This is a genomic window from Pantoea agglomerans NBRC 102470, from assembly GCF_001598475.1.
GTDB classification, from domain to species: Bacteria; Pseudomonadota; Gammaproteobacteria; order Enterobacterales; family Enterobacteriaceae; genus Pantoea; species Pantoea agglomerans.
Map to the genome: position 1 here is coordinate 1 of NZ_BCZA01000015.1, position 45,703 is coordinate 45,703.

The 45,703-nt window shown below is 54.6% G+C and carries 43 protein-coding genes; 16 read left to right on the top strand and 27 right to left on the bottom strand.

Annotation, left to right across the window (positions count from 1 at the left end):
* Positions 1 to 232: 232 nt before the first annotated feature.
* Entirely contained in the window at positions 233 to 793 is a 561-nt protein-coding gene (gene gmhB, locus PAG01S_RS20505) for a D-glycero-beta-D-manno-heptose 1,7-bisphosphate 7-phosphatase (RefSeq protein ID WP_031591190.1), read from the bottom strand.
* Between the two features lie 189 nt (positions 794 to 982).
* On the opposite strand from gmhB, the gene metN reads away from it, so the two are divergent.
* The 6 genes from metN to proS all read left to right on the top strand — a co-directional run bounded on the left by metN (position 983) and on the right by proS (position 6,546).
* Positions 983 to 2,014: a methionine ABC transporter ATP-binding protein MetN gene (metN, locus tag PAG01S_RS20510; RefSeq protein ID WP_033756655.1), complete on the top strand. Its 1,032-nt coding sequence runs from the start codon at positions 983 to 985 to the stop codon at positions 2,012 to 2,014.
* Positions 2,007 to 2,660 carry a methionine ABC transporter permease MetI gene (locus tag PAG01S_RS20515; RefSeq protein WP_003852613.1) on the top strand — a complete coding sequence of 218 codons (654 nt, stop codon included), beginning with the start codon at positions 2,007 to 2,009 and terminating at the stop codon, positions 2,658 to 2,660. The genes metN and PAG01S_RS20515 overlap by 8 nt, the downstream gene beginning before the upstream one ends.
* A gap of 34 nt (positions 2,661 to 2,694) precedes the next feature.
* Positions 2,695 to 3,510, top strand: coding sequence for a MetQ/NlpA family lipoprotein (locus tag PAG01S_RS20520; protein WP_010254184.1), 816 nt, complete (start codon positions 2,695 to 2,697; stop codon positions 3,508 to 3,510).
* 128 nt (positions 3,511 to 3,638) lie between these two features.
* Positions 3,639 to 4,037: an envelope stress sensor lipoprotein RcsF gene (gene rcsF, locus PAG01S_RS20525; RefSeq protein ID WP_010254182.1), complete on the top strand. Its 399-nt coding sequence runs from the start codon at positions 3,639 to 3,641 to the stop codon at positions 4,035 to 4,037.
* Positions 4,034 to 4,738, top strand: coding sequence for a tRNA (N6-threonylcarbamoyladenosine(37)-N6)-methyltransferase TrmO (gene tsaA / locus PAG01S_RS20530; protein ID WP_010254180.1), 705 nt, complete (start codon positions 4,034 to 4,036; stop codon positions 4,736 to 4,738). Before rcsF ends, tsaA begins: the two co-directional genes overlap by 4 nt.
* Positions 4,739 to 4,827: 89 nt before the next feature.
* Complete coding sequence (proS, locus tag PAG01S_RS20535) at positions 4,828 to 6,546, top strand: proline--tRNA ligase (RefSeq protein ID WP_010671869.1); 1,719 nt, start codon at positions 4,828 to 4,830, stop codon at positions 6,544 to 6,546.
* Positions 6,547 to 6,778: 232 nt separating this feature from the next.
* On the opposite strand, the gene arfB is transcribed toward proS, so the two are convergent.
* Complete coding sequence (gene arfB, locus PAG01S_RS20540; RefSeq protein WP_062759647.1) at positions 6,779 to 7,189, bottom strand: alternative ribosome rescue aminoacyl-tRNA hydrolase ArfB; 411 nt, start codon at positions 7,187 to 7,189, stop codon at positions 6,779 to 6,781.
* Positions 7,190 to 7,406: 217 nt separating this feature from the next.
* On the opposite strand from arfB, the gene PAG01S_RS20545 reads away from it, so the two are divergent.
* A complete protein-coding gene (locus PAG01S_RS20545) occupies positions 7,407 to 7,607 on the top strand; it encodes a YaeP family protein (protein WP_010254172.1) in 201 nt (66 codons plus the stop codon).
* Positions 7,594 to 7,854, top strand: a complete 261-nt coding sequence (gene rof / locus PAG01S_RS20550; RefSeq protein ID WP_062759648.1) for a Rho-binding antiterminator — start codon at positions 7,594 to 7,596, stop codon at positions 7,852 to 7,854. Before PAG01S_RS20545 ends, rof begins: the two co-directional genes overlap by 14 nt.
* Before the next feature lie 40 nt (positions 7,855 to 7,894).
* On the opposite strand, the gene PAG01S_RS20555 is transcribed toward rof, so the two are convergent.
* The 21 genes from PAG01S_RS20555 to rpsB all read right to left on the bottom strand — a co-directional run bounded on the left by PAG01S_RS20555 (position 7,895) and on the right by rpsB (position 31,922).
* Positions 7,895 to 8,203: a c-type cytochrome gene (locus PAG01S_RS20555; RefSeq protein WP_062759649.1), complete on the bottom strand. Its 309-nt coding sequence runs from the start codon at positions 8,201 to 8,203 to the stop codon at positions 7,895 to 7,897.
* Positions 8,203 to 9,522 carry a tRNA lysidine(34) synthetase TilS gene (gene tilS / locus PAG01S_RS20560; RefSeq protein WP_062759650.1) on the bottom strand — a complete coding sequence of 440 codons (1,320 nt, stop codon included), beginning with the start codon at positions 9,520 to 9,522 and terminating at the stop codon, positions 8,203 to 8,205. The genes PAG01S_RS20555 and tilS overlap by 1 nt, the downstream gene beginning before the upstream one ends.
* A 52-nt stretch (positions 9,523 to 9,574) precedes the next feature.
* Positions 9,575 to 9,964 (bottom strand): VOC family protein, encoded by a 390-nt coding sequence (locus PAG01S_RS20565; RefSeq protein WP_010671867.1) that lies wholly within the window; start codon positions 9,962 to 9,964, stop codon positions 9,575 to 9,577.
* A gap of 64 nt (positions 9,965 to 10,028) precedes the next feature.
* Complete coding sequence (locus tag PAG01S_RS20570) at positions 10,029 to 12,179, bottom strand: lysine decarboxylase LdcC (RefSeq protein WP_010671866.1); 2,151 nt, start codon at positions 12,177 to 12,179, stop codon at positions 10,029 to 10,031.
* 169 nt (positions 12,180 to 12,348) lie between these two features.
* A complete protein-coding gene (gene accA / locus PAG01S_RS20575; protein WP_010254150.1) occupies positions 12,349 to 13,305 on the bottom strand; it encodes an acetyl-CoA carboxylase carboxyl transferase subunit alpha in 957 nt (318 codons plus the stop codon).
* A gap of 12 nt (positions 13,306 to 13,317) precedes the next feature.
* The gene (gene dnaE, locus PAG01S_RS20580; protein WP_033756640.1) at positions 13,318 to 16,800 is read right to left on the bottom strand and encodes a DNA polymerase III subunit alpha; all 3,483 of its coding nucleotides are present in this window, start codon (positions 16,798 to 16,800) and stop codon (positions 13,318 to 13,320) included.
* A gap of 31 nt (positions 16,801 to 16,831) precedes the next feature.
* The gene (rnhB, locus tag PAG01S_RS20585; protein ID WP_022625455.1) at positions 16,832 to 17,458 is read right to left on the bottom strand and encodes a ribonuclease HII; all 627 of its coding nucleotides are present in this window, start codon (positions 17,456 to 17,458) and stop codon (positions 16,832 to 16,834) included.
* A complete protein-coding gene (lpxB, locus tag PAG01S_RS20590) occupies positions 17,451 to 18,599 on the bottom strand; it encodes a lipid-A-disaccharide synthase (RefSeq protein WP_010254138.1) in 1,149 nt (382 codons plus the stop codon). The genes rnhB and lpxB overlap by 8 nt, the downstream gene beginning before the upstream one ends.
* Positions 18,600 to 18,602: 3 nt before the next feature.
* Positions 18,603 to 19,391: an acyl-ACP--UDP-N-acetylglucosamine O-acyltransferase gene (gene lpxA / locus PAG01S_RS20595; protein WP_010254134.1), complete on the bottom strand. Its 789-nt coding sequence runs from the start codon at positions 19,389 to 19,391 to the stop codon at positions 18,603 to 18,605.
* A 3-nt stretch (positions 19,392 to 19,394) separates the two neighbouring features.
* Positions 19,395 to 19,850 carry a 3-hydroxyacyl-ACP dehydratase FabZ gene (fabZ, locus tag PAG01S_RS20600; RefSeq protein WP_003852639.1) on the bottom strand — a complete coding sequence of 152 codons (456 nt, stop codon included), beginning with the start codon at positions 19,848 to 19,850 and terminating at the stop codon, positions 19,395 to 19,397.
* Positions 19,851 to 20,002: 152 nt separating this feature from the next.
* Positions 20,003 to 21,028 (bottom strand): UDP-3-O-(3-hydroxymyristoyl)glucosamine N-acyltransferase, encoded by a 1,026-nt coding sequence (lpxD, locus tag PAG01S_RS20605; RefSeq protein ID WP_010254128.1) that lies wholly within the window; start codon positions 21,026 to 21,028, stop codon positions 20,003 to 20,005.
* A 3-nt stretch (positions 21,029 to 21,031) separates the two neighbouring features.
* Positions 21,032 to 21,529, bottom strand: coding sequence for a molecular chaperone Skp (gene skp / locus PAG01S_RS20610; protein ID WP_010254125.1), 498 nt, complete (start codon positions 21,527 to 21,529; stop codon positions 21,032 to 21,034).
* A gap of 110 nt (positions 21,530 to 21,639) precedes the next feature.
* Positions 21,640 to 24,051 carry an outer membrane protein assembly factor BamA gene (gene bamA, locus PAG01S_RS20615; RefSeq protein WP_010254119.1) on the bottom strand — a complete coding sequence of 804 codons (2,412 nt, stop codon included), beginning with the start codon at positions 24,049 to 24,051 and terminating at the stop codon, positions 21,640 to 21,642.
* A 51-nt stretch (positions 24,052 to 24,102) separates the two neighbouring features.
* The gene (rseP, locus tag PAG01S_RS20620) at positions 24,103 to 25,449 is read right to left on the bottom strand and encodes a sigma E protease regulator RseP (protein WP_062759651.1); all 1,347 of its coding nucleotides are present in this window, start codon (positions 25,447 to 25,449) and stop codon (positions 24,103 to 24,105) included.
* A 12-nt stretch (positions 25,450 to 25,461) separates the two neighbouring features.
* On the bottom strand, positions 25,462 to 26,319 hold the full coding sequence (gene cdsA, locus PAG01S_RS20625) for a phosphatidate cytidylyltransferase (protein ID WP_010254111.1): 858 nt from the start codon (positions 26,317 to 26,319) through the stop codon (positions 25,462 to 25,464).
* 18 nt (positions 26,320 to 26,337) lie between these two features.
* Positions 26,338 to 27,090, bottom strand: coding sequence for a (2E,6E)-farnesyl-diphosphate-specific ditrans,polycis-undecaprenyl-diphosphate synthase (ispU, locus tag PAG01S_RS20630; RefSeq protein ID WP_010254107.1), 753 nt, complete (start codon positions 27,088 to 27,090; stop codon positions 26,338 to 26,340).
* A 181-nt stretch (positions 27,091 to 27,271) separates the two neighbouring features.
* Complete coding sequence (ispC, locus tag PAG01S_RS20635; protein ID WP_010254105.1) at positions 27,272 to 28,468, bottom strand: 1-deoxy-D-xylulose-5-phosphate reductoisomerase; 1,197 nt, start codon at positions 28,466 to 28,468, stop codon at positions 27,272 to 27,274.
* Positions 28,469 to 28,579: 111 nt separating this feature from the next.
* A complete protein-coding gene (gene frr, locus PAG01S_RS20640) occupies positions 28,580 to 29,137 on the bottom strand; it encodes a ribosome recycling factor (RefSeq protein ID WP_010254103.1) in 558 nt (185 codons plus the stop codon).
* A gap of 143 nt (positions 29,138 to 29,280) precedes the next feature.
* A complete protein-coding gene (gene pyrH, locus PAG01S_RS20645) occupies positions 29,281 to 30,006 on the bottom strand; it encodes a UMP kinase (protein ID WP_010254099.1) in 726 nt (241 codons plus the stop codon).
* Between the two features lie 157 nt (positions 30,007 to 30,163).
* Entirely contained in the window at positions 30,164 to 31,015 is an 852-nt protein-coding gene (gene tsf, locus PAG01S_RS20650; RefSeq protein WP_010254097.1) for a translation elongation factor Ts, read from the bottom strand.
* A gap of 181 nt (positions 31,016 to 31,196) precedes the next feature.
* The gene (gene rpsB / locus PAG01S_RS20655) at positions 31,197 to 31,922 is read right to left on the bottom strand and encodes a 30S ribosomal protein S2 (protein WP_008925636.1); all 726 of its coding nucleotides are present in this window, start codon (positions 31,920 to 31,922) and stop codon (positions 31,197 to 31,199) included.
* Between the two features lie 318 nt (positions 31,923 to 32,240).
* On the opposite strand from rpsB, the gene map reads away from it, so the two are divergent.
* The 4 genes from map to PAG01S_RS20675 all read left to right on the top strand — a co-directional run bounded on the left by map (position 32,241) and on the right by PAG01S_RS20675 (position 37,281).
* Complete coding sequence (gene map / locus PAG01S_RS20660) at positions 32,241 to 33,035, top strand: type I methionyl aminopeptidase (RefSeq protein ID WP_033767962.1); 795 nt, start codon at positions 32,241 to 32,243, stop codon at positions 33,033 to 33,035.
* Positions 33,036 to 33,101: 66 nt separating this feature from the next.
* Complete coding sequence (gene glnD, locus PAG01S_RS20665) at positions 33,102 to 35,756, top strand: bifunctional uridylyltransferase/uridylyl-removing protein GlnD (protein WP_010254090.1); 2,655 nt, start codon at positions 33,102 to 33,104, stop codon at positions 35,754 to 35,756.
* 83 nt (positions 35,757 to 35,839) lie between these two features.
* Complete coding sequence (gene dapD, locus PAG01S_RS20670) at positions 35,840 to 36,664, top strand: 2,3,4,5-tetrahydropyridine-2,6-dicarboxylate N-succinyltransferase (RefSeq protein WP_062759654.1); 825 nt, start codon at positions 35,840 to 35,842, stop codon at positions 36,662 to 36,664.
* Positions 36,665 to 36,888: 224 nt separating this feature from the next.
* Complete coding sequence (locus tag PAG01S_RS20675) at positions 36,889 to 37,281, top strand: DUF3461 family protein (RefSeq protein WP_010254085.1); 393 nt, start codon at positions 36,889 to 36,891, stop codon at positions 37,279 to 37,281.
* A gap of 60 nt (positions 37,282 to 37,341) precedes the next feature.
* Here PAG01S_RS20675 and PAG01S_RS20680 read toward each other — a convergent pair whose 3' ends face one another.
* The 3 genes from PAG01S_RS20680 to dgt form a co-directional block, all read right to left on the bottom strand.
* A complete protein-coding gene (locus PAG01S_RS20680; protein WP_010254083.1) occupies positions 37,342 to 38,499 on the bottom strand; it encodes a CdaR family transcriptional regulator in 1,158 nt (385 codons plus the stop codon).
* A 184-nt stretch (positions 38,500 to 38,683) separates the two neighbouring features.
* On the bottom strand, positions 38,684 to 40,129 hold the full coding sequence (gene degP, locus PAG01S_RS20685) for a serine endoprotease DegP (protein WP_061703657.1): 1,446 nt from the start codon (positions 40,127 to 40,129) through the stop codon (positions 38,684 to 38,686).
* A gap of 134 nt (positions 40,130 to 40,263) precedes the next feature.
* On the bottom strand, positions 40,264 to 41,754 hold the full coding sequence (gene dgt / locus PAG01S_RS20690) for a dGTPase (RefSeq protein ID WP_062759652.1): 1,491 nt from the start codon (positions 41,752 to 41,754) through the stop codon (positions 40,264 to 40,266).
* A gap of 92 nt (positions 41,755 to 41,846) precedes the next feature.
* Between dgt and mtnN the strand changes: the two genes are divergently transcribed.
* The 3 genes from mtnN (at position 41,847) to PAG01S_RS20705 (ending at position 43,707) form a co-directional block, all read left to right on the top strand.
* Positions 41,847 to 42,545 carry a 5'-methylthioadenosine/S-adenosylhomocysteine nucleosidase gene (gene mtnN / locus PAG01S_RS20695; RefSeq protein ID WP_010254075.1) on the top strand — a complete coding sequence of 233 codons (699 nt, stop codon included), beginning with the start codon at positions 41,847 to 41,849 and terminating at the stop codon, positions 42,543 to 42,545.
* Entirely contained in the window at positions 42,538 to 43,332 is a 795-nt protein-coding gene (gene btuF / locus PAG01S_RS20700; protein WP_010671857.1) for a vitamin B12 ABC transporter substrate-binding protein BtuF, read from the top strand. The genes mtnN and btuF overlap by 8 nt, the downstream gene beginning before the upstream one ends.
* 123 nt (positions 43,333 to 43,455) lie before the next feature.
* The gene (locus PAG01S_RS20705) at positions 43,456 to 43,707 is read left to right on the top strand and encodes a hypothetical protein (protein ID WP_010254068.1); all 252 of its coding nucleotides are present in this window, start codon (positions 43,456 to 43,458) and stop codon (positions 43,705 to 43,707) included.
* A gap of 30 nt (positions 43,708 to 43,737) precedes the next feature.
* Here PAG01S_RS20705 and erpA read toward each other — a convergent pair whose 3' ends face one another.
* Entirely contained in the window at positions 43,738 to 44,085 is a 348-nt protein-coding gene (gene erpA / locus PAG01S_RS20710; RefSeq protein WP_010254064.1) for an iron-sulfur cluster insertion protein ErpA, read from the bottom strand.
* Between the two features lie 203 nt (positions 44,086 to 44,288).
* On the opposite strand from erpA, the gene hemL reads away from it, so the two are divergent.
* The gene (gene hemL / locus PAG01S_RS20715; protein ID WP_062759653.1) at positions 44,289 to 45,569 is read left to right on the top strand and encodes a glutamate-1-semialdehyde 2,1-aminomutase; all 1,281 of its coding nucleotides are present in this window, start codon (positions 44,289 to 44,291) and stop codon (positions 45,567 to 45,569) included.
* Positions 45,570 to 45,703: the final 134 nt, after the last annotated feature.

Below are 45,703 nucleotides of genomic sequence, written 5' to 3' on the forward strand. Positions count from 1 at the left end.
AGTGCGTTAGCGTCCTGTCGCGAGGTGGCGTATATTACGCTTCCCTCCTGCAGAGTCAACCTCTTTCTCAGAAGTTTTTCTCCGGCGGCGCAGTCTCCTGTGCCTCTCAACCCGTTTTCCGTTTCCGGTTTGCCGTGTCAGTGGAGGCGCATTATAGGGAACGGCTCAGATAGCGCAAGTGCAAATTGAGACTTTTTTTCTGTTCGTCTGAAATTTGCACAAAAGCGCCGTTTTACCCCTTTTTAATGCGCGCCGGGAGCTCTGCCAGGCTATTAATCACCCAATCTGCTGCTGCTTCACCTTCAGCGGTGACCGGTTTGCCGCTGCGCACCAGGACTTTCATGCCGACACCGGCAGCCTGCCCTGCCAGCATGTCTTCCAGCTTGTCACCCACCATATAAGAAGCGGCCATATCAATATTCAGTTCTTCCTGTGCCGTCAGCAGCATACCTGGCTGAGGCTTGCGGCAGTCACAGGCCTGACGGAACTCTGCTACTGTTGCTTCAGGATGGTGAGGACAGAAATAGATGCCATCAAGATCAACATCGCGATCGGCCAGCGACCAGTCCATCCATTCTGTCAGCCGCATAAAGGTATCTTCAGTAAACATACCGCGCGCGATGCCAGACTGATTGGTCACAACCACCAGCGCAAAACCCATTGCCTTTAGTTGTTGCAGCGCTTCAATCGTGCCGTCAATAAACTGGAAGTCATCGATCTCATGGACATAGCCATTGTCGACATTAAGGGTGCCATCACGATCAAGAAAAATAGCGGGGACTTTATTCGCCACGTAGAAACTCCTGCTGTAAAAATTGCCGATCAGTATCGCATGATTGCTATAAAAGGGAGAATGTCAGATTGAATCACTTCCATTGATTTAGACGTCTGGATGCCTTAACATCCATCCAGCTTTTATACCGAATAAAAGCGACGAGGCTTCCCACACCACGGACAACGCAACACGATAATAAATAACATAATGATTAAACTAGAAAATATTACCAAGGTGTTTCAGCAAGGTACGCGGTCTGTTCCGGCGCTAACGGATGTCAGCCTGCACGTGCCTGCCGGACAGATTTATGGCGTTATCGGTGCTTCCGGTGCCGGTAAAAGTACGTTGATTCGTTGCGTTAACCTGCTGGAGCGCCCTACTTCGGGCCGCGTACTGGTAGACGGTGCTGATTTAACCGCACTCAACGAACGTCAGTTAACCCAGGCGCGCCGCCAGATCGGCATGATCTTCCAGCACTTTAATCTGATGAACTCCCGTACCGTCGCGGGTAACGTCTCTCTTCCACTGGAACTCGGTAATCTCTCCCGCGCTCAGATCACGGCTCGCGTAACTGAACTGCTGGAACTGGTGGGATTATCAGATAAGCATGATGCCTGGCCTGCGAATCTCTCGGGCGGTCAGAAGCAGCGTGTCGCGATTGCCCGCGCCCTGGCCAGCAATCCCAAGGTTCTGTTGTGTGATGAAGCTACCAGTGCACTGGATCCCGCGACGACCCGCTCTATTCTGGAATTGCTTAAAGACATTAACCGCCGGCTTGGGCTGACGATTCTGCTGATCACCCATGAAATGGATGTAGTGAAACGCATCTGCGATCAGGTTGCGGTCATCAGTCACGGTGAGCTGATTGAGAAAGATAGCGTCAGTGAGGTCTTCTCTCATCCTAAGACACCGCTGGCGCAGCAGTTTATTCAGTCTACGCTGCATCTGGATATTCCGGATGATTACCAGCAGCGCCTTTCTGCCACCGCCGCTGAAGGCACCGTGCCCCTGCTGCGACTGGAATTCACCGGTAAATCGGTTGATGCGCCGCTGCTGTCTGAAGCTGCCCGCCGTTACAACGTGAATAACAACATTATCAGTGCCCAGATGGATTACGCCGGTGGCGTGAAGTTCGGCATTATGCTGGCCGAAATGCACGGCACAAAAAGCGATACCCGCGAGGCGATAGCCTGGCTGAAGGAGAATCATGTGAAAGTAGAGGTGTTAGGTTATGTCTGAAGCGATGATGTGGTTGCTGGGACGGGGCGTGTGGGAAACGCTGATGATGACCTTCGTCTCGGGCTTTTTCGGTTTTGTGCTGGGTCTGCCGGTCGGCGTTTTACTCTATGTCACCCGTCCGGGCCAGATTCTGCAGAATCAGGGACTTTATCGCGTGCTCTCCGCGCTGGTGAATATCTTCCGCTCCATTCCTTTCATTATCTTACTGGTCTGGATGATTCCTTTTACTCGCGTAATCGTCGGCACCTCAATCGGACTGCAGGCGGCCATCGTGCCGTTGACCGTTGGCGCGGCACCGTTTATCGCACGTATGGTTGAAAATGCCTTGCTGGAACTGCCAACCGGACTGATTGAAGCGTCACGAGCTATGGGCGCCACGCCAATGCAGATCATCCGTAAGGTTCTGCTGCCGGAAGCGATGCCTGGCCTGGTGAATGCTGCGACCATCACCCTGATTACCCTGGTTGGTTACTCCGCCATGGGTGGCGCGGTGGGTGCCGGTGGTCTGGGCCAGATCGGTTATCAGTATGGTTATATCGGATATAACGCCACTGTGATGAATACGGTATTGGTGTTGTTAGTGGTTTTGGTGTATCTCATTCAATTCTGTGGCGACCGCATCGTGCATGCGGTGTCCCATAAATAAGCCAGCAATATCACATTATTAAGAAGGAAAGGATATGTCTTTCAGATTCAAGAAAATTGCCGCTGTGGGTGCACTGATTGGCGCGATTGCGCTGGCAGGATGCGATCAAAAAGAGAAAGACCCTAACCACATCAAAGTGGGTGTGATTGTCGGTGCTGAGCAGCAGGTTGCTGAAGCAGCGCAGAAAGTTGCCAAAGAGAAATATGGTCTGGACGTTGAGCTGGTCACCTTCAACGATTACGTACTGCCGAATGAAGCGCTGAGCAAAGGCGATATCGACGTCAACGCTTTCCAGCACAAACCGTATCTGGATCAGCAGATCAAAGATCGTGGCTACAAGCTGGTTTCAGTGGGTAACTCCTTCGTCTACCCGATCGCGGGCTATTCGAAAAAGATCAAGTCACTGGATGAGCTGCAGGATGGCGCTCAGGTTGCCATTCCAAACGACCCGACCAACCTGGGCCGTACGCTGCTGCTGCTGCAGAAAGTGGGTCTGATCAAGCTGAAAGATGGCGTGGGCCTGCTGCCAACCTCACTGGATATCACTGAAAACCCTAAGCATCTGAAAATTGTTGAGCTGGAAGCGCCGCAGCTGCCACGCTCACTGGACGATCAGCAGATCGCGCTGGCGGTTATCAACACCACCTACGCCAGCCAGATTGGCCTGACGCCAGCCAAAGATGGCATTTTCGTCGAAGATAAAGATTCACCGTACGTGAACCTGATTGTGGCGCGCGAAGATAATAAAGATGCGGAAAACGTGAAGAAATTCGTCAAGGCTTACCAGTCTGACGAAGTCTACGATGCCGCTAACAAAGTCTTTAACGGCGGCGCGGTTAAAGGCTGGTAATTCAGCTGTTCATCTCCTTAAGGGCGGCGCTATGCCGCCCTTTCTGTTATTGGGTGCCCTGCCCGACTTGTTATTTATTCTTGTCCTTGTTTCAATAACGCCACTTTTTGAAACCTGAGGATGTTGCCATGCGTTTTTTACCGCTCTGCTTGTTAGCATTGATGCTGACAGGGTGTGTTCATGAGTATCACCCGATAAGCAGCGCACCGTCCCGGCCGCAGCAATCCAGTGAACCCACCCGCAAGCCTGTGTCACGACCGGCACCGGTTAAGCTCTATACTGATGCCGCCGATCTGGTCAGCAAGCCGTTCCGCGATCTGGGTGAAGTCTCCGCTGAAGATTGCCAGATGAGTAATCAGAACTCCCCAGCCAACATCGCTACTGCACGTAAACGTCTGCAGATCAAAGCGTCACAGATGAAAGCCAATGCGGTGCTGCTGCATCAGTGTGAAATCGTCACCGGCACGCCAGGCTGCTATCGTCAGGCGGTGTGTCAGGGTTCGGCACTGAAAGTCAGCAATCAATGAGTGAATTTGCCTTTGCGCAAATTGGGGTAATCCGCTCACCATGGAAGGAGAAGTTTGCCGTGCCGCGCCAGCCAGGGCTGGTGCAGGATGGCGGCGGCGAACTGCACCTGCAGCCACCTTACAATCAGCCGGAAGCGGTGCGTGGACTGGAAGCGTTCAGCCACCTCTGGCTGCTGTTTGTCTTCCATCAGACGATGGAGGGCGGCTGGCGTCCCACGGTTCGCCCTCCCCGGCTGGGCGGCAATGCGCGCATGGGTGTATTTGCGACACGTTCAACGTTCCGTCCCAATCCCATTGGCATGTCGCTGGTTGAGCTAAAAGGTATCAGGATTGAAAAACAGCAGGTGATCCTGCAGCTTGGCAGTCTGGATCTGGTCGATGGCACCCCGGTGGTGGATATCAAACCTTATCTGCCCTTTGCCGAAGCATTGCCCCATGCCCAGGCGGGTTTTGCTCAGGCGGCACCTGCGGCTGATATGCCGGTTCGCTTCTCCGCGCTGGCACAACAGCAGCTTCACCAGCAGTCGCGCTACCCCAATCTGGCTCGCTTTATCAGTGAAGTGCTGGCACAGGATCCCCGTCCCGCTTACCGTCAGGGCGAGACACAGGCGCGGGAATATGCGGCCTGGCTGATGGATTTTAATGTACGCTGGCGCATTGACGATGCCGGTACTGAAGTGATCGCCATCGACCCGCGTTAAAACCCGCTTTTGAGCCGGTGATCTCACTGGTACACTAGCCGCCAGCAAAATTCTGTCTGTGACTTTCCGATCAACTGGAACCGTAATCAATGCGTACTACTCAATATCTGCTCTCTACTCAGAAAGAGACGCCTTCCGACGCTGAAGTGATCAGCCACCAGCTGATGCTGCGCGCCGGTATGATCCGCAAACTGGCTTCTGGCTTGTACACCTGGTTACCGACCGGGGTTCGCGTGCTGAAAAAAGTCGAAAACATCGTGCGCGAAGAGATGAACAACGCGGGCGCGGTTGAGATTTTAATGCCGGTTGTGCAGCCCGCCGACCTGTGGCAGGAGAGCGGTCGCTGGGAGGAGTATGGCCCGGAACTGTTACGTATTGCAGATCGCCACGAGCGTCCGTTCGTGTTGGGTCCGACGCATGAAGAGGTGGTCACTGACCTGATCCGCAATGAGCTGAGCTCTTATAAGCAACTGCCGCTCAACCTCTATCAGATCCAGACCAAATTCCGTGATGAAGTCCGTCCGCGCTTTGGCGTGATGCGTTCACGTGAATTCATCATGAAAGATGCTTACTCGTTCCACGTTTCGCAGGAGTCGCTGCAGGAAACGTATGACGCGATGTACCGCGCCTATAGCCAGATCTTCAGCCGTATGGGTCTGGATTTCCGCGCCGTGCAGGCCGACACCGGCTCGATTGGCGGCAGCGCCTCCCATGAGTTCCAGGTTCTGGCGCAGAGCGGTGAAGATGATGTGATCTTCTCTACCGATTCTGATTACGCGGCCAATATTGAGCTGGCCGAAGCCGTCGCACCCGCCGGTGAGCGCGCAGCGCCGTCGCAGGAGATGCAACTGGTCGAGACGCCAGACGCAAAAACTATCGCGGAGCTGGTTGAGCAATTCAGTGTGCCTGTTGAAAAAACAGTGAAAACGCTGATTGTTAAAGGTGCCGAAGAGAGTGGCCACGCGCTGGTTGCCCTGCTGGTACGCGGCGATCATCAGCTTAATGAGATCAAAGCGGAGAAGTCAGAGATCGTTGCGTCACCGCTGGTGTTCGCGACCGAAGAAGAGATTCGCGCTGCAGTGGGTGCCGGACCGGGTTCAATCGGCCCGGTTGGTCTGCAGATGCCTGTTATTGCTGATCGTACCGTGGCGAAGATGAGCGACTTCAGCGCCGGTGCCAACGTCGATGGTAAGCACTACTTCGGCATTAACTGGGAGCGCGATCTGCCGCTGGCCAGCGTTGCGGATATCCGTAACGTGGTCGAAGGCGATTTAAGCCCGGATGGTAAAGGTACGCTGCAGATTAAGCGCGGCATCGAAGTCGGTCATATTTTCCAGCTCGGCACCAAGTATTCTGACGCGCTGAAAGCGTCTGTTCAGGGCGAAGATGGCCGCAATCAGGTGATGAGCATGGGCTGCTACGGCATCGGCATCACCCGCGTTGTTGCGGCAGCCATTGAGCAGAACCATGACGACCGCGGCATTATCTGGCCAGCCGCACTGGCACCTTTCGAGGTTGCGATTCTGCCAATGAATATGCAGAAATCGTTCCGGGTTAAAGAGCTGGCGGAAGAGCTGTATGCCACCCTGCGTGCCAAAGGCGTTGAGGTTATTCTGGATGACCGTAAAGAGCGTCCGGGCGTGATGTTCGCTGATATGGAACTGATCGGCGTGCCACACACCATCGTCATTGGTGACCGCAATCTCGATAATCAGGAGATTGAGTACAAATCACGTCGTGCCGGTGAGAAGCAGATGATTAAGCAGGATGAAATTGTTGAATTCCTGCTGAAGGCTCTGAATAAGTAAGTTCTTAGCGTTAATCAAAGCGGGCTGAATCTGGCCGCAACAGATGAGCTCAACGCGAAGGGAACCGGGTCAGGAGAGGAAAGCGTCCCGCGCCAGGGACGGTGCGGGCCGAGCGGCCATGGATGGCTTTAGCGACTTTCCGATCTGACCCCGTTCCCTGAGCAGGCTCGAACTCTTCGCCGCTCGCCCCTGACGTTGTAAGTACTCAAACGCCCCGCCTGCGGGGCGTTTTTTATTGCACCTTGCCGCGCATCGATTTAGTTGAACTGCGGCGGGCTTTTCCTTCAAGACGGCGCTCTTTTGAGGCGCGGGTCGGCCGCGTGGCGCGCCGGGCTTTTTCCACGGTACTCAGCTCCTGGATCAGATTAACCAGACGTTGCAGCGCTGCTTCACGATTCATCTCCTGACTGCGATACTCCTGCGCCTTGATCACCACAACGCCATCACCGGTAATCAAATGATGAGTGGCGGTGAGCAGCCGCTCTTTATAAAACGCGGGCAGTGAAGAGGCAGCAATATCGAAGCGCAGATGAATGGCGGTGCTGGCTTTATTGACATGTTGTCCGCCTGCGCCCTGAGAACGAATCGCCGTCAGCTCGATCTCACTTTCCGGAATCTCAACCGAACGGGATAGCATAATCATAAGCTCGCTCCCCACACCTTAACCACGTTGACCTCCGATAACCTGTTCATCAAATTAACCTTTTGTGCTCTGATTTATTCCGCCTCAGACAGCGGAATCTGTCACTTTAGCAGTGATTCGCGCACTGTTCCTGCTTTACGCAGGCTGATTTCCTCTAAATGGCTATGATATAGTCGCCAGTTAACCAGAGTATTTACGCTCTGCCGAGGAGGGCCACGTGCAAAATTATTGTGAGTTAGTTCGCCGGAAGTATGCCGAAATCGGCAGCGGGGATTTAGGTTACATACCGGATGCGATTGGCTGCGCATTGAAGGCACTTAATGATGTTGCCGCAAATACTGAGCTAAACTCTTCTGTCAGGGAACAGGCGGCCTACGCCGCTGCTAACTTATTGGTGAGCGACTATGTTGATAAATGAAGCGTACCAACCTATCAATTGCGATGATTACGATAATCTGGAACTCGCCTGCCAGAACAACTGGATGCTGTCGCTGGAAATGAAAGATGGCGAGCAGCTTAAGGCAAAAGCCAAAGAGATCTTTTCACGTAAGAACGTTGAATATCTGGCTATCGATCTTTCCAGTGAACATCGCGAATTACGTCTCGACCATATCGCCAGCTTCACCCATCCCGAGTTGGGTACGGTGGTTGTCAGCGCAGAGTAACCTACGCATTCAGGGCGGGACCTTTCCGCCCTGTTAAACTTCAGGGCTGCAACGAACTGTAGTACGCCGCTAAATCCGCCATATCGCTGTCACTCAATCCCGCCACAAACGCCTTCATGACTTCAGCCTGACCGCCACTGCGTTCGCCCTTTTTATAGGCCTGCAGCGCATGTTCCAGATAAGGTGCGTGCTGCCCGGCCAGGTCAGGATAGAGCGGCACCGCCGCTTTTCCCGCTGCGCCATGACAGGCCATGCAACTGCCCGCTTTCTGTGCGCCGCGCTGCACATCACCCGCTGCCCATGCCGGTAACACGGTGACCGCTAAACAGGCGATAAGCCACTGTTTCATTATGGTTGTTCTCCTGTGCCGGATGCCCCATCCCAGACTATCTGCCAGCCCTGCTGATCAGTGGCCGCGCCATCACGGGTGACAAAGAGAGTCGGAACGCAGACCAGCGTCTGGTTATAAAAAATTAACGGCAGCCGTTCACGCTGCCACGGTGGTATCTGTAATTCCTGCCACAGTTTTTTCATTTCCCTTCCGCCACGACGGCCCACCAGATGGACATGACCCTGTGCGTGGAACCGCACGCTGACCTGCTCATCCGGCTCAGGATAGCGCAACAGGCTCTCTGACTGGCTGGCACGCAGCGTGCCAAGGTTCTGCGGTAACGCCAGCGGCTGGCAGAGATCGGGCCATGCCAGCTCGGTGTCGCGCAGTGAACTGAACAACGGCAGCCAGTAGAGCTGCTGACGGTAACGACGGAGTTCAGCCTGACCGAATCGCAGCCGGGGCTGCGCATCCTCCCGGCTCGCCATCACTTCGTCGTGGATGCGTTTCAGCGCTTCACGGGACGGCATTGCCCTCCCCTGTCCGGCGATCCAGCGCCGCAACAAGGCATTAGCACGCAGCTCACTCATGATCATTAAGGGTGGAAAGTACAGGCTGCCATCAGGCTGGATCAGCTCTGCCAGTTGCCCTGCGAGCAGTTCATCCAGCAACTGCTCCTGCTCACTGCATAACGCCGCACTGCGGGCCGCTGCCTCGGCAAAATGGGGCCAGCGCTGGTGAAGCTCAGGCAGCAGCCGCTGACGCAGAAAGTTGCGGTCGTAGCGAAGATCCTGATTGCTCTCATCTTCAATCCACGCCAGCTGATGCGCGTCGGCATAGGCTTCAAGCGACTGTCGCGTCTGATTCAGCAGCGGACGCACCAGCTGATGAGAACCCAGCGTGCGTGTCGCGGGCATCGCTGCCAGCCCGGCGGGACCACTGCCGCGCTTCAGCGCCAGCAGGAATGTTTCGCACTGATCGTCGAGGTGCTGCGCTGTGAGTAACACTTCGCCCGGCTGCAGTGCCGCACTCAGCGCCTGATAACGGGCAGTGCGGGCGGCTGCTTCAATGCCGTTTTCCCGGCCATCAACGTTAACGCGGAGCACTTCACAGGGCAGCTGCCACTGCGCGCAAATCGTCTGGCAATGGGTTGCCCAGCGATCGGCATTCGGGCTAAGCCCATGGTGAACATGCAGTGCCCGCAGGCGCAACTGAGGATGCTGCTGCTGCCAGCCGCGAAGCTGATGCAGCAGCACGGTTGAATCCAGTCCACCGCTGAATGCGACCACCAGGGCGGCATCAGATTGCAACAGAGTGTCAAAAGCGGGCAAAGACATGGCAGAATCCAGAAAATCGGGCCACTGAATGTCGCCCGCTGAGCGCGCTATTTTACGCCTGATAAAGCTCCAGCGGCAAACCATCCGGATCGGCAAAGAAAGTGCATTGTTTACCGGTCAGGTCATCAATGCGAATCGGCTCGCAGATAACGCCTTTATCGGCCAGCGTCGCGACGGCAGCGGCAACATCCGGCACGGTAAAGGCCAGATGACGCAGGCCACACGCTTCGGGATGACTGACCCGCGCCGGCGGCTCAGGAAAAGAGAACAGCTCAATGGTATAGCGATCCTGTAGGGCAAGGTCGCCTTTCCAGGAGTCCCGCGCTTCGCGGTAATACTCGCCCATCAGACGGAAACCCAGTACATCACAATAGAATGCTTTGCTGCGCTGATAGTCAGAGGCGATGATGGCGATGTGGTGAATAGCGGTTAACTGCAACATGTTCAATTCCCTGATTCGGGCAGGCTGTCCGCAGACACCCTGCCGCTGATAGTCGTTTAAAGGTTTATGCGAGGTCGTTTTTCAGCACGCGGACGCGATACTCGCCCTCTTCGGTCAGGCTGGCACCGTGAATATCCGTTTCGAAGCCCGGATAATGCCGTCCAATGCTGCACAGCATCAGCAGAAAATCGAGCACCGCGCGGCTCTTCTCAGTAATCATCTCGCCTGGCATCACCAGTGGAACGCCTGGCGGATAAGGCAGAATCATATTGGCTGACACCCGCCCGACCAGCTCGCTGAGTTCCACCGTTTCGATATTGCCCTTCACCTGCTGCTGAAATGCCTGATGCGGCGTCATCTTCATTTCGGGCAGGACATCAAATGCCTGCAGCATCAGACGCGGCAGATCGTGATGACGGATCAACTGATGGATCCCCTGCGCCAGTGTCTGAATGCGCATATTGCGATAGAAGTCAGGATCTTCGGCATAGAGATCCGGCAGCATGTTTTTCACCCGCAGATTAAGATCGTAGGCGCGTTTGAACTCGGTCAGTCCGCGCAGCACGCTCATTGCTTTGGTTTTGTCGATGCCGATGCTGAACAGGAACAGCAGGTTATAGGGACCGGTTTTCTCCACCACGATGCCGCGCTCATCCAGAAACTTCGCCACCAGCGCCGCCGGGATCCCCTCTTCCGCCATCTTCCCCAGTTCGCTCATGCCCGGCGTCAGAATGGTGACTTTGATCGGATCCAGGTACATGTGATCGCGATCGGCCTGAGTAAATCCGTGCCACTCTTCGTCGCCGGGCTGGATCGGCCAGCATTGCGCTTCGTCAACCTCTTCCGGTTGCCAGATATCAAAGAACCAGCTGTCGGACTCTTCGCGCAGGCGCTGGATCTCCCGACGGAAGTGCAGCGCGCGCTCCACCGAGCGATTGATCAGTCGTTTACCGGGATTGCCACGCAGCATGGCAGCAGCAGTTTCAATAGAGGAGACGATGGCGTAATTGGGCGAGGTGGTGGTGTGCATCATGTAGGCTTCGTTAAACGTCTGTTCGTCGTAGTCGCCCTTAATGTGAATCATTGATGCCTGCGAAAACGCCGCCAGCAGTTTGTGGGTCGATTGCGTCTCATACACCACTTTTCCCGGGATGCGGTCGCCACTCATGCCACTTTTACCGGCGTAGATCGGATGGAAATTAGTGTAAGGCACCCAGGCTGAATCGAAATGAATCGACGGTACATCCAGTGTCTCTTTGATGTACTGGGTATTGTAGAGCAGCCCATCATAGGTGGAGTTGGTGATCACCGCATGAACCGGCCACGTGGCACGGTCGGTGGCAGCCACCTTGAGCGAAATACTCTCGCGGGTGAACTCCTGCTTCGGGATACCGCCGAGAATACCCAACGCATTGCGGGTCGGCTTCAGCCAGATGGGGATAAGATCGCTCATCATCAGCAGATGGGTCAGTGACTTGTGGCAGTTGCGATCGATCAGCACGGTGCTGCCCGCCGGTGCGGCATACATGCCGACAATTTTGTTCGACGTTGAGGTCCCGTTGGTCACCATGTAACTCTGCTCGGCGCCAAAAGTGCGTGCAATGTACTCCTCCGCTTCAAGGTGCGGACCGGTGTGATCAAGCAGCGAACCCAGTTCGGTAACGGAAATTGAGATGTCCGATTTCAGGGTATTGGCCCCGAAGAAATCGTAGAACAGGCAGCCCACCGGGCTCTTCTGAAACGCGGTACCCGCCATATGGCCCGGCGTGCAGAAGGTGTACTTGCCCTCTTTCACATAGGTGAACAGCGCTTTAGTCAGCGGCGGCGTAATGTGGTCGAGATAGTCATCGGTATATTGCCGGATATGCAGCGCGATATCGTCAGCGGCATTCAGCGCGTACTCAAAAAAGTGCAGCGGCATACGCATCTCATTGACGCTGATGTCCATCTGCGAGTGGGTGTTGATAAAGGCGTACAGCGGCAGGTATTCGTTGAGCTGATTAATCTCACCGCAGAGTTCCGGACTGTTGTGCGCGTCCCAGTCGAAGATGACGCCGCTGATACGCGGATTGTGCTCGATCAGTTTCAGCAGATCGTCACTGTTTTTCGGGTAAAGCAGCCTGAAGCCTTGCAGATTTAACGCCGCGTCGAGTTCGCGTAACGGTTCATCTTTATAAAACACGCCGTGCGCGCCCATGATCGCCAGAATATTCAATGCCCATCTCCCTGATTATTGTGGAACCGGACAAGCATAACCGCTAACCCGCGGAAGGTGTAGCAAGGCGGCTATCGGATGGCGCTGAAAGAGAAGGGAATAGCGTGCGGAGATAAACCGGCGGCATAAAAAAAGCGGACCGGAGTCCGCTTTTATTGATGGGGCTAAATCAGGCGTAGCCGTAGCTCATCAGGCGCTGATAACGACGATCCAGCAGCTCTTCAGTGCTAAATCCATCGAGATCGGCCAGATCGGCCAGCAGCTGCTGCTTCAGTGACTGCGCCATATCAACCGGACGGCGATGCGCGCCACCCAGCGGCTCAGGGATCACGGAGTCAATCAGCTTCAGCTCTTTCAGACGGTGAGCGGTAATGCCCATCGCTTCAGCGGCCAGCGGCGCTTTGTCAGCGCTTTTCCACAGAATAGATGCACAGCCTTCCGGCGAGATCACTGAATAGGTGCTGTACTGCAGCATATTCACTTTGTCGCCCACGCCAATCGCCAGCGCACCACCTGAACCGCCCTCACCGATGACCGTACAGATCACCGGCACTTTCAGGCCAGACATTTCACGCAGGTTGCGGGCAATCGCTTCAGACTGCCCACGCTCTTCCGCGCCCACACCCGGATAGGCACCCGGTGTGTCGATGAAGGTGATGATTGGCATTTTGAAACGCTCAGCCATCTCCATCAGGCGCAGCGCTTTGCGATAGCCTTCCGGTGCTGGCATGCCGAAGTTACGGCGAATTTTCTCTTTGGTTTCACGGCCTTTCTGGTGCCCGATGATCATCACCGGACGTCCATCAAGACGTGCAATCCCGCCCACAATCGCTTTGTCATCGGCATAAGCACGGTCGCCCGCCAGCTCATCGAAATCGTCGAAGGCGTTGCGCACGTAGTCAAAGGTGTAAGGACGCAAAGGATGACGCGCCAGCTGAGCGATTTGCCATGCGCCCAAATCGGCGAAGATCTTACGGGTCAGCTCAACGCTTTTCTCACGCAGACGCTGAACTTCTTCATCCAGATTAACGTGTTTATCATCCTGACGACCAATTGAGGTCAGCGAATCGATCTTCGCTTCCAGTTCTGCAATTGGCTGTTCAAAATCCAGGTAATTAAGACTCATAATGTTCCTGTTCTAGTCAAACTCCAGTTCCACCTGCTCCGATCCAATCAACGAGCGCAGATCGTTAAGTAAACGATCGCTGGGCGAAATTCGCCACGCTGCACCAAAGCGCAGCTTCGCTCGCGCGTCGGCTCTCTGATAGTAGAGATGCACCGGAATAGTCCCTGATCGATGAGGTTCCAGAGACTGACGGAGTCGGTTTAATAGCTGGTCATCAATTTGCCTGTCCGTCAGCGAGATAGCAAGTCCGCGCGCGTATTTTTCGCGAGCTTCGTCGATGTCCATGACTTCACGAGCGGTCATTTTAAGGCCACCACTGAAGTCATCAAAGCTGACCTGTCCGCTGACGATCAGAATTCGGTCTTTCTCCAGCAACTGCTGGTATTTATCTAACGCATCGGTAAATAACATCACCTCAAGACGACCGGAGCGATCGTCCAGAGTACAGATACCAATTCGGTTGCCGCGTTTGGTGACCATTACCCGTGCCGCGATCACCAGACCGGCCGCCACGGTAATTTTACCCCGATCGGTAGGATGCATATCTTTCAGCCGCACCCCGCCAACGTAACGCTCAATTTCTTTCAGGTACTGATTAATCGGGTGGCCGGTAAGGTAAAGACCCAGCGTTTCCCGTTCGCCATCCAGCTGCACCTGCTCAGGCCACGGCGTGACGCTGGCGTACGATTTCTCAACCTGTTCCGGCTCTTCCGCCAGTACGCCAAACATATCAGCCTGGCCAATCGCTTCCGCTTTCGCGTGCTGATCGGCCGCTTTTAACGCGTCACTGAGTGAACTCATCAGCGCAGCACGATGCGGTCCAAGGCGATCAAAGGCCCCGGACATGATCAATTTTTCCATTACCCGACGGTTGATCTTTTTGGTGTCGGTACGGGCGCAGAGATCAAACAACTCGCGGAAATAACCGCCTTCGTTACGGGCGTCGATGATCGCTTCGATCGGGCCTTCACCGACGCCTTTGATCGCGCCGATACCGTAAACGATCTCGCCCGCGTCATTAACATGGAACTGATAGAGACCGGAGTTGATATCAGGCGGCAGGACTTTCAGTCCCATCCGCCAGCACTCATCGACCAGGCCAACCACTTTCTCGGTGTTATCCATATCGGCGGTCATGACCGCAGCCATAAACTCAGCCGGATAGTGCGCCTTCAGCCACAACGTCTGGTAGGAGACGAGTGCGTAGGCAGCAGAGTGTGACTTGTTAAAGCCATAACCTGCAAATTTTTCTACCAGATCGAAGATCTTCATCGACAGTTCCCCGTCGATGCCCATACTTTCGGCACCGTCGCGGAATACAGAACGCTGTTTAGCCATCTCCTCGGGTTTCTTTTTACCCATGGCGCGACGCAGCATATCCGCACCGCCCAGCGTGTAACCGGAGAGAACCTGGGCGATCTGCATCACCTGTTCCTGATAAAGGATGATGCCGTAGGTCGGTTCCAGCACCGGTTTCAGGCTTTCGTGCTGCCACTGAATGTCGGGATAGGAGATCGCTTCACGGCCATGCTTACGGTCAATGAAGTTATCCACCATGCCGGACTGCAGTGGGCCAGGACGGAACAGCGCCACCAGTGCGATCATATCTTCGAAGCAGTCGGGCTTCAGACGCTTAATCAGATCTTTCATGCCGCGCGATTCAAGCTGGAACACCGCAGTGGTTTCCGAGCGCTGCAGCATATCGAAGCTTTTCTTATCGTCCAGCGGGATAGAGGCGATATCGATCGGCTCCAGCCCCTGCTTTTCCCGGCGCGGGTTGATCATCTTCAGCGCCCAGTCGATGATGGTCAGCGTACGCAGACCCAGGAAGTCGAACTTCACCAGGCCGGCATATTCCACATCATTTTTATCGAACTGAGTTACCGGGAACTGCCCATGCTCATCGCAATAGAGCGGCGCAAAATCGGTGATCTTCGTTGGCGCAATGACCACGCCGCCCGCATGTTTACCGGCGTTACGCGTGACCCCTTCCAGCTTGCGCGCCATGTCGATCAGCGCTTTAACCTCTTCGTCCGCGTCATACATGGCGGGAAGCTGCGGTTCAGCAATAAAAGCTTTTTCCAGCGTCATGCCGGGATCGGGCGGGATCAGTTTTGAAATGCGGTCAACGAAGCCGTAAGGATGTCCCAGCACGCGGCCCACATCGCGAATGACCGCTTTCGCCGCCATGGTGCCGAAGGTAATAATCTGGGAAACCGCTTCACGTCCGTACATATCTGCAACGTGTTCGATCACCTGATCGCGCTTCTCCATGCAGAAGTCGACGTCGAAATCGGGCATCGAGACGCGTTCCGGGTTCAGGAAGCGTTCGAACAGCAGGTCAAATTCCAGCGGATCGATATCGGTGATTTTCAGCGCATAGGCCACCAGCGAACCGGCACCGGAACCACGCCCCGGCCCGACCGGCACGCCGTTGTCCTTGGACCACTGGATGAACTCCATTACGATCAGGAAGTAGCCGGGGAAACCCATCTGGTTAATAACGTTGAGTTCAATCTCCAGACGTTCATCATATTCCGGGCGTTTCTCAAGGCGTTCGGCTTCGTCCGGGAACAGGAACTCAAGACGCTCTTCCAGACCCTCACGGGATTTCACCACCAGATAATCTTCGGTGGTCATATCACCGGTCGGGAACTGCGGCAGGAAGTACTCGCCCAGCCGGACCGTGACGTTACAACGCTTAGCAATCTCTACGCTGTTTTCCAGCGCTTCCGGGATGTCCGAGAAGAGCTCGCACATCTCCTCTTCGCTGCGCATATATTGCTGAGGACTGTAGTTACGCGGACGCTTGGGATCATCCAGCGTATAGCCGTCATGAATGGCGACGCGAATTTCGTGCGCATCGAAATCTTCTGCATTGATAAAGCAGACTTCATTGGTGGCAACGACCGGTATTCCCTCTGCAATCGCCAGTTCAACTGCCGCATGCAGATAGCTCTCTTCGTCCTGACGGCCGGTACGAATCAGCTCCAGGTAGTAGCGATCGGGGAAATGTTGCTGGTAAAACGACAGGCATTGCGAAACCAGGGCATTGTTGCCGCGCAGCAGGCTGCGACCCACATCGCCGCGCCGTCCGCCCGACAGCAGGATTAATCCTTCCTGCAATTCAATCAGCCAGTCGCGGTCGATGATCGGTCCGTCCACGCCATACCCACGCTGATAGGCACGGGAGATCAGCAGCGTCAGGTTCTGATATCCGGTATTACTGGACGCCAGCACAGTAAGCTGTGTCAGTTCATCCCCCATCAGTTCACTGGCAACGTTGAAATCGGCACCAATGACCGGCTTTATCCCTGCGCTATGTGCGCCACCGTAAAATTTCACCAGGCCACAGAGGTTAGTGAAGTCGGTAATCGCGATAGCCGGCATGCCAAGGGCAGCCGCCTTCTTGATTAACGGCCCGGTTTTCGCCAGGCCATCAATCATCGAATAGTCACTGTGGACACGCAGATGTATAAAACGGGGTTCAGCCATATCAGTTTCCGGTTAAAACAGCGTCAGGCTATTAAAGCGTAAGGGTCTGGCGTGCAGCCAGTACTTCAGCATCGAGCAGCGCATTGCGTACGGGCGCAAAACTGCGACGGTGGTGCGGCGTGACGCCATACTGCGTCAGTTTTTCCATATGCAGCGCCGTCGGATAACCTTTGTGCTGCGCAAAACCATACTGCGGGAACAGCAGATCGAGTTCGGTCATCTCCTGGTCACGCGACACTTTGGCGATGATCGATGCTGCACTGATTTCGGCAACCAGACTATCCCCTTTAACTACCGCCTGTGAAGGCATTGGCAATGCCGGGCAACGATTACCATCAATCAGCACATAATCGGGCTGAATGCCAAGGCCAGCTACGGCGCGCTGCATCGCCAGCATAGTGGCATGCAGAATGTTGAGCTGATCGATCTCTTCAGGCTCTGCGCGTCCCAGACTCCATGCCAGCGCTTTCTCTTTGATTTCGTCATACAACGCGAGGCGGCGCTTTTCAGACAGTTTCTTCGAGTCGGCCAGGCCGGTAATCGGGTTTGCCGGATCGAGGATCACCGCAGCAGTAACGACCGCGCCAACCAGCGGACCGCGTCCCACTTCGTCCACACCGGCAATCAGTCTGGCTACAGGATAGATAAAATCAGGCATTCACCAGCTCCAGTACCGCATCCGCTGCCTGCTCATCGGCGTTCCAGCGGATCTGTTGATGTAATTCATGAAACGTCTGCAGGAGTGTTTCTCGCTCAGGCCCGGCATGCAGCAGCGGATCTAACGCTGCGGCCAGGGCTTCAGGCTGACACTCATCCTGCAGTAACTCTTTGACCAGCTCACGCCCTGCCAGCAGGTTTGGCAGCGAGACGTAAGGGGTTTTGACCAGCCGTTTTGCCAGCCAGAAGGTGGCCGGCTTCATGCGATAACCGACGACCATTGGGCATTTTGCCAGCATACACTCCAGTGCGGCAGTGCCTGACGCCAGGAGTGCGGCATCGCTCGCAATCATCGCCTCACGTCCCTGACCATCAAGCAGATGCATCGGCAGTTCGGGGGCGGTTTCGGCTTTAATCTTCTCAAACTGTTCGCGGCGACGGGCGTTGACCAGCGGCACCACGATTTCCAGTGCCGGATAGTGACGACGCAGCAACTGAGCGGTTTTCAGAAAATCGGCGCTGAGCATTTCCACTTCCGCACCCCGGCTGCCGGGCAGCAAGGCCAGGCAGAGCGCATCATCGGCAATGCCCAGATGACGGCGTGCAGCCAGCTTATCGGGTTGCAGCGGCATGGCATCCGCCATGGTGTGACCGATAAAACGACAGGGAACGTTATAGCGATCGTAAAAAGCTTTTTCAAATGGCAGGAACGCCAGCACCAGATCGGTGTTACGACCAATCTTAAAGACACGCTTTTGCCGCCATGCCCACACCGAGGGGCTGACATAGTGGATAGTGCGAATGCCAGTGCGTTTAAGATTGCCTTCCAGCGTGATATTGAAATCGGGCGCATCAATCCCGACAAAGACATCGGGTCGGAGTTCGGTAAAACGCCGGGTGAGATCGCGACGGATTGTCAGCAGGCGTCGCAGGCGACCGAGCACCTCGACAATGCCCATCACCGCCAGCTCTTCCATCTCATACCAGGCTTCACACCCTTCTGCCTGCATCAGGGGACCCGCCACGCCGACAAAGCGTGCATCCGGATGACGGGCTTTCAGGGCACGGATCAGACCTGCACCAAGAATATCGCCGGAGGTTTCTCCGGCGACCAGGGCAATCGTTAAGGGACGCGCTGACATGGATTAACGAATTAATCCACGGGTTGAACGGGTGAAGAAATCGTAGAAAGGTTGCACTTCGCTGTGCTGCTGTGCGATGGCTTCGATCTCCGGTTTCACTTCCTCCAGCGTTCTGCCGCTGCGATAGAGCAACTTGTAGGCGTTGCGGATAGCGTGCAACGACTCTTTGCTGAAGCCACGACGCTTGAGACCTTCGATATTGATCCCGAACGGCGTAGCGTGGTTGCCCTGCGCAATAACGTAAGGCGGCACATCCTGCGCCACGCCCGAACAGCCGCCAACCATCACGTGAGCACCGATGATGCACCACTGATGTACCGCTGTCATGCCGCCAATAATGGCGAAATCATCGACCGTCACGTGACCACCCAGGGTGGCGTTGTTGGCGAAGATACAGCGGTTGCCAATCACGCAGTCATGCGCGATGTGAGCATTAACCATCAGCAGATTATCGCTGCCCACTGTGGTGACCTGGCCACCCTGCGTGGTGCCGCGATGAATCGTCACGCTTTCACGGATGCGGTTACGATCACCGATCTCAACCCGTGTTGGCTCACCGGCATATTTCAGATCCTGATTCACTTCGCCAATTGAGGCGAACTGATAAATCTGATTATCTTTTCCGATGCGCGTGTGGCCGTTCACCACAACATGTGACTTCAGTACCGTTCCTTCACCGATCTCAACATTCGCACCAATAAAGCAAAACGGGCCAATGTGAACGCGGGCGCCAATAATAGCGCCCTCTTCGATGACAGAACTGGGATGGATAGTGGCTGTTGGATCAATCACGAATTATGCCTCCCGGCTGCGGGCACACATCATGGTCGCTTCACAAACGATTTTACCGTCGACGGTCGCCACGCCTTTAAAGCGGGTCAGACCACGGCGGGTTTTCTCGAAAGTGACTTCCATGATCATTTGGTCGCCTGGTACCACAGGGCGCTTGAAACGGGCACTGTCGATACCGGCAAAGTAGTAGAGTTCGCCTGGCTCCAGTTTACCTACGCTTTTAAACGCCAGAATACCGGTAGCCTGCGCCATCGCTTCCAGGATCAGAACGCCAGGAAAAATCGGTTTACCAGGGAAATGCCCCTGGAAAAACGGTTCATTAACAGAAACGTTCTTCACTGCACGCAGGTATTTGTGCTCTTCAAATTCCAGCACGCGGTCTACCAGCAGAAACGGATAGCGGTGCGGCAGCAGCTCTAAAATCTCTTCAATTTTCAGAGTATGAGTTTCAGTAGTCAAAATACTCTTCCTGTCCTAAAAATCTGATGACATCAATAACACGGCCTGCACAGATCAAAATGATCTTCCGCAGGCCGCAAATAGGTTCTGTGGCGCCGGGCTTCCCTGCTTAACATTTTTATTATGAAAGCCGGTCAGTTTTGGGATGGCGGTTAGTCGTCTTTGCCGACCTTGCGCTCGATGGCTTTTAAGCGTTTGCTCATGTCATCGATGTTCATCACCAGCGCTGCAGTTTTGCGCCAGGTTTTGTTGGGTTGCAGCGGAATGCCTGATGAATAGACACCAGGCTCTGTGATAGGACGCATGACCATACCCATACCGGTCACCGTTACTTTGTCACAGATTTCCATATGGCCGTTAATGACGCTGGCACCGCCAATCATACAGTAACGCCCAATTTTCAAACTACCCGCCATGATCACACCGCCTGCAACCGCAGTATTGTCGCCAATAACTACGTTGTGAGCGATCTGGCACTGGTTGTCTATGATAACACCATTGCCGATCAGAGTGTTATCCAGCGCACCGCGATCGATAGTGGTGCAGGCACCTATTTCTACGCGATCGCCGATTATCACCGCGCCTAACTGCGGGATTTTCACCCAGTTACCACGATCGTTGGCATAGCCGAAACCATCAGAACCGATGACGGTACCTGACTGAATCAGGCAATCCTGACCGATTTCAATTTCGTGATAAACAGAGACGTTGGCCCAGAGACGGGTACCGCTGCCGATACGGGTTTTTTTGCCAACAAAACATCCTGCACCAATGACCACGTTATCGCCCAGCTCAACATCCGCTTCGATCACCGCATTGGCGCCAATGGCGACGTTGCTGCCGAGTCGGGCTGAGGGATCGATCACTGCACTGGGGGCAATATTTTGCGCTGGCTGTGGCGTGGTATCGAGTATTTGTGCCATACGCGCATAGGTCAGGTAGGGATCTTTCACCACCAGCGCTGCGGTATTGCACCACTCCAGATCCGCTTCCGTCAGCACCACGGCTGAGGCCTTAATCAGGGCGAGTTGCTCGCGGTAACGGCTGTTTGCAAGAAAAGTGATTTGGCCAGTTGTGGCGGATTGCATAGAAGCAATGCCGGAGATGACGATATCGCCATCTCCGTGCAATTCTGCATCCAACTGCTGGGCTAAATCAGCCAGTCGAATAGATGACATGAATTATTTAACCTGTTTCAGCACGTCAGCAGTGATGTCTTTTGCGTTTGACGCATAAGCCACCGCGTTAGCGTCGATCACGACGTCGTAACCATCGCTGTCAGCGACTTTCTTCACGGCATCCTGAATACGGCTCAGCAGCTTGTTACGCTCTTCCATCTGACGACGGCGATTATCCTGCTCAAAAGACTGGGCTTTTGTAGAGAAAGCTTCACGCTGAGACATGACATCTTTTTCCATACGGCTGCGTTCGCTCGCCTTCATGGTAGAACCGTCACGCTGCAGACGCTGCATTTTGGTTTGCAGATCGCGCTCCTGGCTCTGCAACTCAGTTGCACGGCCTTTGAACTCGTTTTCCAGCTGTTTAGCAACAGTCGCACGTTGCGGTAACTGTTGGAAAATGCTGGACACGTTTACCACTGCAATTTTGTCGGCAGCCTGAACACCAGCGGAGACCGCTAAAGCAAGACCCAGACCTGCGGCACACAACAACTTTTTCACTATAAACTCCTTACCATCAACGTTTGTGTCAGCGACACAGTGTTTGCCCCGGAACAGCAACAGGTGCTGTCCGGCAGCAATACTTCAGCTATGCATCCATGCTCAGAACATTACCAGGTTTTACCAATGTTAAACTGGAACTGCTCTGACTTGTCTCCATCGACTTTCTTCATCGGCTGGGCGTAAGAGAACACCAGCGGGCCGAGCGGTGACATCCACTGTAGCGCAACACCGCTGGATACACGGATATTGTTTGGATCGCTGTAGTCAGGAATGCCCGCCGCACGCGTTTCTGCGGTATTTTCCCAATGGGTATCCCACGCTGTACCGGCATCGACAAACACCGAGGTACGAACCGAGTTAGCATACTTCTCGCTCAGGAACGGCGTTGGCGTAATCAGCTCAAGGCTGGCAATCGCCATGGCGTTACCGCCCACCGCATCGTCAGACTTACAGACGCCATTTGGATCGGCGATTCGGCAGTTCGACGAGTTGTTATTTAAGTAGGCTGCTTTCGGTCCAATGGTGTTGGACTGGAAGCCGCGCACGGTGCTTGAACCACCGGCGTAGAAGTTCTCGTAGAACGGCATCTCTTTGCCGTCGAGACCATCGCCATAACCTACGCGACCACGGCCTAACAGCACCCAGGTACGATCCTGGTTAATCGGCACATACTGCTGAGTATCCAGCGTGGCCTTATAGAAGCTGTTATCCGAGCCCGGAATCGTCACCTTACCGTTCAGGTTGGTACGGTTACCGGACGTCGGGAAGAAGCCGCGGTCAAGGGTGTTATAAGTCCAGCCGTAGTTAAAGGTGAAGTCATCTGCTGAGAAATCACCTTCATCATTGAGCTGCTGCGGCTTGCCGACCGAGTCAAGATAACGCCACATCGCCACCTGCGGCTGCATGTTTGACAGGTCATTGTGGACATAGCCCAGACCGACACGCAGGGTGTTGTTTTCGTTAACCGGGAAGCCAAGCGTGCCATCCAGACCATAACTTTTGTTGGTATAGTCAGAAAGGTCCGCGTTATCTGCTTTAAAGTCGTTGTAGAACAGACGACCACCCAGACTGACACCATCAACGGTGAAGTAAGGGTCAGTCAGCGAGAATTCAGCATAGGTCTGGTAATCGTTCTTGGTCCCGCTGATGCCCACGGTATTACCGGTGCCCAGCCAGTTATCCTGCGTGACGCCGACCTGGAAGCTCACACCACTTTCGGTGCCGTAGCCGACGCCGAAGTTAAAGGTACCGGTGTTACGCTCTTTAACCTTGTAGACCACGTCAACCTGGTCCGGCGAACCTGGCACACGCTGAGTATCCACATCAACGGTTTCAAAGTAACCGGTACGGTTCAGGCGCTCTTTACCCTGTTCAACCAGATCGCTGCCCAGCCACGCGCCTTCCATCTGACGCATTTCGCGACGTAACACGGAGTCTTTCGACGTGTCATTGCCTTCGAAACGGACGTTACGGACATAATAACGGTTACCCGCATCCACATTGATATGCAGTTTTACGGTTTTATCGGCGTCGTTGATTTCTGGCTGTGTTGCCACGCGCGGATAGGCATAGCCGTAGCGGCCCAGCAGTTTCTTGATGTCATCTTCCATTTTCGTGACTTTGGCGCCGTTATAAAGCTCGCCCGCCGGAATCTTGGTCAGATGTTCAATTTCTGCTGAATGGCCCGCCATGCTGCCATTGACGATCACGCCAGCGATTTTGTACTGGTCACCTTCGGTGATGTTCACCGTGATGTAGATGCCTTTTTTATCAGGCGTCAGGCTGACCTGCGTCGAATCGATGTTAAAGCGTGCATAGCCACGATCCAGATAGAAGCTGCGCAGGGTCTCGAGGTCACCCGCCAGTTTCTGCTTCTGATATTTACGATCGCCGACCACGTTCCACCATGGCACTTCATCGCGCAGCTGGAAGCGGGAAATCAGCTCATCGGAGCTAAAGGCTTTATTACCGACGATGTTGATCTGCTGAATTTTTGCAGAGACACCTTCAGTAAAGACCAGCTTCAGATCCACACGATTACGCGGCAGTGGCGTGACCACGGCTTTCACGTTGGCGGTATATTTACCTACGCTGTAGTAGAAATCCTCAAGCCCCTTCTCGATAGAGGAGATGGTGGTACGGTCCAGCGCTTCGCCGACACGGACACCTGAGGCTTCCAGATTTTGTTTGAGCTGATCCTCTTTCACCGCTTTGTTACCGGTGAAGGTAATGCTGGCAATGGTAGGACGTTCTTTGACCTGGACAATCAGCGTTGTACCGTCTCGCAGGACCTGAACATCCTCAAAGTTGCCAGTAGCGAACAGCGAGCGAATGGTATTTCTGACATCATCGTCATTCACCGTATCGCCAACCCGTACTGGCATGCTCAGCAGAGCCGCGCCGACGGCGACTCGCTGCAGCCCTTCGAAATGAATATCCTTCACTACGAAATCGTCTGCACCGTAAACGGTGGCGCTGCTAAACAGCAGCGACGCTATGAGCAACTTTTTCATCGCCATCGTTGTTATGCGTTTTCCTAACACATCCCTCGAATGTTCGCGTTCCAGCGGTTACAAACGTGAGAAATCATTGAAAAGTGCAAGCCCCATTAACAGCACCAGTAAAATTGAACCGATGCGATAACTAAAGTCCTGAACTCGCTCGGACACCGGTCCACCCTTGATCTTTTCGATCGCCAGGAAGAGCAAGTGCCCACCATCTAAAACCGGCAGAGGGAACAGGTTGATGATGCCCAGGTTGACGCTAATCAACGCCAGGAACATCAGGTAGTAAATCAACCCATACTCTGCTGACAACCCTGCACCCTGCGCAATCGAAATTGGCCCGCTCAGGTTGTTCAGCTTCACATCACCGGTTATTAACTTGCCCAGCATGGAGACGGTGAGCTTCATCAGTTGCCAGGTTTTTACACTAGCTTCACCGATAGCCGCAAACGCGCCATACTGTCTTACCGTCTTGTACTCTTCTGGCAGAGGAACAATGCGCGGAATGACACCCGCAAATCCCGCTTTACTGCCAGATTTCGCTTCTGGCGTCATCGTCAGCGCAATAGACTCACCGCCGCGATCCACCTCAAGCGCCATGCTTTTGCCGGGGTTATCCCGGACCTGCATGACAAAAGTCTGCCACTGCGATAATGGCTGACCATCGACTTTAACGATCCTGTCGCCTGCTTGCAAACCGGCTTCACTGGCTGGCGAGTTCGCCTGCACTTCTGCCAGCGTGGTCTCAATCTGCGGACCGCGTGGCTGAATCCCTAACGCGACGACCGGATCCTGCTTATCAGGCTCAAACTGCCAGTTACGCAAATCCAGCTGTTTCTGCTGGGTCGCGTCCTCGCCAAATCGAGCCACCGTTAAGGTGGTGCTGCTGTCGCCGATTTTACCCACCAGCGCCATACGCACAGCATCCCAGTCAGGCGTTTCGATACCGTCAACAGCCTTAAGTTCCATGCCGGGCGTAATTTGAGCTTCCGCAGCCACCGAACCGTTTAAAATTTCACCGATTACCGGGCGCACGCCGGGCACGCCGTGAATAAACACAACCCAGTAGGCAAAGATGGCAAAGATGAAATTAGCGACAGGACCTGCCGCAATGATGGAGGCGCGTTGCCAGACGGCTTTGTTGTTAAAAGCCTGATTACGAAATTCGGCTGGCACGCTTTCAACACGCTCGTCGAGCATTTTAACGTAGCCGCCAAGGGGAATCAGCGCGATGACAAATTCGGTGCCGTGGCGATCACGGCGCTGCCAGAGCGACTTACCAAAACCAATGGAAAAGCGCTCAACTTTGACGCCACAGCGACGAGCGACCCAGAAATGTCCAAACTCATGAACGGTAATTAATACGCCCAGCGCAACGATAAAGGCGACGAAACTCCAGAGTATGCTCAACATCTTTGCCTGTCCTTAAAGGGTGCGAAACACCAGCAGCAATAAACAGGCAAACACCGGCACCGCCGCAGTCAGACTATCAATACGATCAAGAATGCCGCCGTGACCAGGAATCAGATTACCACTGTCTTTGATGCCCGCTTCACGTTTAAACATGCTCTCAGTGAGGTCGCCCAGCACAGAAGCCAGCGTCGCGATAATCGCGCAAATCACCAGCGTACCGGTGGAAACCGTCAGTGGCGCCAGCGTCGCAAACAGCACTGCAATCAGCGCCGAGGTGACCAGACCGCCCAGGAAGCCTTCCCAGGTTTTGCCTGGTGAGACCTTTGGCGCCAGCTTGTGCTTGCCGAACATCTTGCCAAACATATAAGCACCTGAATCCGCTCCCCATACCAGCAGCAACACAAACAGCAGCCACCAGGCACCGGCGAAGTGGTCGGTGTCATAGTGATACTGGCGCAACGCCACCATGCCCCAGAAAAAAGGGACCAGCGTTAACACGCCAAACAGTAAGCGAAGGGGACGCGAATGGCGCCAGAAGGCCGCAGAAGCGGGATAGGAGAGCACTAGCAGCAGTGCAACGACCCACCACACCAGCGACGCCCAAAGCGATGTCGCGATCTGTGGCAGATGCACCGTGTGTTGATAAGGTGGCAGCGTAAACTGCATCAGCGCCAGCAGCAGACCACAAAGTACAGCCAGCCAGACGCGCTGTTGCCGTGATGCCATCCCTGCAAACTGACCCCATTCCCAGGCTGCCAGCATGCAGATAACGATTGTTGTCAGGGCGAAGCCAACAGGCGGTAACCAGAACAGTGCAGCTATTACCAGCGGAATTAATATCAACGCGGTAATCAGACGAGACTTCAGCAAAGGTTACCCCCAGATTGCTCAGGCGCCGCCTGGTGCAGCGCCGCCAAAACGACGCTCCCGCAGAGAGAATGCATTCAGTGCACCTTCAAAAACGTGTTCATCGAAATCCGGCCAGAGCACATCGGTAAAATAGAATTCAGCATAGGCAATCTGCCACAGCAGGAAGTTGCTAATCCGATGCTCTCCCCCGGTCCTTATCACTAAATCCACTGGCGCCAGCTCCTGCATACAGAGCTGCGACGTCAGGCTCTCTTCGGTAATCTGGTCAGGTCGCAGTAATCCTTCCTGAACCTGTTCAGCCAGTTTTTTCACGCCTTCGATAATATCCCAACGGCCGCCATAGTTGGCAGCAATGTTGAGCGTCAGGCCACTATTATTTGCGGTCAGCGTCTCAGAACGGCGAATACGTTCCTGAATACGCGGGCTGAAACGGCTGGTATCGCCAATGACGCGTAAGCGAACATTGTGTTTGTGCAGGCTCTTCACTTCACTATCAAGCGCCCAGACAAAGAGTTCCATTAATGCGGTGACTTCCTGCGGCGGACGACTCCAGTTTTCACTGCTGAAGGCGTAAAGCGTCAGGGCTTCAAGATTGTTACTGACCGCAAAGCTGACGGCACGGCGTACCGATTTAACGCCAGCTTTGTGGCCTGAAATGCGCAATTTTCCCTGATTTTTGGCCCAGCGGCCATTGCCATCCATGATGATAGCGACGTGGCGCGGACCGTTTCCCTGCTGGTCATCAGTGTTGTTGTGATTGTTAGACGACATAACGCTTAACCAATTCCTTTCATCAGAAATGCTGTGGTTTCTGAATACATTGCGCCCGATTCAAATCCCGACACACTCTCAGTGCCGGGCCACACCGAATTCGGTGACAGACCGTGAAACGCGAGCCAGCGACTATATCATTTTCACCTGAAGCGAACAAATGGCCTCATAACGATCGGCATCACGACGTGAAACGCGGCAACATTTCTGTCGCCAGCGCGCGCGCAGTGCGATCGATTTCAAGGACAGCGTCCACCGAATCCGGCTCCGGACACACTTGTGCCGCCATCACCTCACTATTAAGCGCGGCAATGTCGGTGAAGCGGATCTGGTGATTCAGGAAAGCCGCGACGGCAACCTCGTTGGCTGCATTCAGCGTGGTGGTCGCCGCCTGCCCTGCATCACAGGCATCAATGGCCAGTTTCAGACAGGGGTAGCGACTAAAATCAGGTTCTGCAAAGGAGAGCGCCGACATGCGGGTAAAATCCAGCGGCGTCACGCCTGCATTGATGCGCGAAGGCCAGGCCATGCTGTGGGCAATCGGCGTACGCATATCAGGAGAACCTAATTGAGCCAGCACGCTGCCATCGCAGTATCGCACCATGGAGTGAATCACCGACTGTGGGTGGAGTATCACTTCCATCTGCGCTGCGCTGGCATTAAACAACCAACGGGCTTCAATGTACTCAAGACCTTTATTCATCATGGTGGCCGAATCGACAGAGATTTTTCTCCCCATCGACCAGTTCGGATGTGCACAGGCCTGATCTGGCGACATGGCGCTGAGATCCGCTAAATCTGTGTCACGAAAAGGACCACCCGATCCCGTAAGGATAATCGACTCAATGCCATTATCCCGCAGGTCAGCGTAACCTAACTGATGCTGGATGGTAGCCGGTAAACTCTGAAAAATGGCGTTATGCTCGCTGTCGACCGGTAGTAACTGTGCGTTATGATGACGCACGGCCTCCATAAACAAACGGCCGCAGGTGACAAGCGATTCTTTGTTGGCCAGCAGCACCGTTTTTCCGGCGCGAATGGCCGCCAGCGTCGGCAGCAAACCCGATGCGCCAACGATCGCCGCCATCACCTGATCCACCTCATCCAGCGCGGCCAGCTCACAGGCTGCCTGAACGCCGGAGAGCACTTCAGTATTGACCCTGATTGCTCTCAGTCGCTCACGCAACGCAGCGGCGGATGCCTCGTCTGCCATGCAGGCGAAGCGCGGTGTAAAGGCCGCACACTGCTCGGCCATCAGCGCCACGTTATGGCCGGCAACCAGCGCCGTAATCTGATAAAGCGCCGGGTTGGCGCGCACCACCGCCAGCGTACTGGTGCCGATAGAGCCGGTGGATCCCAGCAGAGTTAATCGCTTCATGAAGCTATCCGTGTGAAGTCAGCGTGCCCACAGGCACAATGTAAAACGCCGCCAGATGTCGCATTCATACGAATACCTCTCTGTACGGCGTTTTGTCCGGCAGTGATGGGATTAGAAATCCATCAGCTCCGTCTCTTTTTCTGACAGTGCAGCATCAACTTTCTTGATGTACGCATCGGTCATTTTTTGCACTTCATCCTGCGCACGACGTTCGTCGTCTTCGCTGATCTCTTTATCTTTCAGCAGCGCTTTGATTTTATCGTTGGCATCGCGACGGACGTTACGTACCGACACACGGCCCTGCTCGGCTTCGCCGCGCACGATTTTAATCAGATCTTTACGACGCTCTTCTGTCAGCGCAGGCAGCGGAACACGGATGTCGGTACCGGCTGAACTTGGGTTCAGACCGAGATCGGACTTCATGATCGCTTTTTCGACTGCCGGACTCAGTGAACGATCAAACACGTTGATTTTCAGCGTGCGTGAATCTTCCACAGTGACAGAAGCCAGCTGACGCAGTGGCGTCGGCGTGCCGTAATATTCGACGACGATGCCGTCGAGCAGCGAAGGTGAAGCACGACCGGTGCGCACTTTGCTGATGGTGGTTTTGAATGCTTCAACGCATTTTTCCATGCGCGTGTCAGCATCTTTTTTGATGTCGTTAATCACGTTGAAACCCTTGGATTCGGTTTGACCTGGCCAGTTCCGGCGTAACCGGAAGCGGGATCGATAATCATCGATAATCCTGACTGGTGCGCGATGCATTATCATCGCGCTGACAGAATATACCTTATTTTATCTCGCCTCGGGTATTAATGCGTAATCAGGGTGCCTTCTTTTTCACCCATCACTACGCGACGCAGTGCGCCAGGCTTATTCATGTTGAAAACACGGATAGGTAATTTGTGGTCACGCGCCAGGGTAAAGGCCGCAAGATCCATCACTTTCAGCTCCTGATCCAGCACTTCAGCATAGGTCAGTTGCTCATACAGCGTTGCGTCCGGGCTTTTCACCGGATCCGCAGAGTAGACGCCGTCCACTTTGGTCGCTTTCAGCACGACGTCCGCTTCAATCTCAATGCCGCGCAGACACGCTGCAGAGTCAGTGGTGAAGAACGGGTTACCGGTACCGGCGGAGAAGATCACCACGCGGTTGTTACGCAGCAGGCTGATTGCTTCTGCCCAGCTGTAGTTGTCACAGACGCCATTCAGTGGAATCGCTGACATCAGGCGTGCATTCACATAGGCGCGGTGCAGTGCATCACGCATCGCCAGGCCGTTCATCACGGTTGCCAGCATACCCATGTGGTCACCCACAACGCGGTTCATGCCGGCCTGCTGCAGGCTCGCTCCACGGAACAGGTTCCCTCCGCCAATCACCACGCCAACCTGGATGCCCAGTTCAACCAGCTCTTTTACCTCTTGTGCCATGCGGTCAAGCACACTCGCGTCGATACCAAAACCTTCAGCGCCTTGCAGGGCTTCGCCGCTGAGTTTAAGCAGGATACGTTGATAAACAGGTTTTGCGTTGGTCGCCATGGTCAGTTCTTCCTGGAAGATTGGGTGTAAAGGAGAAGTAAATTCTGATCGATCATCCGCTTACCGCAATGAAATTGCTATTGGGATGAAACTGAAAACGTATCTGTTGCGATTCACAGACAAAAAAGAACCGCCATCTGGCGGTTCTTTCAGAGCATTAAGACTGTTTGGACATTGCTGCAACTTCTGCAGCGAAGTCAGACTCAACTTTCTCGATGCCTTCACCAACTTCGAAGCGGATGAAGTTGATAACGTCAGCGCCCTGCTCTTTCAGAGCCTGGCCAACGGTTTTGCTTGGGTCGATAACGAAAGCCTGACCAGTCAGAGAGACTTCGCCGGTGAATTTCTTCATACGGCCTTCAACCATCTTCTCTGCGATCTCTTTTGGCTTGCCAGACTGCATCGCGATGTCCAGCTGAACCTGGTACTCTTTATCAACCACGTCAGCAGAAACGTCTTCTGGCTTAACGAATTCAGGCTTGCTTGCGGCAACGTGCATCGCGATCTGTTTGATCAGATCTTCGTTAGCGCCTTTGGTTGAAACCAGAACGCCGATACGTGCGCCGTGCAGGTAGCTGCCCAGCTCTGCGCCTTCCAGGATAGCAACGCGACGGATGTTGATGTTCTCACCGATTTTAGCAACCAGTGCAACGCGCTCTTCTTCGAACTGCGCTTTCAGAACTTCAACGTCGGTAACGCGATCAGCTGCAGCCACATCCAGAACTTTGTCTGCGAACGCCTGGAAACCGCCATCTTTTGCAACGAAGTCAGTCTGGCAGTTTACTTCCAGAATCACGCCGTAGTCGCCAACGATCTTGGTTTTGATTACGCCATCAGCAGCAACGTTGCCTGCTTTTTTCGCTGCTTTGATTGCGCCAGACTTACGCATGTTCTCAATCGCCAGCTCAATGTCGCCATTCGCTTCAGTCAGCGCTTTTTTGCAATCCATCATGCCAGCGCCAGTACGCTCACGCAGTTCTTTTACCAATGCAGCGGTAATGTCAGCCATTCCAGAATCCTCGGTTCGTGCCTGTGTACGTTTGCACCAGCAGACACTTATTTGCGGAAAATTTACTCTGTCCCGCCGTCCGGTTGGGGGCGTAACAGACTTAGATAAAATAAAGGGGCCAGTATAGGCCCCTTACAGATCACATCTGAATGCTAAGGGCTCTTATGCAGAGCAAACCTTATTAAGCGTTTTCTAAAGACGCTTCTTCAGCTTGCTCAGCCAGGTCCTGAGAGCGGCCTTCGCGAACGGTGGTCGCAACGGCAGTCAGGTACAGGTTTACAGCACGGATCGCATCGTCGTTACCTGGGATAACGAAATCAACGCCATCTGGATCTGAGTTGGTATCAACGATAGCAAATACCGGGATACCCAGGTTGTTTGCTTCTTTGATTGCGATGTGTTCGTGGTCAGCATCGACAACAAACAGCGCGTCTGGCAGACCGCCCATATCTTTGATACCGCCCAGGCTGTTTTCCAGCTTGGCCAGCTCACGCGCACGCATCAGCGCTTCTTTTTTGGTCAGTTTGTCGAAAGTACCATCCTGAGACTGAATCTCCAGATCTTTCAGACGCTTGATTGACTGACGCACGGTTTTCCAGTTAGTCAGCATGCCACCCAACCAGCGGTGGTTTACGAAGAACTGGTCGCAGCTCAGTGCAGACTCTTTTACCGCCTGAGCAGCAGCACGCTTAGTACCTACGATCAGGATCTTACCTTTACGGGAAGAGATCTTGTTCAGTTCAGCCAGAGCTTCGTTGAACATAGGTACAGTTTTTTCCAGGTTGATGATGTGAACCTTGTTACGAGCACCAAAGATGAATGGCTTCATTTTTGGGTTCCAGTAACGGGTCTGGTGACCGAAGTGAACACCAGCCTGGAGCATGTCGCGCATGGAAACAGTTGCCATGATAAAACCTCTAAAGTTTGATTGGGGTTGGGCCTCCATGTATCCCATACGACCGACCTCTTTCAAGGCACCCCGGCGTATGTGTCGATACATGTGTGTTTTATTACACATAATGAGAGTTATGCGTTTCCTGCTGACCGAAACGGCCATACAGAGAATCGTCGGCGCGCTTTATACCACAACCAGCCCAGGGACGCCAATAAATGATCGCTGACGGAGGTCAGCGCGTTCTCTATTTGGCAGCCCATTTGCTGGCTGCTAACATGACAGCACAGAACTTATTATTGTCGAAAATTTCGACAACTGCGGATTAATTTAATGGCAATTTCAATTAAAACCCCTGAAGAAATCGAAAAAATGCGCGTCGCGGGCCGACTGGCCGCCGAAGTGCTGGAGATGATCGAGCCTTACGTAAAACCGGGTGTGACCACCGGTGAACTGGACCGCATCTGCCACGATCACATTACTCAAAAGCAACAGGCTGTCTCCGCCTGCCTCGGCTATCACGGCTTTCCGAAGTCAGTCTGCATCTCGGTGAATGAAGTGGTGTGCCACGGGATCCCCAGCGATGATCGTCCGTTAAAAGATGGCGATGTAGTGAATATCGATGTCACCGTAATTAAAGATGAATACCACGGCGATACCTCAAAGATGTTTATCGTCGGTAAGCCGACCATTCAGGGCGAACGCCTGTGCCGTGTCACGCAGGAGAGCCTCTATCTCTCACTGCGTCTGATCAAGCCCGGCATCCGCCTGCGCGAACTGGGCCGCGCCATCCAGAAATATGTTGAAGCCAACGACTTCTCTGTGGTGCGCGAATATTGCGGTCACGGTATCGGCAAGGGTTTCCATGAAGAGCCTCAGGTGCTGCATTACGATGCCGATGATGGCGGCGTGGTACTCCAGGCGGGCATGACCTTTACGGTAGAACCGATGGTCAATGCCGGGGATTACCGCATCCGCACCATGAAAGATGGCTGGACGGTAAAAACCAAAGATCGCAGCTTGTCCGCGCAGTATGAGCATACTATTGTGGTGACGGAGAACGGCTGTGAGATTTTAACCCTGCGCAAAGACGACACGCTGCCCGCTATGCTTGTCGCCGAAGGGTAATTCCCCCATTACAGATCAAGCCGGCGCTGAGCCGGCTTTTTTTTGGCTAAAAAAGAGAAGAGCTGTATGAGCGTGAGTCTGTCAGAAGATGTGAAAAACGGTCTGGTCGATTCGCCAGCCGAATGGGGTGACGACCAGCTGACACGTGACATTCTGAAGCCGCGGCTGGAGCAGTTTCAGCAACATCTGGCCGCCGCGTTTGATGCCGGTGAACCCGTTGAGCCGCTGATTGATGCCCGCACGCTGTTTATCGATCGGCTGCTGCGTCGCCTGTGGCGCTTTTTTGGCTTTGATGAGATGCCGGCTATCGCGCTGGTCGCCGTTGGCGGCTATGGCCGTGCCGAGCTGCATCCACTCTCTGATATTGACGTCCTGATCCTGAGCCGCCAGCCGCTGAATGAACAGGCTGCGCAGCGCACCAGCGATCTGTTAACGCTGATGTGGGACCTTAAGCTGGAAGTGGGTCACAGCGTCCGCACGCTGGAAGAGTGCCTGCTGGAGGGGTTATCTGACCTGACCGTTGCCACCAATCTGATTGAGTCACGCATGCTGACCGGCGATGTGGCGCTGTTTCTGGAATTACAGAAAAACATCTTCAGCGATGGTTTCTGGCCCTCATCCTGCTTTTTCGCCGCCAAAATTGAAGAGCAGCAGGAGCGCCACAAGCGTTATCACGGCACCAGCTATAACCTTGAACCGGACATTAAAAGCAGCCCCGGTGGCCTGCGGGACATTCATACGCTGCAGTGGGTCGCCCGACGCCATTTTGGCGCCACCACGCTGGATGAGATGGTCGGCTTTGGTTTCCTCACCGACGCGGAGCGCAGCGAACTCAACGAATGTCAGGCATTTCTCTGGCGCATCCGCTTTGCCCTGCACCTCTCCCTGCCCCGCTACGATAATCGCCTGCTGTTTGATCGCCAGCTCAGCGTGGCACAACGCCTGAATTATCAGGGCGAGGGCAATGAGCCGGTCGAGCGGATGATGAAAGATTTCTATCGGGTCACGCGGCGTATCGGCGAACTGAATCAGATGCTGCTGCAGCTGTTTGATGAGGCGATTCTGGCGCTCTCCACCAACGAAAAGCCCAGGCCTATTGATGACGATTTCCAGCTGCGTGGCGATTTGATCGACCTGCGCGACGAAACGCTGTTCCGGCGAGAGCCGCAGGCAATCCTGCGCATGTTCTACGTCATGGTGCGTAATGACAGCATCAAAGGGATCTACTCCACCACCCTGCGTCACCTGCGCCATGCGCGTCGTCATCTTAAACAGCCGCTGTGTCAGATTCCGGAAGCGCGCCGCACCTTTATGTCGATTCTGCGCCATCCCGGCGCGGTCAGCCGGGCGCTGGTGCCGATGCATCGCTATAGCGTGCTGTGGGCTTATACGCCGCTGTGGGGCCATATCGTCGGACAGATGCAGTTCGATCTGTTTCACGCCTACACCGTAGATGAGCACACCATTCGGGTGTTGCAGAAGCTGGAAAGTTTTGCCAATGAAAGCACCCGCCCGCAGCATCCACTGTGCGTCGAGTTATGGCCGCGCCTGCCGCAACAGGAGCTGTTGCTGATGGCCGCGCTGCTGCATGACATTGCCAAAGGGCGCGGCGGCGATCACTCTATTCTCGGCGCGCAGGATGCGCTCGACTTTGCTGAAATGCACGGTCTCAACTCACGTGAAACCCAGCTGGTGGCCTGGCTGGTGCGTCATCATCTGCTGATGTCGGTGACAGCACAGCGGCGCGATATTCAGGACCCGACGGTGATACAGCAGTTCGCCGAGGTGATGCAGAATGAGAACCGGCTGCGCTATCTGGTTTGCCTGACCGTAGCCGATATCTGCGCCACCAATGAAAGTCTGTGGAACAGCTGGAAGCAGAGCCTGTTACGCGAGCTCTTTTTCGCCACCGAGAAGCAGTTGCGACGCGGCATGGAAAACAGTCCGGATCTGCGTGAGCGGGTGCGTCATCATCGCCTGCAGGCGCTGGCGCTGCTGCGGATGGACAACATCGATGAAGAGCGTCTGCACCAGATCTGGAATCGCTGCCGCGCTGACTACTTCCTGCGCCATACGCCGAATCAGATCGCCTGGCATGCCCGCCACCTGCTGGTTCACGACCTGAAAAAACCGCTGGTGCTGGTCAGTCCGCAGGCCACGCGCGGCGGGACCGAAATCTTTATCTGGAGTCCCGATCGCCCACACCTGTTTGCCGCCGTGGCAGGTGAACTCGATCGCCGTAATCTCAGCGTGCACGATGCGCAAATCTTTACCAGCCGCGACGGCATGGCGATGGATACCTTTATTGTGCTGGAGCCGGATGGCAGCCCGCTCTCTCCGGATCGCCATCCGATGATCATTCAGGCGCTGGAGCAGGCGATAACCCAGTCAGAGTGGGCGCCCCCGCGTACCCGCCGTCCGTCGGCCAAACTCAGGCATTTCAGCGTCGATACCGAGGTCAATTTCCTGCCGACGCATACCGATCGTCGCAGCTATCTGGAACTGGTGGCGCTGGATCAGCCAGGCCTGCTGGCGCGGGTCGGTGAAGTCTTTGCCGATCTCGGAGTCTCACTGCATGGCGCACGCATCAGCACCATCGGCGAGCGGGTCGAAGATTTGTTTATTCTGGCCAACAGTGAACGTCAGGCACTGGACGAAGAAATGCGAAAAGCGTTGCGACAACGGTTGACAGAGGCCCTTAATCCAAACGATAAAGTGTGACCAGACTCGATTTGTAAACATTAATCTCTTTACTTGTGTCGGGGTATTGCCCGGCATCGCACATGACAGATCAGGAAAAAAATATGCAACAGTTACAGAGCGTTATTGAATCCGCCTTCGAACGTCGCGCTGACATCACACCCGCCAGCGTCGACAGCGAAACCCGTGATGCCATCAACCAGGTGATCGCCCTGCTGGACAGCGGTGCACTGCGCGTTTCTGAGAAGATCGACGGCGAGTGGGTAACGCATCAGTGGCTGAAGAAAGCCGTACTGCTCTCTTTCCGCATCAATGACAATCAGGTGATGGAAGGTGCAGAAACCCGCTTTTACGACAAAGTGCCGATGAAGTTTGCTGGCTGGGATGAAGCACGTTTCAAAGAAGCCGGTTTCCGCGTCGTGCCGCCTGCGGCTGTGCGTCAGGGTGCCTATATCGCCCGCAACACGGTGCTGATGCCTTCTTACGTCAACATTGGCGCCTTTGTGGATGAAGGCACCATGGTGGACACCTGGGCGACCGTTGGCTCCTGTGCGCAGATTGGTAAAAACGTTCACCTTTCTGGCGGCGTGGGTATCGGTGGCGTGCTGGAGCCGCTGCAGGCGAACCCGACCATCATCGAAGATAACTGCTTCATTGGCGCGCGCTCTGAAATCGTTGAAGGCGTGATTGTTGAAGAAGGTTCCGTGATCTCAATGGGCGTTTACATCGGTCAGAGCACCAAAATCTATGACCGCGAGACCGGCGAAGTGCATTACGGCCGTGTTCCTGCGGGATCCGTGGTGGTCTCAGGTAACCTGCCCTCTAAAGATGGCAGCTACAGCCTCTACTGTGCCGTGATCGTGAAGAAAGTGGATGCGAAAACGCTTGGCAAAACCGGTATTAACGAGCTGCTGCGCACCATCGAATGATTTAAGCGACGGGCTGGTTTCCAGCCCGTCATCTTTTCTTTACAGTGATTCCCAAACAACATGCTTCGCGTCGCGAATTAACTGGTGCGTTTAGTTTTTATCCAGGTCATAATCCGCGCCAGTTAAATCCTGTCGCGCAATGTTCATCCCGCTTATTTATGTCTACAGTTGACGGACGTCATGAACAAGTCTGCGCGCTTCTCACTTTCGATGGAAACAACGCTATGTATGACAATCTGAAAAGCTTAGGTATCAGTAACCCGGACGACATTGACCGCTATAGCCTGCGTCAGGAAGCCAATAACGACATTCTGAAAATCTACTTCCGCAAAGATAAAGGTGAGTTTTTCGCGAAGAGCGTCAAATTCAAATATCCGCGCCAGCGCAAAACGGTTGTTGCCGATCATGCGACCCAGGGCTACAAAGAAGTTCAGGAAATCAGCCCGAATCTGCGTTATGTCATCGATGAACTGGACCAGATTTGCCAGCGCGATCAGGTTGAAGTGGATCTGAAACGCAAAATTCTGGATGACCTGCGTCACCTGGAAAGCGTGGTTTCTCACAAGATCACTGAAATTGAATCGGATCTGGAAAAATTAACCCGTAACGGTCGTTAATTTCCTGCCCGACCAGAGAGGCCAGCATTGCTGGCCTTTTTTATGCCGCAAATCTTCACTTCAGCCCTGCTCATCCAGTTGCAAAGCAACATAGAGCAACAGCCTGTCATCAAAATGGCCAAGATTCAGTCCGGTCAGTTCAGAAATCCGGTTCAGCCGGTATTCCAGCGTATTACGATGAATGAACAGCGCACGCGCGGTGGCGCTCGGCTGGACGTTATGGGTGAACCAGGCGATCAGCGTGCGGCGCAGCAAGCCGTTGTTATCCATGCTCTTGAGCTTCGCCAGTGGCCGGGCGAGCTCATTGGCCTGCCAGCCACCCCGCAGGCTGTCGAGCAGCACGGGCAGCACCAGATCCTGATAAAAATAGCTGCGCACCTCGGGCATACGTTGCTTGCCCACCATCATCGTGGTGCGCGCCGTCCGGTAAGAGCGTGCGATGCTGCCGGGTCCGGTAAAGAAGTTGCCCAGCGCGATACGCATCCGAAGATGACCGCTCTCTTTCATCCGCTGTAGTAACTGCTCTACGCGGCGGCGATGATCTTCCTGATCGTGACGCCCATGCCCATTAAGGGCCGGTTTTAGCACCACCATTTCGGTCAGTGACACAATCGCGATCAGATTGTCCCGCTCCGGCGTGGTCAGCAGCGTTTGCAGCTGCTGTAGCTCTGACATCGCGCTGTCGACGCCGAGCTGACCACTATCCACTTCCACCACGGCGACCACACGCGGCTGATTGAGATCGATACCGAGCCGCTGCGCCCATTCGGTCAGCTGTGGCGACAGGGTATCGCTGCGGATCAGGTTCAGCACCAGCTCTTCACGCAGACGGCTGTCCTGCGCCAGCATATGCAGCAGCCGGGCCTGCTCCAGCATCATCTCTGCGGTCATGCAGACCAGCTCGCCATAATGCCGCAGCGCCAGCGGCTCACCGGTCAGGCCGATCACCCCAACGATGTCACCATCGATGCGCAGCGGCAGGTTAATGCCAGGCCGCACGCCATGGAGATGTTTAGCCACGGCCTCATCGATGTCGACAACGCGCCCCTGAGAGAGCACCAGCAATGCACCTTCGTGCAACTCCCCAATACGTTCCCGGTCACCGCTGCCGATAATCCGGCCCCGCGCATCCATCACGTTGACATTGCTGTCAATAATTTTCATGGTGCGCGCCACGATATCCTGTGCCAGCCGGGCATCAAGGTGATAGGTAGCCATCCATTACTCCTGAAAAAGAGGGGGAGAAACAGAATACGCATGCACAGCACGCAGAACATTGTGCAATTGCACAGAGCCAGGCCGTCATTTGCCGAATTTGCGGTGAGCATCACACTCTGAGGAGGCAGAGAGTGGACATAAAAAAGGCGGACCGCAGTCCGCCTCTTCATCCGTTGCTGTTCGCTTACTGCATCAGCAGATAGATACTGCTGTCGCCGCGTTTCACATTCAGCGCCAGAACGGACGGCTTGCTGTCGAGAACTTTGCGCAGCTCACCCAGGTTGGTCACTACCTGCTGGTTAACGCCCTGGATCACATCGCCCTTTTTCAGGCCGATACGCGCCGCGGCACTGCCCGGTTTCACGTTATCAACCCGGACACCTTTGGCACCCGCTTCGATATTACTGAGATCGGCGCCTTCAATACCGGTGTAGATGGTCGCGGACTGCACTTTTGACTGGCTGCTCTGCTGCAACTGAACAGAGACATCGACCGGTTTGCCGTCACGCAGCAGTCCCAGTTTCAGGGTGGTGCCAACCGGCAGTGAGCCCACTTCCGCACGCAGCGAAGCAAAGCTGCTCAGCGGTTTACCGTTCATCGACACAATGACGTCGCCCGCCTTAATACCGGCTTTGGCGGCCGCTGAGTCTGGCAGCACCTGGCTGACAAAGGCACCACGTTGTGCGTCGACCTTCATCGCTTTTGCCAGCTCGGAGTTCAGCTCAGTCCCCTGCACGCCCAGCTCGCCGCGTTTCACCTGACCAAACTCGACCATCTGTGCCGTCAGGTTTTTCACCATGTTGCTGGGGATAGCAAAGCCGATACCGATGTTGCCGCCATCGGGCGCCAGAATGGCGGTGTTAATCCCGATCAGTTCACCGTTGAGGTTAACCAGCGCACCACCGGAGTTGCCCCGGTTAATGGCCGCATCTGTCTGGATAAAGTTTTCGTAGTTTTCCACGTTCAGGCCACTGCGTCCCAGCGCGGAGACGATACCTGAGGTGACCGTTTCACCCAGACCATAAGGGTTGCCGATCGCCACGGTATAATCGCCGACGCGCAGGTTGTCAGAGTCAGCGATTTTGACTGCGGTAAGATTTTTGGCTTCCTGCAGCTGAATCAGGGCAATGTCAGAGCTGGGATCTTTACCGATGACTTTGGCGTCATAGCGACGACCGTCGCTGAGCTGTACCTGAATTTTGGTGGCATTATTCACGACGTGGTTATTAGTTACCACATAGCCTTTTTCAGCGTTAATGATGACGCCCGATCCCAGAGCACGGAATTTTTCCTGCTGTGTATCAGGCACTGGCGCGCCGCCGTTACCGCCTGCACCGTCGCCGTTCTGGCACATCGGTGAACCCTGGAACGGGGAACCATCCTGGCAGAATGGCGAATTGTCGCCAAAGAATTGCTGAAATTGCTGCGGCATACGCGGGGTTTTCACCGTGGTGGTCCCCTCGACGCTGATACTGACCACAGACGGCATCACCTTCTCCAGCATCGGTGCCAGACTTGGCTGTTGCAGGCTATCGGAAGAGGCCGTTTGCGCAGCAGAAACAGTAACAGGGGCGAGCGCCATGCTCAGGCTCAACGCCAGCGCACTTAACATTAAGGTCTTTTTTTTCATTTTTCGTTTCTCAATAAGATTACTGTTCAGACCATTGCTGTGGTCGAAAGGTGAGATAAATGTTTTAGCGCGAAGTTCCTTTAAAAGTTTAAGGCAAAAGTAAAAATTTATTCGCGCTCTTTACAATTGGCTGCTTATTCTACCGCCATCAGTCGTCGGTACTCATCCCAGGCATAGAGATCGGTCATACCACTGATATAATCCTGAATGAGCCGGAAGCGATAATAACGTTCCCACAACAGACGCTGATATTTATGTTCTACCACAAGATTACGCATCTTATGCAAATAGGCTTTACGGTGTTTACCCGAGAGCTTATGAAAAAGCCGGGTTTCGATCGGATGCTGACGCAGGAAATCTTCATTTATCAGCGTGGTAAAGGCTTCGTAATTAAGGCGCATCAGCGGCTGATAGATCTCCAGCAGCCCTTTAATCACCCGGTAACCCTGCAACTCCAGCTGCTCTACTTCAGAATGATTAAAGACCTGCTGGCGCGCAACGGTTTTAAACAATTGCAGTAAGCGGCCCTCTTCACCCTCATCTTCCAGTAGCGCATGGTTAAAACTTCCATCGAATATAGCAGGAAGATTATCAACAAAACGTTTCACCGCATAGCTTACCAGCACGCTCTGAACATTTACGCGGAGTGACATAAAAAATTGATCGCTGCGGCTTCGGCGTTTTTTACTGCAGGCTTCACGCCAGGCTTCGCCAATAGTCCGGCTGAAAGCGTCATTATTTTTAACCGGCCCCCAGGCTTTATTGAGAAACTCATACAAACTTTCAACATTAAAGATATCTTTTTCTACAGCGTCGTCCAAATCGGCAATACAATAGGAGATATCATCCGCAGCTTCCATTATATAAGTCAGCGGAAAACGGTGGTGTTCTTCCATATTGGTGGCAGCACGCAGGTCGGCAATATAATCCTGCTCAGAGAGATAAAACCCAGGCTTCTTCATGAGTACGCTAAATTCGGCGGGCTTTTCCCCCTGCCACCAGGCAGGCGCGGTATATTTCAGGATGCAGGCGACCTGAGAATAACTGAGATTCAGTTGCAGCAGCGTATGCACCATCCGGATCGCCTGCGCATTACCTTCAAAGTGGCAGAGATCCTGGCGGATCATGTCGTTGAGTTGATCAAAGGCTTTACGCTGTGCTTCTCCTTCCACGCCGGCCACCAGCGGATCCACCAGCTCGGCAGAGAGGTTCTCTTCAAACCAGTCGTTAATCGCCGCCTCGCCAAAATGGCCAAAAGGCGGATTACCGACATCATGCATCAGACAGGCCATCTCTATCAGACTTTCAAACGCGCCTTCCAGCTCATCAAGACCATACTGCGCCAGCCCGCCCTGCATCTTCAGGGTTTGCAGGATCTCTTTGGTGATGTAACGCCCGGTCTGCTGCACCTCCAGCGAATGCGTCAGGCGGGAACGAACGGCAGCGTTACGCTCCAGCGGAAACACCTGCGTTTTTTGCTGCAAACGCCGGATTGCGGCGGAGTTTATAATCCGTCCGCGATCGCTCTCAAAATGGCGCGTAATGTAATATTCGCCTTCCGGTTCCTTGCGGCTGTTATAAGGGCGCGAGAAGCTGATCTTCTTCCTGAAATTGATCGCTGACATGGATTACCCCTTATTTTTTCGTGAATTAATCCCCTGAATGCCATGGTAGACTATGCCCTAAATTTTGATTCTTTACATTAGCGGAACTCACTATGAAAGCAGGCATTATTGGCGCGATGGAGCAGGAAGTCACACTGCTGCGCGACAAAATTGAAAACCGTCAAACGCTGTCGCTGGCGGGTTGTGAAATTTATACCGGCACCCTGCAGGGCGTTGAGGTGGCTCTGCTGAAATCTGGCATCGGTAAAACCTCTGCCGCGCTGGGTACCACGCTGCTGCTGCAGCTCTGCAAGCCGGATGTGGTGATCAACACCGGTTCGGCTGGCGGTTTAGCGCCGTCGCTCAGCGTCGGTGATATCGTGGTGTCAGAAGAAGTGCGTTATCACGATGCTGACGTCACCGCTTTTGGTTATGAGCCGGGTCAGATGGCGGGTTGTCCGGCGGCGTTTGTGGCAGACAGCAAGCTTATCGCCGCTGCAGAAGCCTGTATTCAGCAGCTGGATCTGAATGCCGTACGCGGTCTGGTGGTCAGCGGTGATGCCTTTATCAATGGTGCCGAACCGCTGGCGCGCATTCGTAATCTGTTCCCACAGGCGATTGCCGTTGAGATGGAAGCCACCGCTATCGGCCATGTCTGTCATCAATTCCAGGTGCCTTTTGTAGTAGTCCGCGCCATTTCCGACGTGGCCGATAAGCAATCTCACCTCAGCTTTGATGAGTTCTTAAGCGTTGCGGCGAAGCAATCTTCGCTGATGGTGGAGAACCTGCTGGCGCATCTGGCGCGTGGCTAAAACGCTACTCCTCTGCTGGCTGCTGCTGTTAAGCGGCAGCCTGCTGGCTTCACCGCCACGCGTGATTACCCTCTCCCCTCACCTTACCGAACTCGCCTTTGCTGCCGGGATTACCCCGATTGCGGTCAGCGCCTGGTCCGACTATCCGCCGCAGGCGAAACAGATTGAGCAGGTCGCAAACTGGCAGGGCATCAAGGCTGAACGTATTCTGCAGCTTAAGCCGGATCTGGTGTTAGCCTGGCGAGGCGGTAATCCGCAGCGGCAGATTGACCAGCTACAGCAGCTCGGCGTGCCGGTTAAATGGATTGATCCGCTGACGCTGGATGAGATGTTCACGGCGCTGGCCGATCTGGGCCACTGGAGCCCCAGACCGGAGCAGGCAACTCGCGCTGCCCGCCAGTTACGTCAGCAGGAAGCCGCGCTGCGTCAGCGCTATGCTCATCTGACTGCGGTTCCGCTTTTTTTGCAATTTGGTCAGCAGCCCCTGTTTACCGCCGCCAGAGCCACGCTGCAGAATGAAATTATTACGTTATGTGGCGGCAGGAACATCTTTGCTGACAGCCGCGTCAGCTGGCCGCAGGTCAGCCGTGAGCAGGTGCTGATGCGCCATCCTCAGGCCGTTGTGACGGGTGGCAGTGCGCAGCAGGCGGAAAACATCCGGGTGTTCTGGCGACCGCAGCTGGATGTACCGGTGATTGCCATCAACGAGGACTGGCTTAGCCGGCCAGGCCCGCGACTGCTGCTGGCCGCGCAGCAACTCTGTGCGGCCCTGCATCCCGATGAATAAATCGGCGAATTGATTAAAGTCACTGCGATTTTTGCCGTTGATCAATACCAGAGACGAACGCGCCACGTATGCTCGCCGTCCTTTTAGCGCCCCGGCGCTTTTTTAAAACACCAGGAACCTTATATGACCAGAGCACTGCTGCTGGCCATAGGGCTGTCGATCGCCGGTTCTGCCTTTGCAGGATCGATAAATGGCTCTATTGGCGCCAGACTTGTCATCTATTCACGCTGTGAAATCAACACGGCTAACGGCCAGCCCGCACCGCAGATCAACTGCGGCAGACAGGCAAGCGCGCAGCCGCGCGTAACAAACGGCCAGATTCAATCGCAGGGAAGTGTGAAGCAAAGTAACCGGCTGGTCACAATAGAATGGTAAACGAGGCCGTCTGTATGACGGCCTGCATTATCAGATACTGAAGGAAGAGCCACAGCCACAGGTGGTTTTGGCATTCGGGTTGGTCACGATAAAGCGTGAGCCTTCCAGACCTTCCGTGTAATCCACTGAACCGCCCACCAGATATTGCAGGCTCATCGGATCAACCACCAGTGAGACGCCCTGCTTTTCAATCGTCATGTCGCCATCATTCATCTGGTCATCAAAGGTGAAGCCGTACTGGAAACCACTGCAACCGCCACCGGTGATATAGACGCGAAGTTTCAGCGCCGGGTTCTCTTCGTCGGCAATCAGGTTCTTCACCTTGGTGGCTGCGGCGTCGGTAAACTGCAACGGCAGTGCTACTACTTCATCACTCATGTTTTACTCCGGTAAACGCCCAGGTCAGAAAACGACCTTAATTACGCTATTATCAGCCAGCACCTCAGCGCAATCAAGCTCTGCCCTTCGCACTCTGTGCCGCTTTCACTCCTGTTAAGGGCACAGGGGGTGAATCCACCTTTCGTCTGCTGCCCCTCTTCCGTAGAATGGCGCAATATTTTTATGAACCGCTGGAGCCGAAAATGAGTAAGTCCGAACAACTGTTTGCCGAGGCACAACGCCTGATCCCGGGTGGGGTAAACTCGCCAGTACGCGCATTTACCGGTGTGGGCGGCGTTCCGCTGTTTATTGAACACGCTGATGGCGCCTATCTCTATGACGCTGACGGCAAAGCCTATATCGACTATGTCGGCTCATGGGGTCCGATGGTGCTGGGTCATAACAACGCGGCGATCCGTAACGCCGTGATTGAAGCGGCACAGCGCGGCCTAAGTTTTGGCGCACCGACCGAAATGGAAGTGACCATGGCACAGCTGGTGTGTGAGCTGGTGCCGAGCATGGAGATGGTGCGGATGGTCAATTCCGGCACCGAAGCGACTATGAGCGCTATCCGTCTGGCGCGTGGCTTTACCGGCCGCGATAAAATCATCAAGTTTGAAGGCTGCTACCACGGCCACGCCGATCATCTGCTGGTGAAAGCCGGCTCCGGTGCGTTAACACTGGGTCAGCCGAACTCGCCGGGCGTACCGGCCGATTTCGCTAAACATACCCTGACCTGCACCTTTAACGATCTCGACTCAGTGCGCAGCGCTTTTGAGCAATATCCCGAGTCGATTGCGGCCATCATCGTTGAGCCGGTGGCTGGCAACATGAACTGCATCCCACCGCAGCCAGAGTTCCTGACGGGTCTGCGTTCACTGTGTGATGAGTTCGGCGCACTGCTGATTATTGATGAAGTGATGACCGGTTTCCGTGTCGCGCTGGGTGGCGCGCAGGCTCATTACAATGTGCGCCCTGATTTGACCTGCCTTGGGAAAATCATTGGTGGCGGGATGCCGGTCGGTGCGTTCGGTGGCCGTCGCGAAGTGATGGCGGCGCTGGCTCCGACCGGTCCGGTTTATCAGGCGGGAACGCTCTCTGGTAACCCAATCGCCATGGCGGCGGGTTTCGCCTGCCTGACGCAGATCGCGCAGCCGGGCACCCATGAGAAGCTGGATGCCCTGACCCGCAAGCTGGCAGAGGGTCTGCGTGAAGCAGCACAACAGCAAAATATCCCGCTGGTAATTAACCATGTTGGCGGGATGTTCGGCCTGTTCTTCACTGATGCTGACAGTGTGACCTGTTACGCCGATGTGACCCGCTGCGATGTGGAGCGCTTTAAAACCTTCTTCCACCTGATGCTTGAGGAGGGCGTTTACTTTGCGCCTTCAGCCTATGAAGCGGGCTTTATGTCGCTGGCGCACAGCGAAGAGGATATTCAGCGCACTGTCGACGCCGCGCGTCGTTGTTTCGCGAAGCTGTAATTGCGGCAGCGTTAAAGATGAAGACCGGCAGCAGCCGGTATTTTGTTATTGATGAGGCTTGCCCCGCTCTGTTGTGAGAGGGTGCACGCACAGGAAACAGGGTCAGATCGGAAAGGCGCGAAAGCCGTCATCCA

Bases quoted from the DNA above. Each gene is read 5' to 3' on its own strand.
- map (WP_033767962.1), top strand. From the start codon at position 32,241: ATGGCAATTTCAATTAAAACCCCTGAAGAAATCGAAAAAATGCGCGTC.
- rof (WP_062759648.1), top strand. From the start codon at position 7,594: ATGTTGATAAATGAAGCGTACCAACCTATCAATTGCGATGATTACGAT.
- tsf (WP_010254097.1), bottom strand. From the start codon at position 31,015: ATGGCTGACATTACCGCTGCATTGGTAAAAGAACTGCGTGAGCGTACT.
- hemL (WP_062759653.1), top strand. From the start codon at position 44,289: ATGAGTAAGTCCGAACAACTGTTTGCCGAGGCACAACGCCTGATCCCG.
- ispU (WP_010254107.1), bottom strand. From the start codon at position 27,090: ATGTCGTCTAACAATCACAACAACACTGATGACCAGCAGGGAAACGGT.
- rseP (WP_062759651.1), bottom strand. From the start codon at position 25,449: ATGTTGAGCATACTCTGGAGTTTCGTCGCCTTTATCGTTGCGCTGGGC.
- metN (WP_033756655.1), top strand. From the start codon at position 983: ATGATTAAACTAGAAAATATTACCAAGGTGTTTCAGCAAGGTACGCGG.
- rpsB (WP_008925636.1), bottom strand. From the start codon at position 31,922: ATGGCAACTGTTTCCATGCGCGACATGCTCCAGGCTGGTGTTCACTTC.
- PAG01S_RS20520 (WP_010254184.1), top strand. From the start codon at position 2,695: ATGTCTTTCAGATTCAAGAAAATTGCCGCTGTGGGTGCACTGATTGGC.
- PAG01S_RS20705 (WP_010254068.1), top strand. From the start codon at position 43,456: ATGACCAGAGCACTGCTGCTGGCCATAGGGCTGTCGATCGCCGGTTCT.
- dnaE (WP_033756640.1), bottom strand. From the start codon at position 16,800: ATGGCTGAACCCCGTTTTATACATCTGCGTGTCCACAGTGACTATTCG.
- rcsF (WP_010254182.1), top strand. From the start codon at position 3,639: ATGCGTTTTTTACCGCTCTGCTTGTTAGCATTGATGCTGACAGGGTGT.
- arfB (WP_062759647.1), bottom strand. From the start codon at position 7,189: ATGATTATGCTATCCCGTTCGGTTGAGATTCCGGAAAGTGAGATCGAG.
- bamA (WP_010254119.1), bottom strand. From the start codon at position 24,051: ATGGCGATGAAAAAGTTGCTCATAGCGTCGCTGCTGTTTAGCAGCGCC.
- lpxB (WP_010254138.1), bottom strand. From the start codon at position 18,599: ATGTCAGCGCGTCCCTTAACGATTGCCCTGGTCGCCGGAGAAACCTCC.
- PAG01S_RS20565 (WP_010671867.1), bottom strand. From the start codon at position 9,964: ATGTTGCAGTTAACCGCTATTCACCACATCGCCATCATCGCCTCTGAC.
- rnhB (WP_022625455.1), bottom strand. From the start codon at position 17,458: ATGCCTGATTTTATCTATCCTGTAGCCAGACTGATTGCCGGTGTGGAC.
- tsaA (WP_010254180.1), top strand. From the start codon at position 4,034: ATGAGTGAATTTGCCTTTGCGCAAATTGGGGTAATCCGCTCACCATGG.
- lpxD (WP_010254128.1), bottom strand. From the start codon at position 21,028: ATGTCATCTATTCGACTGGCTGATTTAGCCCAGCAGTTGGATGCAGAA.
- PAG01S_RS20555 (WP_062759649.1), bottom strand. From the start codon at position 8,203: ATGAAACAGTGGCTTATCGCCTGTTTAGCGGTCACCGTGTTACCGGCA.
- mtnN (WP_010254075.1), top strand. From the start codon at position 41,847: ATGAAAGCAGGCATTATTGGCGCGATGGAGCAGGAAGTCACACTGCTG.
- erpA (WP_010254064.1), bottom strand. From the start codon at position 44,085: ATGAGTGATGAAGTAGTAGCACTGCCGTTGCAGTTTACCGACGCCGCA.
- tilS (WP_062759650.1), bottom strand. From the start codon at position 9,522: ATGTCTTTGCCCGCTTTTGACACTCTGTTGCAATCTGATGCCGCCCTG.
- pyrH (WP_010254099.1), bottom strand. From the start codon at position 30,006: ATGGCGACCAACGCAAAACCTGTTTATCAACGTATCCTGCTTAAACTC.
- dapD (WP_062759654.1), top strand. From the start codon at position 35,840: ATGCAACAGTTACAGAGCGTTATTGAATCCGCCTTCGAACGTCGCGCT.
- ispC (WP_010254105.1), bottom strand. From the start codon at position 28,468: ATGAAGCGATTAACTCTGCTGGGATCCACCGGCTCTATCGGCACCAGT.
- PAG01S_RS20680 (WP_010254083.1), bottom strand. From the start codon at position 38,499: ATGGCTACCTATCACCTTGATGCCCGGCTGGCACAGGATATCGTGGCG.
- PAG01S_RS20515 (WP_003852613.1), top strand. From the start codon at position 2,007: ATGTCTGAAGCGATGATGTGGTTGCTGGGACGGGGCGTGTGGGAAACG.
- proS (WP_010671869.1), top strand. From the start codon at position 4,828: ATGCGTACTACTCAATATCTGCTCTCTACTCAGAAAGAGACGCCTTCC.
- degP (WP_061703657.1), bottom strand. From the start codon at position 40,129: ATGAAAAAAAAGACCTTAATGTTAAGTGCGCTGGCGTTGAGCCTGAGC.
- accA (WP_010254150.1), bottom strand. From the start codon at position 13,305: ATGAGTCTTAATTACCTGGATTTTGAACAGCCAATTGCAGAACTGGAA.
- PAG01S_RS20675 (WP_010254085.1), top strand. From the start codon at position 36,889: ATGTATGACAATCTGAAAAGCTTAGGTATCAGTAACCCGGACGACATT.
- dgt (WP_062759652.1), bottom strand. From the start codon at position 41,754: ATGTCAGCGATCAATTTCAGGAAGAAGATCAGCTTCTCGCGCCCTTAT.
- glnD (WP_010254090.1), top strand. From the start codon at position 33,102: ATGAGCGTGAGTCTGTCAGAAGATGTGAAAAACGGTCTGGTCGATTCG.